52 protein-coding genes, 1 pseudogene and 1 other annotated feature (2 of these 54 running past the window's edge) are annotated in these 57,671 nt (G+C 33.3%); of the genes and pseudogenes, 48 read left to right on the top strand and 5 right to left on the bottom strand.

Translation table 11 applies throughout. The annotated features are described in order from the left end of the window. The 8 genes from C7390_RS11320 to C7390_RS11285 form a co-directional block, all read left to right on the top strand. Positions 1–328, top strand: the 3' portion of a protein-coding gene (locus C7390_RS11320; protein WP_055176960.1) for a flagellar protein FlaG. 110 nt of this gene lie to the left of the window's left edge; the window shows 328 of its 438 coding nt (coding positions 111–438); the start codon falls outside the window, past its left edge; it ends in the stop codon at positions 326–328. An 11-nt stretch (positions 329–339) separates the two neighbouring features. Continuing rightward, on the top strand, positions 340–2,484 hold the full coding sequence (gene fliD, locus C7390_RS11315) for a flagellar filament capping protein FliD (RefSeq protein ID WP_116444214.1): 2,145 nt from the start codon (positions 340–342) through the stop codon (positions 2,482–2,484). 87 nt (positions 2,485–2,571) lie between these two features. Continuing rightward, entirely contained in the window at positions 2,572–2,949 is a 378-nt protein-coding gene (fliS, locus tag C7390_RS11310) for a flagellar export chaperone FliS (protein ID WP_055306886.1), read from the top strand. A gap of 69 nt (positions 2,950–3,018) precedes the next feature. Next, on the top strand, positions 3,019–3,495 hold the full coding sequence (flgN, locus tag C7390_RS11305) for a flagellar export chaperone FlgN (RefSeq protein ID WP_116444213.1): 477 nt from the start codon (positions 3,019–3,021) through the stop codon (positions 3,493–3,495). 206 nt (positions 3,496–3,701) lie between these two features. Continuing rightward, positions 3,702–4,514 carry a flagellin N-terminal helical domain-containing protein gene (locus C7390_RS11300; protein WP_055176966.1) on the top strand — a complete coding sequence of 271 codons (813 nt, stop codon included), beginning with the start codon at positions 3,702–3,704 and terminating at the stop codon, positions 4,512–4,514. A 215-nt stretch (positions 4,515–4,729) separates the two neighbouring features. Continuing rightward, positions 4,730–5,542 (top strand): flagellin N-terminal helical domain-containing protein, encoded by an 813-nt coding sequence (locus C7390_RS11295; protein ID WP_055176970.1) that lies wholly within the window; start codon positions 4,730–4,732, stop codon positions 5,540–5,542. 71 nt (positions 5,543–5,613) lie between these two features. Next, positions 5,614–6,759, top strand: a complete 1,146-nt coding sequence (locus tag C7390_RS11290; RefSeq protein WP_055176972.1) for a glycosyltransferase family protein — start codon at positions 5,614–5,616, stop codon at positions 6,757–6,759. Positions 6,760–6,775: 16 nt separating this feature from the next. Next, on the top strand, positions 6,776–7,834 hold the full coding sequence (locus tag C7390_RS11285; protein WP_055176975.1) for a tetratricopeptide repeat-containing glycosyltransferase family 2 protein: 1,059 nt from the start codon (positions 6,776–6,778) through the stop codon (positions 7,832–7,834). On the opposite strand, the gene C7390_RS11280 is transcribed toward C7390_RS11285, so the two are convergent. After that, entirely contained in the window at positions 7,831–8,802 is a 972-nt protein-coding gene (locus C7390_RS11280; RefSeq protein WP_090140836.1) for a glycosyltransferase family 2 protein, read from the bottom strand. The two genes, C7390_RS11285 and C7390_RS11280, sit on opposite strands and share 4 nt — an antisense overlap. Before the next feature lie 250 nt (positions 8,803–9,052). On the opposite strand from C7390_RS11280, the gene C7390_RS11275 reads away from it, so the two are divergent. The 28 genes from C7390_RS11275 to C7390_RS11135 all read left to right on the top strand — a co-directional run bounded on the left by C7390_RS11275 (position 9,053) and on the right by C7390_RS11135 (position 38,645). Then, complete coding sequence (locus C7390_RS11275) at positions 9,053–10,066, top strand: glycosyltransferase family 2 protein (protein WP_055176981.1); 1,014 nt, start codon at positions 9,053–9,055, stop codon at positions 10,064–10,066. 12 nt (positions 10,067–10,078) lie between these two features. Next, entirely contained in the window at positions 10,079–10,984 is a 906-nt protein-coding gene (locus C7390_RS11270; RefSeq protein WP_055176984.1) for a LicD family protein, read from the top strand. Between the two features lie 68 nt (positions 10,985–11,052). Next, positions 11,053–12,402: a Gfo/Idh/MocA family oxidoreductase gene (locus tag C7390_RS11265; RefSeq protein ID WP_055176987.1), complete on the top strand. Its 1,350-nt coding sequence runs from the start codon at positions 11,053–11,055 to the stop codon at positions 12,400–12,402. Between the two features lie 14 nt (positions 12,403–12,416). Further along, positions 12,417–13,478, top strand: a complete 1,062-nt coding sequence (locus tag C7390_RS11260) for a pyridoxal phosphate-dependent aminotransferase (protein ID WP_055176992.1) — start codon at positions 12,417–12,419, stop codon at positions 13,476–13,478. Positions 13,479–13,499: 21 nt separating this feature from the next. After that, positions 13,500–14,390 carry a LicD family protein gene (locus C7390_RS11255; RefSeq protein ID WP_055176995.1) on the top strand — a complete coding sequence of 297 codons (891 nt, stop codon included), beginning with the start codon at positions 13,500–13,502 and terminating at the stop codon, positions 14,388–14,390. Between the two features lie 7 nt (positions 14,391–14,397). Next, positions 14,398–15,906 carry a CDP-glycerol glycerophosphotransferase family protein gene (locus C7390_RS11250; protein WP_055176998.1) on the top strand — a complete coding sequence of 503 codons (1,509 nt, stop codon included), beginning with the start codon at positions 14,398–14,400 and terminating at the stop codon, positions 15,904–15,906. A 1-nt stretch (position 15,907) separates the two neighbouring features. Further along, on the top strand, positions 15,908–16,813 hold the full coding sequence (locus C7390_RS11245; RefSeq protein ID WP_055177001.1) for a LicD family protein: 906 nt from the start codon (positions 15,908–15,910) through the stop codon (positions 16,811–16,813). Between the two features lie 32 nt (positions 16,814–16,845). Further along, entirely contained in the window at positions 16,846–17,724 is an 879-nt protein-coding gene (locus C7390_RS11240; RefSeq protein WP_318295683.1) for a LicD family protein, read from the top strand. 16 nt (positions 17,725–17,740) lie between these two features. After that, complete coding sequence (locus tag C7390_RS11235) at positions 17,741–18,457, top strand: IspD/TarI family cytidylyltransferase (RefSeq protein ID WP_055177004.1); 717 nt, start codon at positions 17,741–17,743, stop codon at positions 18,455–18,457. 3 nt (positions 18,458–18,460) lie between these two features. Beyond that, positions 18,461–19,501: an NAD-dependent epimerase/dehydratase family protein gene (locus C7390_RS11230; RefSeq protein WP_055177007.1), complete on the top strand. Its 1,041-nt coding sequence runs from the start codon at positions 18,461–18,463 to the stop codon at positions 19,499–19,501. Positions 19,502–19,530: 29 nt separating this feature from the next. Continuing rightward, entirely contained in the window at positions 19,531–20,781 is a 1,251-nt protein-coding gene (locus tag C7390_RS11225; protein ID WP_116444212.1) for a glycosyltransferase, read from the top strand. Positions 20,782–20,906: 125 nt separating this feature from the next. After that, entirely contained in the window at positions 20,907–22,034 is a 1,128-nt protein-coding gene (locus C7390_RS11220) for a DegT/DnrJ/EryC1/StrS family aminotransferase (RefSeq protein WP_055177018.1), read from the top strand. Between the two features lie 2 nt (positions 22,035–22,036). Then, the gene (locus C7390_RS11215) at positions 22,037–23,290 is read left to right on the top strand and encodes an ATP-grasp domain-containing protein (RefSeq protein ID WP_055177021.1); all 1,254 of its coding nucleotides are present in this window, start codon (positions 22,037–22,039) and stop codon (positions 23,288–23,290) included. A 4-nt stretch (positions 23,291–23,294) separates the two neighbouring features. Next, a complete protein-coding gene (locus tag C7390_RS11210; RefSeq protein WP_055177024.1) occupies positions 23,295–24,353 on the top strand; it encodes an NAD/NADP-dependent octopine/nopaline dehydrogenase family protein in 1,059 nt (352 codons plus the stop codon). A 12-nt stretch (positions 24,354–24,365) separates the two neighbouring features. Further along, entirely contained in the window at positions 24,366–26,267 is a 1,902-nt protein-coding gene (locus tag C7390_RS11205) for a hypothetical protein (RefSeq protein WP_055177027.1), read from the top strand. Beyond that, positions 26,264–26,728: a class I SAM-dependent methyltransferase gene (locus tag C7390_RS11200; RefSeq protein WP_090140824.1), complete on the top strand. Its 465-nt coding sequence runs from the start codon at positions 26,264–26,266 to the stop codon at positions 26,726–26,728. Before C7390_RS11205 ends, C7390_RS11200 begins: the two co-directional genes overlap by 4 nt. 353 nt (positions 26,729–27,081) lie before the next feature. After that, entirely contained in the window at positions 27,082–27,948 is an 867-nt protein-coding gene (locus tag C7390_RS11190) for a class I SAM-dependent methyltransferase (protein WP_318295682.1), read from the top strand. 235 nt (positions 27,949–28,183) lie between these two features. Next, the gene (locus C7390_RS11185) at positions 28,184–29,575 is read left to right on the top strand and encodes a radical SAM/SPASM domain-containing protein (RefSeq protein WP_116444210.1); all 1,392 of its coding nucleotides are present in this window, start codon (positions 28,184–28,186) and stop codon (positions 29,573–29,575) included. 143 nt (positions 29,576–29,718) lie between these two features. Then, positions 29,719–30,414, top strand: a complete 696-nt coding sequence (locus C7390_RS11180) for an L-ribulose-5-phosphate 4-epimerase (protein WP_055177042.1) — start codon at positions 29,719–29,721, stop codon at positions 30,412–30,414. 38 nt (positions 30,415–30,452) lie between these two features. Further along, positions 30,453–31,970: a hypothetical protein gene (locus C7390_RS11175; RefSeq protein ID WP_156333765.1), complete on the top strand. Its 1,518-nt coding sequence runs from the start codon at positions 30,453–30,455 to the stop codon at positions 31,968–31,970. Positions 31,971–31,988: 18 nt separating this feature from the next. Next, positions 31,989–32,939, top strand: a complete 951-nt coding sequence (locus C7390_RS11170; RefSeq protein ID WP_055177048.1) for a DUF6492 family protein — start codon at positions 31,989–31,991, stop codon at positions 32,937–32,939. Between the two features lie 437 nt (positions 32,940–33,376). Then, positions 33,377–33,787 carry a hypothetical protein gene (locus tag C7390_RS11165; RefSeq protein WP_156333766.1) on the top strand — a complete coding sequence of 137 codons (411 nt, stop codon included), beginning with the start codon at positions 33,377–33,379 and terminating at the stop codon, positions 33,785–33,787. A 188-nt stretch (positions 33,788–33,975) separates the two neighbouring features. Then, complete coding sequence (locus tag C7390_RS11160; RefSeq protein WP_055177054.1) at positions 33,976–34,581, top strand: AAA family ATPase; 606 nt, start codon at positions 33,976–33,978, stop codon at positions 34,579–34,581. Further along, complete coding sequence (locus C7390_RS11155; RefSeq protein WP_055177058.1) at positions 34,554–35,165, top strand: AAA family ATPase; 612 nt, start codon at positions 34,554–34,556, stop codon at positions 35,163–35,165. Before C7390_RS11160 ends, C7390_RS11155 begins: the two co-directional genes overlap by 28 nt. Beyond that, positions 35,152–35,622: a hypothetical protein gene (locus C7390_RS11150; protein ID WP_318295681.1), complete on the top strand. Its 471-nt coding sequence runs from the start codon at positions 35,152–35,154 to the stop codon at positions 35,620–35,622. Before C7390_RS11155 ends, C7390_RS11150 begins: the two co-directional genes overlap by 14 nt. A gap of 92 nt (positions 35,623–35,714) precedes the next feature. Next, complete coding sequence (locus C7390_RS11145) at positions 35,715–36,827, top strand: glycosyltransferase (protein ID WP_172677798.1); 1,113 nt, start codon at positions 35,715–35,717, stop codon at positions 36,825–36,827. A gap of 78 nt (positions 36,828–36,905) precedes the next feature. Beyond that, positions 36,906–37,718, top strand: a complete 813-nt coding sequence (locus C7390_RS11140; RefSeq protein WP_055177066.1) for a glycosyltransferase family 2 protein — start codon at positions 36,906–36,908, stop codon at positions 37,716–37,718. A gap of 63 nt (positions 37,719–37,781) precedes the next feature. Continuing rightward, entirely contained in the window at positions 37,782–38,645 is an 864-nt protein-coding gene (locus C7390_RS11135; protein ID WP_116444208.1) for a hypothetical protein, read from the top strand. 858 nt (positions 38,646–39,503) lie between these two features. Here the strand turns inward: C7390_RS11135 and C7390_RS11130 are convergent. After that, positions 39,504–40,466, bottom strand: coding sequence for a glycosyltransferase family 8 protein (locus C7390_RS11130; protein WP_318255896.1), 963 nt, complete (start codon positions 40,464–40,466; stop codon positions 39,504–39,506). A 52-nt stretch (positions 40,467–40,518) separates the two neighbouring features. Continuing rightward, a complete protein-coding gene (locus C7390_RS11125; RefSeq protein ID WP_055306860.1) occupies positions 40,519–41,697 on the bottom strand; it encodes a CgeB family protein in 1,179 nt (392 codons plus the stop codon). Positions 41,698–41,854: 157 nt separating this feature from the next. On the opposite strand from C7390_RS11125, the gene C7390_RS11120 reads away from it, so the two are divergent. After that, positions 41,855–43,699, top strand: coding sequence for a glycosyltransferase family protein (locus C7390_RS11120; protein WP_318295680.1), 1,845 nt, complete (start codon positions 41,855–41,857; stop codon positions 43,697–43,699). A 15-nt stretch (positions 43,700–43,714) separates the two neighbouring features. Here C7390_RS11120 and C7390_RS11115 read toward each other — a convergent pair whose 3' ends face one another. Next, a complete protein-coding gene (locus C7390_RS11115) occupies positions 43,715–44,881 on the bottom strand; it encodes a CgeB family protein (RefSeq protein WP_022205583.1) in 1,167 nt (388 codons plus the stop codon). Between the two features lie 320 nt (positions 44,882–45,201). On the opposite strand from C7390_RS11115, the gene C7390_RS11110 reads away from it, so the two are divergent. The 3 genes from C7390_RS11110 to C7390_RS11100 all read left to right on the top strand — a co-directional run bounded on the left by C7390_RS11110 (position 45,202) and on the right by C7390_RS11100 (position 48,267). Then, positions 45,202–46,341, top strand: a complete 1,140-nt coding sequence (locus C7390_RS11110) for a CgeB family protein (RefSeq protein ID WP_116444205.1) — start codon at positions 45,202–45,204, stop codon at positions 46,339–46,341. Between the two features lie 102 nt (positions 46,342–46,443). Next, positions 46,444–47,838: a class I adenylate-forming enzyme family protein gene (locus C7390_RS11105; protein WP_318295679.1), complete on the top strand. Its 1,395-nt coding sequence runs from the start codon at positions 46,444–46,446 to the stop codon at positions 47,836–47,838. A gap of 75 nt (positions 47,839–47,913) precedes the next feature. Continuing rightward, positions 47,914–48,267: a hypothetical protein gene (locus tag C7390_RS11100; RefSeq protein ID WP_172677801.1), complete on the top strand. Its 354-nt coding sequence runs from the start codon at positions 47,914–47,916 to the stop codon at positions 48,265–48,267. A 248-nt stretch (positions 48,268–48,515) separates the two neighbouring features. On the opposite strand, the gene C7390_RS11095 is transcribed toward C7390_RS11100, so the two are convergent. After that, the gene (locus C7390_RS11095; protein WP_318295678.1) at positions 48,516–49,796 is read right to left on the bottom strand and encodes a hypothetical protein; all 1,281 of its coding nucleotides are present in this window, start codon (positions 49,794–49,796) and stop codon (positions 48,516–48,518) included. Between the two features lie 416 nt (positions 49,797–50,212). Between C7390_RS11095 and rpmG the strand changes: the two genes are divergently transcribed. The 8 genes and pseudogenes from rpmG to rpoB all read left to right on the top strand — a co-directional run. Next, positions 50,213–50,362 carry a 50S ribosomal protein L33 gene (gene rpmG / locus C7390_RS11090; protein WP_012738549.1) on the top strand — a complete coding sequence of 50 codons (150 nt, stop codon included), beginning with the start codon at positions 50,213–50,215 and terminating at the stop codon, positions 50,360–50,362. 22 nt (positions 50,363–50,384) lie between these two features. Beyond that, the gene (gene secE, locus C7390_RS11085; RefSeq protein WP_022205588.1) at positions 50,385–50,588 is read left to right on the top strand and encodes a preprotein translocase subunit SecE; all 204 of its coding nucleotides are present in this window, start codon (positions 50,385–50,387) and stop codon (positions 50,586–50,588) included. Between the two features lie 15 nt (positions 50,589–50,603). After that, positions 50,604–51,137: a transcription termination/antitermination protein NusG gene (gene nusG / locus C7390_RS11080; protein ID WP_022501279.1), complete on the top strand. Its 534-nt coding sequence runs from the start codon at positions 50,604–50,606 to the stop codon at positions 51,135–51,137. A gap of 71 nt (positions 51,138–51,208) precedes the next feature. Further along, positions 51,209–51,634: a 50S ribosomal protein L11 gene (gene rplK, locus C7390_RS11075; RefSeq protein WP_022501278.1), complete on the top strand. Its 426-nt coding sequence runs from the start codon at positions 51,209–51,211 to the stop codon at positions 51,632–51,634. A gap of 182 nt (positions 51,635–51,816) precedes the next feature. Then, complete coding sequence (rplA, locus tag C7390_RS11070) at positions 51,817–52,512, top strand: 50S ribosomal protein L1 (RefSeq protein WP_022501277.1); 696 nt, start codon at positions 51,817–51,819, stop codon at positions 52,510–52,512. 231 nt (positions 52,513–52,743) lie between these two features. Further along, positions 52,744–52,892, top strand: a sequence feature (ribosomal protein L10 leader region). Between the two features lie 112 nt (positions 52,893–53,004). Then, on the top strand, positions 53,005–53,499 hold the full coding sequence (rplJ, locus tag C7390_RS11065; protein ID WP_022501276.1) for a 50S ribosomal protein L10: 495 nt from the start codon (positions 53,005–53,007) through the stop codon (positions 53,497–53,499). A 99-nt stretch (positions 53,500–53,598) separates the two neighbouring features. Continuing rightward, complete coding sequence (gene rplL, locus C7390_RS11060) at positions 53,599–53,964, top strand: 50S ribosomal protein L7/L12 (protein WP_022501275.1); 366 nt, start codon at positions 53,599–53,601, stop codon at positions 53,962–53,964. Between the two features lie 345 nt (positions 53,965–54,309). After that, positions 54,310–57,671: pseudogene (gene rpoB / locus C7390_RS11055) on the top strand (DNA-directed RNA polymerase subunit beta) (its annotated part continues 292 nt past the right edge of the window); the annotation flags it as partial.

Below are 57,671 nucleotides of genomic sequence, written 5' to 3'. Positions count from 1 at the left end.
GATGACAGCAGATAGTAAAGTCAGTACAGCATCGACAGTGCAGATAACCAATACACAGAAGAGTGGTACTGACAATGGCGAATCTAATCTTGCACAGCAGAATGAGAAGAAAGAAGCAAGTATCAAGGAACTCAAAGATATACAGAAAGTAATTAATAGAAATACAATAGCAGAATTTGGTTATAATGAGCCAACTAACCGTATTACTATTAAGATTAAAGATAAGGACACTGATGAAGTCATCAAGGAGATACCATCAGAGAAGGCTCTTGAAATGCTTGCAAAAGCCTGGGAGCTTGCTGGTATCCTTGTTGATGAGAAGAGATAGGAGGTAATATTATGCCAATAAGATTATCAGGTATGGTTTCAGGTATGGATACAGAGTCGCTTGTAACAGCACTTGTATCAGGATATCAGTTAAAGAAAGACAATCTTGTAAAGGCTCAGACTAAGCTTTCCTGGAAACAGGAAAAGTGGAAGACTATGAATACAAGCATATATAGCTTTTATAGTGGAAAGCTTTCAGCAGCGAGGTTTGGTAAAGCATACAGCCTTAAGAAGTCAACTGTATCTAATTCAAGTGTAGCTACAGTTACAGCAAGTTCAAGTGCGGTAGCTGGAGACCAGACATTAAAGGTTAAAGAACTTGCATCATCGGGTTATCTTACAGGTGGTGAAGTTACTAATAAATCAGACAGCACATCAAAGATAACAGGTTCAAGCAAGTTATCAGCTATAACAAATAAGACGTCTGGACAGGGAAGTGTTACACTTTCTGTTGATGGTAAGTCAACTAATATAGAACTTACAGATGATATGACAGTTAATCAGTTCTTAGTAAAGCTTAAGGATGCTGGTGTACAGGCAAGCTTTGATGAGGCGAACCAGAGATTCTTTATAAGTTCCAAGACTTCTGGTAAAGATGGCGATTTTTCATTAGTAGCTAATGATACAGCTGGTAGAGACTCTTTGTATGAATTGGGACTTTATACAGATGATAAGACATCTACAGCAGAGTATACAAAATGGGCTGGCTATTATAATGCTGCGGATGGTACATATACATCAGCACTTGATGATATTATTAATAGTGCTTATGAGAGTAATAAGATAAGCTTTGATACAGTAGCACAGGAAAAGCTTGCAGCATATAGTAAAGCTTCTGCTACAGTTGATAGTTTTAATACTAAATATATGTCAGATACAGGTGTCACAGCTGAAGATAATGCTAAGGCACAGCTTACATCAAAACAGGCACAGCTTGATGCACTTATTTTAAAAGGCAAAGGCGGAGATAATGATAGTGATTTTGATGAAAGTAAACTTACAGACGAAGAAAAAGAACAATATAAAACCCTTACAAGTTCTGTAGAAACACTTAAATCAGACATAGCTAACTACGATACAGCTAAGAAATCAATGGAAGACCTTAAAAATTATGTTAATATTGAGGTGAAAGATGGCAAGACAACTGTATCAGCTCTAAAAGAGACAGATTCAGCTGCTGGAGTTGCCAATATAGCTGCTGAGACTGCTGACAGGAATACTAAGATTAAGGCAGACCTTACAACACAGTATCAGAACAAAGCAAAGAATAGCTATGATATGATTAACGCAGCACATAAGTTTTCTAAGGGCGCATCAAGAAAAGTAGGACAGGATTCAGAAATTGAGCTTAATGGTGCTACATTTACAAGTAATAGCAATAACTATTCGATTAATGGCATTACAATACAGGTAACCGCTAAGACTAAGGATGATGAGCAGGTTACAATAACTACAGATACAGATGTAGATGCAATCTATAAGTCTATTAAAGATATGTTTACAGATTATAATAAGCTGATTAAGTCAATGGATGAAGCTTATAATGCAGACAGCTCTAAGGGATATGAACCACTTACAGATGATGAAAAGTCCGCAATGACAGATGATGAAGTTGAAAAGTGGGAGACTAAGATTAAGGACTCACTGCTTAGAAAGGATGATACTTTAAGCAGTATTATCAATACTATGAAGAATGATATGGCTTCATCATTTACAATTAACGGAAAGTCGTATGCTTTATCAAGCTTTGGTATAGCAACACAGGGATATTTCTCATCAGGTGAGAATGAAAAAGGTGTATATCATATTGATGGTGATTCAGATGACTCTGTTTCATCGGGTAATGATGATAAGTTAAGGGCGGCAATAGCAAGTGATCCGGAGACTGTAGTTTCGTTCTTCTCACAGCTTGCTACAAAGCTTTATACAGATTTAGGTAATAAGATGGCTACATCTTCAGTGAGCAGTGCTTATACAGTATATAATGACAAGCAGATGACTAAGCAATATTCAGAATATACAACTAAGATAAGTGATGCAGAGACTAAGATTACAACTTGGGAAGATTACTATTATAGTAAATTCTCAGCTATGGAATCAGCTTTATCAAAGCTTAACTCGCAGACATCATCAATGTCTGGTTTATTTGGAAATTGATAATTGGGTATTGATTTAATTCTATATTAAGGATAATATGGTAATAGGAATATAAGGTGTTTATGACATCAGGAGAGAGGACAAGTTATGATATATAATCAGAATATGGCACAGCAGTATAACCGCAATAAGATATTAACAGCGACACCGGCTGAGCTTACGTTATTATTATATGAAGGTGCAATTAAGTTTTGTAATATTGCTCAGGTTGCAATAGAAAAGAATGATACAGAAAAGGCACATACTAATATAGTAAAGGCAGAGATGATTATAGAAGAGCTTCAGTCAACACTTAATCGTAAATACCCGGTAGCAGAGGATTTTGATAATGTGTACAAGTATATCTACAGCCTTTTAGTTGATGCTAATATGAAGAAAGATACACAAGTTCTTGATCAGGCATTAGTTGAATTAAGAGGAATGAGAGATACTTGGAAAGAAGTTATGGCAAAAGCCGGTAATTAATAATATAAAGGTATAGTCAAATAGTGATTTAACTATACCTTTATGATATCAAGATGGTGGTAATAGTATATGATTACAGAGAATTATCTTCAGATAATGATAGACAGTCTTCTTAAGAAGATAGAGATACTTAAGAAAGTATCTGAGCTGAATGAGCAACAGAGTGCTTTACTTGATGATGAAGAATTTGATGGAGATAAGCTTCAGAGTAATATGGAGAGTAAAGCTGCATATATAGATGAGCTTAATTCACTAGATGAGGGCTTTCAAGCTGTATTTGACAGAGTAAAAGAAGATGTAGAAGAGTATAAGGCTGATTATAAGGAATTAGTAATTAGATTACAGGAGCTTATAAGAGAAGCTACATCCTTAAGTGCTACTATACAGGCACAGGAATCAAGAAACAAAGTCAGAGTTGATATTAAGTTCAGGCAGTTAAAGGATAATGCTAAGACAGCCAAGCGAAGTGTAAGTATGGCTAATAAGTATTATCAGAATATGAGCAGGGTAAGTTCTGAACCGCAGTTTATGGATCAGAAGAAATAATACATATATTTACCAATATTTTAATGCAGCTAGGTAATAAGTATATTTCAGTATTTTGACATTTGCATTAAAAAATATTAAAATAAGTTTATATTAGGGCTAAAGTTAATAAACAACAGTCCGATATAATATATAACAGGAGCAATCCTGAACAATTTAATTATGGGTGGCAGGGACGCCACCAAGAATTCAAGGAGGAAACTATTATGGTAGTACAACACAATCTTACAGCAATGAACGCTAACAGACAGTTAAGTGGAGTTCAGAGTGCACAGCAGAAGTCAACAGAGAAGTTATCATCTGGTTACAGAATTAACAGAGCTGGTGATGATGCTGCAGGTCTTTCAATTTCAGAAAAGATGAGAAGTCAGATCAGAGGTCTTAATAAGGCTGTTTCTAATGCTCAGGATGGTATCTCATTAGTACAGGTAGCTGAAGGTGCTCTTAACGAGACACATTCAATTCTTCAGAGAATGAACGAATTAGCAACACAGGCAGCTAACGATACTAATACATCAACAGATAGAAATGCTCTTCAGAAGGAAATGGATCAGCTTACATCAGAAATCGATAGAATTCGTTCTACAACTCAGTTCAACTCAATGAACTTACTTGATGGTTCTTTCACAGGAAAGGAATTACAGGTAGGTGCATTATCAGGACAGAAGATTTCTATCTCAATTGGTAATATGAATTCTTCTAAGCTTAAGATTAGCGGACTTAAGGTTAGCTCATTCTCATCAGCAGGAAAGGCAATGGCAGCTATTCAGAAGGCTATTAATTCAGTTTCTACTCAGAGATCTAAGCTTGGTGCTCTTCAGAACAGACTTGAGCATACAATCAACAACCTTAACACAACAAGTGAGAATACATCAGCAGCTGAATCACGTATCCGTGATGTAGATATGGCTACAGAGATGGTTGAATACAGCAAGAACAATATTCTTGCTCAGGCTGGACAGTCTATGCTTGCACAGGCTAATCAGGCTAATCAGGGTGTTCTTTCACTCTTAGGCTAATTAGGTAGTTGAAGTTATAATACTATCATAGAGGCTGTGACTTTAACAAGTATTTGTTATTGTCACAGCCTTTTTTAAAATTTTTAAATTAAGGGGTTAAGTCTATATCAAAATATCCGATATATATTGCAGTTAAGTTTTGGAAGACTTATATACATTTTATTAATTACAATATATATTTAAGGATAAGTAAGACATTCAGGGAGGAATTATTAATGGTAGTACAGCATAATCTTACAGCAATGAACGCTAACAGACAGTTAAGTGGAGTAACAAGTGCACAGGCTAAGTCAACAGAGAAGTTATCATCAGGTTATAGAATTAACAGAGCCGCAGATGATGCAGCAGGTCTTTCTATTTCAGAGAAGTTAAGAAGCCAGATTAGAGGTCTTGACAAGGCTGCTTCTAACTCACAGGATGGTATTTCATTAGTACAGGTAGCTGAAGGTGCTCTTAACGAGACACATTCAATCTTACAGAGAATGAATGAATTAGCAACACAGGCAGCTAACGATACTAATACATCAACAGATAGAGCTTCTATTCAGAAGGAGATGGATCAGCTTACATCAGAGATTGATAGAATCCGTTCAACAACTCAGTTCAACTCAATGAACTTACTTGATGGTACATTCAAAAATATGAAGCTGCAGGTAGGTGCATTATCAGGACAGAGTATTGTAATTTCTATTGATAATATGAATGCATCTTCACTTAAGATTAGCGGACTTAAGGTTAGCTCATTCTCATCAGCAGGAAAAGCAATGGCAGCTATTCAGAAGGCTATTAATTCAGTATCTGTTCAGAGATCTAAGCTTGGTGCTATTCAGAACAGACTTGAGCATACAATTAACAACCTTAACACAACAAGTGAGAATACATCAGCAGCTGAATCACGTATCCGTGACGTGGATATGGCTACAGAGATGGTTGAATACAGCAAGAATAACATTCTTGCACAGGCTGGACAGTCTATGCTTGCACAGGCTAATCAGGCTACACAGGGTGTTCTTTCACTTCTTCAGTAATATTAAAAGAATATATATTAATACAAGGACTGTCATTATATCTGGCAGTCCTTTTTTATAATGAGGTTTCGATGAAGGTATTATATTGTAGCTGGTATGAGAATTCCAAGAAGGATATGGTTAAAGCACTTGATATATTAGCAGATGAAGTGTTTGTTATAGAGCATAGCGTTAAGGAGTATATTGGGGATAACAAAGAAGTTGAGTATGAAGTTATAGACATATTATCTAATGGAATAGATGTTGTTATATCGTTTGATTTTCTTCCTATGTTATCAGATACATGCAGTAATTATGGAATAACGTATATTTCGTGGATATATGATTGGCCTAATTATACGTTATATTCCAAGGCAATATATAATAAATGCAATGAAATATATTTGTTTGAGAGAGATGGGATTAAATTATTATCAAAATATGGTATGGGTAATATACAGTATGCAAGTCTTGCAGTTGATACAGACAGGCTTGACAGGCAATTAGGAAAAGATATTGATAATACAAGCTATGAGTATGATATAAGCTTTGTGGGAAATATGAATCCTGACCTGAAAAGTGTATTGATGAGCAAAGATGTATCTTCATATTATGAAGGCTACATTAATGGACTTGCTAATGCACAGCAAAAAATATATGGATACAATATAATTAATGATATTGTGGATAGTGAGTTCGTAGATAAATATTTATATGCAGCGTGTGCTGATATGGATAATATTGCTGTGCCACACGAACATGTGCTGTCTTCCCAGATTAATAAATATGTGACAGGAGTTGAGAGGGTCAATTTATTAAGAAAGATAGCTGATAAATATATGGTGGATATATTTACAGGAAGCAGGGATTTAGATATTGCTAATGCTGATATTCATAGTGGTGTAGATTATTATAGTGAAATGCCAGTAATATTCAGAAAGTCCAGAATTAATTTAAATATAACCCTTCGTTCAATTACTACAGGTATTCCGCTCAGAGTATATGATATATTAGGTGCAGGAGGATTCTGCCTTACTAATTATCAGGAAGATATTGAACAGTTATTTAAAAATGGTGAAGAACTGGTTATGTTTACTGGTGAGAATGATATGCTTAATAAGATAGATTATTATATGTGCCACGAAAAAGAAAGGATGGAAATAGCTGTTAATGGTCATAGAGCTGTTAAAAAGTTTGATTACATTTATGTATTGAAGCATATATTAGGTGTTGATTAGTATTGGAGGGATAATATTGGATATATCAGTATGTATAATTACTAAGAATGAAGCAGACAAGCTGGAAAAGTGTCTGCTTTCATTAAAAAAATATAATTTACAAATAGTTGTAGTTGATACTGGTTCAACAGATAATACATCTGTAATTATTGATAAATATGCAGATATAAGTGGCAGCTATAAGTGGTGTGATGATTTTTCAAAGGCGAGAAATTATTCAATCAGCCTTGCAGGTAATGACTGGATTCTCGTACTTGACAGCGATGAATGGATTGAAAAGATGAATATAGATGAAGTAGCTGCTATTATAAGCAATCAATCAGTGAATTGTACGGGGAAAATAGAACTAATTAATAATATTAATTATGATAATGAATTGACCAGGGGTGTAGAGAGAATAACACGCCTGTTTAACAGAAAGCGGTGTCATTATGAGGGAAGAATCCACGAGCAGGTTGTAAGTATTGATAAAAATGTAGTTACAGCCGTAGATGTTCCGATAACAGTTGGTCATTCAGGATATATGGGAAGCGTTGATAATAAGAAGAAAAAGGCAGAGCGTAACATAAGGCTGTTAGAGCTTGAATTAAAAGAAAATGGTCCGGATGCATATATATATTACCAGTTGGGTAAGAGCTATTATATGCAGGGAGATTATAAAAATGCATCTGGGAATTTTGAAAAGGGCTTATCCTTTGATTTAGATCCAAAGCTTGAGTATGTTCAGGATATGATTGAAACATATGGATATTCACTGCTTAATGAGAAGAGAATTCCTGAAATGATGTTTCTTCAGAATATATATAGTGAGTTTGCGGTAAGTGCAGATTATGTATTTTTAATGGGACTTGCATATATGAACAATGGATTGTTTGATAAGGCGATAGAGGAATTTAATAAGGCTAAGTCATATAAATTATGTAAGATTGATGGTTGTAACAGTTATAAAGCTGATTATAATATTGGCGTTATATATGAGTGTCTTGGCGATACAGCAAAGGCGGTATTAAGTTATAAGAAATGTCAAAGTTATGAACCGGCATTAAAAGGATTAAAAAGGCTTGGCTGTAATTAGCCAAGCTGTGAAATAATCTTATCAATATCAGATAATAAATGTAAATCCTGTTTATCAATTTTATTATTAATGAATTTATTGGACTTTACAGGAAGCTTAATATATTTATTTATATAATTCTTAATATCGGTAATTCTGTTCTTTAGTATGTATGCAGGAACTGAATTGCTGGAATTAAGACAGCAGTTAAGGGCTAAGGAGCATAGATTATATATTCCGTATTCAACAGCATATTGAATATCTGTATAATCAGGCAGAACAGATAACTGGCTGTAAGCTGCTTCAATAGCACTGATGACGTTATTGTAATAGTTGTTGTAGTCAATATGCTTAGAGATTGAAGCTGCACTATTCTTATAGCAATAAAGGATTTCTTTAACATTGCCTATGCTGGAAGCTGTAGCGAATAAATACATAAGTGTTTCAAAATCTTCAAGTATGCAGTGTTCCCTGAATTGAAGTCCTATGCGGTCAAGAAAAGATTTCTTAATAAGCTTTGACCAGAAATATCCACCACTTGCGATTAATTCACTTCTTTTATAGCCATTGAGTTCACCGGTTAATTCATCAGAAGCGTGGACAATGGCTGAATCTTTTGCTTCGTTATAATATCCACAATCAACAATATCATAATTGCCTGAGATTGCTTTAGCATACATTTTCTCAAACATATCAGGAACTGCGATATCATCACTATCCATAAAACCAATATAATCGCCGGAAGCATACGATAAACCGATGTTTCTTGCACCGCCAGCACCGTGGTTCTCATCAAGATTAATTAAAAGAACTTTGTCAGAAAATTGTGCTTCGCAGTCAGCAAGTATTTTCAGTGAATTGTCAGTTGAGTAATCATTTACAAGAATTAACTCAATATCCGTAAGAGTCTGGGTGACAAGACTGCTTAAGCTGTCAATAAGAGTCATTTCAGAATTGTAAACTGGCATAATAACAGATACTTTTGGCATATTAAACTTTATCCTCCCTGATATATGTGATAAAATTATTATAACATATACTTAATGATAAATGGAGATGAGTGTGGAAATAAATTTCCGTATGGGGCTTTGTGTCTGCACATATATGTAAAAATAGTTAAGAATAAAATGTGCGTAGAAATTAAGAGTGGTATGAGCACAATTAGCGACAAGATGGATGGTGCCTTGCTGGGTGTAAGGAATATTAACCATAAATATATTGTAGTAGAAATGAGGAAATATGAAAAAAGTAAGCGTGATTATTCCGTGCTATAATGCCGTAAAGTGGCTGCCTAAGTGCTTTATGTCACTTGTAGGACAGAGCATTGGAATCGATAATCTGGAATTGATATTTGTTAATGATGCCTCCACGGACGATGGACAGACGTGGAATATGCTTAATGAAATAGAAAAGGCATATCCGGAATCTATAATAATAATAGACCTTCCTCATAATAGAAGACAGGGCGGTGCAAGAAATGAAGGGTTAAAGTATGCTTCCGGTGAATATATAGCATTTGTTGATGCAGATGACTGGGTGGAAGCGGAATTATTTGAAAAGACATATTCCAGGGCGAAAGAGAAAGATGCTGATATAGTACAGTTTAATTATAATTATTATTTTGAAAATGTTGGCATTATTCCTAATAAGAATGAAGTGACTGATGAGTATTTTGAAATAAAGTCATCAGACGATAGAAAAAAGATGCTTGTTATGGAAAAATTCACATATGGATGCTGGAATAAGCTGTATAAAAGGTCAATGGTTATTGATGCCAATACAGCATTTGCAGAAAATGTTATATACGAAGAACCATTATTTGTGTATCCATTACTCTTTTATGCTAATAAATTGGTGAAAATGGCCGATAAATTATATATATATAGACAGAACAATAACGGAACTATGCGTAATGATATGAAGGAGAAAGAAACTTTATTTCAGCATAGCCAGGTTCAGTTAATGGTCTGGGAGTTTATGAAGAATACTTCATATTTTAAAGAATATTATGAGGAGATTAAGCTGTATTTTCTTCATACATATTTATATGAAATTCTTGATTTTGCAAAGCAGAGAGAAATAACAATAGATTATGAGCGATATGTTCCACTTGCTAAGAAAGCATTAAGCGAGGTTAAAGATATAACGAAGTCGCCATATAGTGCAATACTTGTTAAACAGATGGCATTATATAAGCTGATTGAGAGTGGACTTACTAGACAGCAGTATATTGGATATATTGATAAGATTTAAGAGGTAGCAAGGATGCTGGAGTTGGATGATAATTATTTCAAGGAAGAAGAAAGATGTGGGTTTAAGATTTCATCTATGATGAAGCGTGCGTGGGTTGTAGAGATGGAACTTGCCTGTGAATTATTGGATATATGTAATCAGTATGGACTTAGAATATATGCATCCTGGGGAACTCTTTTAGGAGCTGTAAGACATAAAGGGTTTATTCCCTGGGATGATGATATAGACTTTGATATGCCAAGAGAAGACTATATGAAGTTGCTGGATATATTTAAGAATAAGGATATTTATACTGATTTCTATGTAAGCAGTCTATATACAGAGGGAACGCATTGTCAGCCAAGCGCTGCGATTATGAATTATAATAAAGTGCCTCTGCCTCTGGAAATTCAAAATAAATTCTACAATTTTCCATATGTTGCAGGAATAGATATTAATCCGATGGATTATGTTCCGAGAGATAAAGAGTTTGCTGAAACACAGTTGCTTGTTTATGGAATTATATATGACGTTGCACAAAGATATGAAGAGCTGAGTAAAAATGGCGAATTAGAGTCAAGGTTAGTTAAGATAGAAGATATATGTAAAACTAAATTTATAAGAGATAATACATTAAAACAGCAGTTATGGAGAATGTCGGACAATATTGCAATGTTATCAAATAGGGAAGAGTCAGATTATTTATGTGAAATGGGTCGAAGAATTCGTGGACAGATGAATTATATTATGCCTCTTGAATGGTTTGATGAAACAGAATGGGTTCCATTTGAGTATATCAAAGTCCCAGTACCTAAAGGGTATGATGGTATATTGAGACTTAATTATGGTGAAGAATATATGAAACCAAGGAGAACGGGAGCGGCACATAGTTACCCATTTTATAAGAAACAGCAGGAATATTTGGAACAGCATACATAAATATAAGCTGTAAATTGTTGTGAGAATACATTTAGTTAATCTGAATGCATAATCATGGAGGATTATTAATGAAGAAAGTTATTACATATGGAACATATGATTTGTTCCATGAAGGACATTATAAATTGCTTGAAAGAGCTAAGGCATTAGGAGATTATCTTATAGTTGGTGTTACAACAGAACATTTTGATGAGTGGCGTGGAAAAATAAATGTAGTTGACCCTATTATGAAAAGAATAGAAAATGTCAAAAAGACTGGCTTTGCGGATATGATTATAGTTGAAGATCACGAAGGTCAGAAGATAGAGGACATTCAGAAATATGGTGTAGATATATTTACGGTTGGTTCAGACTGGGTAGGAACATTTGATTATTTAAAAGCATTCTGTGATGTTGTTTATTTGGATAGGACACCTAATATATCGTCAACAATGCTTAGAGGAAGCAATTATAAAATTACTAAAATGGGTATAGTAGGAACAGGGCGTATTGCAGAAAGATTTGTTGCCGAGGCAAGATATGCAAGTGGGCTTATTGTTACAAGTGCCTATAATCCGGATATAGAGAGCGTGAATAAATTCAAGAAAAAGTGTTCTGAATATGAAATTGCAATTGAAACAGAACAGTATGATAGATTTCTGGAAAATGTAGATGCTGTATATATAGCATCTACACACGAGACTCATTATGACTATGTAAAGAAAGCATTACTTGCACATAAACATGTTCTATGTGAAAAACCATTAGCGTTTACCAAGAAAGACAGTGAAGAGCTATATGATATTGCTTCTGATAACAATGTTGTACTTATGGAAGCTATAAAGGCGGCATATTGTCCAGGATTTCAGCAGCTGCTTAATGTTGTTCAAAGTGGAAAAATAGGAGAAATATGTGATGTGGAGGCCTGTTTTTCAAGAATTGCATCTGTTAATTCAAGAGAAAGGACAGATGCAAAGTATGGCGGAGCATTTCTTGAATATGGTGGTAATGCACTTATGCCAATAATAAAAATATTGGGCAAAGATTATAAATCAGTGTCTTTTGACAGTATTAATAATGAATTGGGTACAGATGATTATACAAAAATTCAGATAAGATATGAAAATGCTATGGCAACTGCAAAGGTTGGTATGGCGGTTAAATCAGAAGGACAGCTTATAGTTGCAGGAACAAAAGGCTATGTTATAGCACAGTCACCTTGGTGGCTTACAGAGAAATTCGATGTAAGGTATGAGGATGAAACAATAATAGACCATTATGAACCTAAATTTGTAGGCGATGGACTTAGATATGAAATAAGTGAGTTCGTTGCTAAGATAAGAGGAAATGGAGAAAAGTCATACAAGCTTACAGCTGGTGAATCTATTGCAATAACAGCAATAGTTGAAGAATTTGTTAAGAAAAAGAATATTATTTAAAGGTGGAAAAGTAAATGTATTATGTGAACCCCAATTTAGTTAATTTACATAGAATAGTTTATCAGAATAATAGAAAACAGTATTTAAGATTAGACTTAAATGAAAATCCAGGAGGACTTCCTCAGGAATTTATTGATGAAGTATTAAAAGATATTACACCAAAGTTTGTATCACAGTATCCAGAGACATTAGAGTTTGAAACATGCTTAGCTCAATTTTTAAATGTAAATAATGACAATATATGTCTTGTTAATGGCTCATCAGAAGGAATAAGACATATTATTGAAGCATTTTCAGCACCGGGAGGAAAAATAGTCGGTGTTGTTCCATCATATGCTATGTATCAGGTGTATGCACAGATGTATGGCAGAGAATTCATACAGGTTAAATATGATGATGATTTAACAATATCAGCAGACACGATAATAGATGCACTTAACGAGGATGTAGATTTATTAGTGCTGTTAAATCCTAACAATCCAGTGGGAAATGCATATAGTAATGAAGAATTTGAAAAGATACTTGAAGCAGCTAAGAAATATGAAATTACTATTTTAGTTGATGAAGCGTATATGTATTTTTATGATAACTCATTTATCCAATATGCGGTTAATAATCCACATATATTATTGACAAGAACATTTTCAAAGTTGTTCTCACTTGGAAGTTTAAGACTTGGATATGTTGTGGGCCAGCCACAGGAAGTAAAGATGATTGCTAATCTTTGCACGCCTCATAATACTAATGCATTTGCAATGAAATTTGCACAGGCAATAATAGAAAAAGATGGAATGTTAGATGATCTGATTGAGAAGCAGTTAACAGGAAAGAAATATATAATTGACCAGTTAGTGGCTAATGGATATAAGGTTAATGCTAAGGAGGGCAATTTTATATTTATAAAACCAAGAAATGTAGATGCTGATGAAATAGTGAATAAGATGAAAAATGAAAAGAAGATATTAATAAAATCTTATTCTGGTATTGGCTCACTTGGAAAATGCTTAAGAGTTACAACAGGTGAAAGACAGTATATGGAACAGTTCTTAGAAGCATTATTGGATATTGATAGATAATTTATTAGAAAAGAGAAGATTATGACTGAATTATTACTTGATGAGGCATTTTATAAAGCGGAGGTTCGAGCAGATTATTATGTGTCGGAAGAAATGAAACATATATGGGCAGTTGGACTCGATTTATGGCAGCAATTTGATTCAGTTTGCAGGAAACATAATTTAAAATATTATGCAGCATATGGAACATTACTCGGGGCTGTAAGACATAAAGGGTTTATACCTTGGGATGATGATATTGATTTATGTATGATGCGTGATGATTATGAGAAATTAAAATTAGTTGCAAAAGATGTGTTTAAAGAGCCTTATTATTTTCAGGACTGGTATAATTCCTGTGGCAGAACCTGGTGTTTTTCAAAGCTTAGGAACAGTAGTACTACAGCAATAGAATTTCCAGATAAGGGAAAAGAATTTAATCAGGGAATGTTTATAGATATTAATGCGTTAGATGAATTTGATGATGGTGTTAATACTGATAAAGTATTTAAGAAGGTTCAAAGAGAACTATTTGACTGCATAAACAATCCTATAAAAATGTTAAAAGGGGTGCTTGCTGGAGAAAAATTTACAATGGACACAGATACAGTCGTCCAATTATCAAATGATTATATAAGTGCAGAGCATATATTTGAGCAATTAACATTAGATAATTGGGGGCAGTCAGATATGGTTGGATATTATGTAGATGAAGTAAGAGACAATGACAGATATTTTTCCAAAGCAGCATTTAATGAAACAATTTATATGGATTTTGAAGGCTTTAAGATGCCAGTACCAGCAGGGTATGATGAGGTGCTAAAAAAATGGTATGGAGATTATATGACACCAAGACAGGGTGGTGGATGTCATAAAGGAGCATTGATAGATCCATTTAAACCATATACAGATTATTTAAAGAAGGAACAATAGGTATAATATGTTTAACCGGACTCAAAAAGATATTTTACAGCTGCTGAATACGCTGCTGAATTTTCAGAAAAGCATAATAAACATCAATACGAAAGAAGAATTGAATGAATGTCTTATCAAATGTCAGGAAGCAGCTATTAGTGTTGGAAATGAAATTGAAAAGAATGATTCAGATTTAAAGTATATTGTCAGTGAATTAGAGCAGTATTGTGAGATTATATATAGTATTTCACAGACAGACAGTTATGCTGAAATAGAAAAATATTTCAAGCTGATAAATGATATAGTTAATAGTGTTATTAAGCAGATTAAAGAAGTTAAGGTTAAATATAGAGTAGTGTTTCTTCCATATAAAGCAGATATGTGGGACAGCCTTGAAAGTATATGGGTTGAATTTGCAAAGGATAACAGATTCGACTGTAAGGTTGTTGCAATACCATATTTTGATGCAAATAGACAGACTGGGCAATGGGAGCCACGTTATGATGCACTTAGATTTCCAAAGAATGTACCGATAGTACCTTTTGAGGAATATAATCTTGGAGAAATGCAGCCGGATTTAGCGTTTATACATAATCCATTTGATAAATATAATCTTGTTACATCGGTTCATCCTGATTATTATACAGTGGAATTAAAGAAATATATAAAGCATTTAGTGTATGTTCCTTATTATGTTAATTCAGGTTTTATATCAGACCAATATAAGCAGCTGCCAGCATTATTAAGGTGTGACAGCATAGTTGTCCAATCAAAATCAGCTAAAAAATCGTGTGAGAAAGAAAGATTTTTTGATAAGGTAATAGCTTTAGGCTCACCCAAATTTGATAAATTAATTAATAGTAAAGATAAAGTCAGCGTGCCAGAAGAATGGATTCAAAAATCAGCAGATAAGAAAAAGATTATGTTGAATACAACTATAAGTGATTTGTTAGGATTTGAGGGCAATGATAAGTCTTTGATTAATAAATTAAGAAATTTATTTGATATAGTTTCACAAAGAAAGGATGTTGTTATTATATGGCGTCCACATCCATTGCTGGAAGCAACAATTAAATCACTAAGAGTAGAGCTGATAGAAGATTATAATGCATTAATAAATGAATTTATCAGTTGCGATTATGGAATATATGACAAAACAGGAGATGTATCCAATACAATAATATATTCAGATGCATATATAGGTTCTGATTACAGCTCCGTTATCAATATGTTTGAGGTATTAGGGAAACCTATTTATTTGTTAAATAGTAATATTATATATGATAATTCAAAAGGCAGTTTACCAGCAGATAAGGCATTTAGTAAGCCATCTGTATATGCGTATTTTGCAGCCAGAGAGTCAGAAGAATATGCAATTAATAATTTTTTGGATGATCTTGTAAATGATAATTTAGAAAATGTAACAGAGAAAGAAATTGTTGAGAGCAGGAACTTGGCAGAAAATTTAGATGGCACTTGTGGAGAGAAGATTTATAGATATTTTTCTGAAAAGCTCATTAAGGAGGAAATTTAGAATGGCAGTATTTCCAGATAGTTATTTTGAAACAGAAATTCGAGAAGGATTTGAAGTCCAGTCAATGATGAAGCGTGCGTGGGCAGGTCAAATAGAAGTTATGGAAGAGATACGCAAGGTTTGTGAAAGACATAATATAAAGTGGTTTGCAGATTATGGGACATTATTGGGGGCGGTAAGACATAAAGGATTTATACCCTGGGACGATGATATCGATATCGGAATGAAAAGAGATGACTTACAGAATTTTATTAAGTATGGAAAAGATGAACTGCCAGAGGAATATAAGATTTTATGTATGGATTTAGAACCAGAGTATGATTCATTAATCGTAAGGGTTGTTAATTCGACTACGATATCTGATGATGAAGCCAGAATGAAAAAATATCATGGTTGTCCATATGTATTGGGCATTGATATATTTCCACTTGATTATCTGTCAAGAGATAAGGAAGAAAGAGAACTTCATATAGAAGTTGTAAATATTATATTAGGAGCTATTGAAAATGTTGCATCTCCAGATATTTCTAAAGAAGATGTAGATGATTATATAAGACAGGTAGAGCAGTTAACAGGTACTGCAATAGATAGGACAGTTCCTCTTAAAATAGCATTACTTAGATTAGCGGAGAAATTATGCAGTATATATGGTCCGGAAGATGCAGATGAAGTTGCTGGAATATGGAGATTAATCTGGCAGAATAATTTTCATTTTCCTAAGGAATGGTTTGATGATTTGATTGAAATTCCGTTTGAAACAGTAACAGTGCCAGTACCTAGGGAATATGATAAAATTTTAAGAATTAAATTCGGAGATAATTATATGACTCCAATTAAGGAGATTACTCATAATTATCCATTTTATAAAGAACAGGATAAAATAATACAAGAAATGCGTGGTAATTAAAGTTTCCACAGATTAGAAAGAGGTAATTTATAATGAATACAATTGTAAAGTTATCAGATGAACAGCATAGAAATCTACAGTTAAATGAGCTTGAGTTAATTGTTGAAGTAGATAGAATATGTAGAAAATATAATATAAATTATTCTCTTGATGGAGGAACACTGTTAGGAGCGGTAAGACATAAAGGATTCGTTCCGTGGGATGAAGATGCAGATGTTATCTTTACAAGACATGAATACGCTAAATTTTACAGAGCTTGTAAAAAAGAATTAAAAAGGAATGAATTCTTTTTACAGGAATATAGGACAGACCCATATTATAGATGGGGCTATGCCAAATTAAGACATAAAGATACTGAATATGTAAGAAGTGGGCAGGAGCATTTAAAATATAAAACAGGAATATGCATAGATGTATTTGTTGTGGATAATGTACCTGATAATAAAATAGCTAGGAGTTTATTTTATATATACAATGTTCTGCTTAGAAAAATATTATATTCAGAAATAGGTAAGGATAAGGGGAATAATATATTACTTAGAAGTATATATAATCTTTTGTACAGAGTTCCTAGAAATGTAGTATTTAAGATGAGAAATGCAGTTGCATATAAATGTAACAAGAAAGATACAGAACTTGTAAGTCATTTACTTTATCCATATCCTAAAAAGGATTGTAAATATGGAATGCCAGCAGAATGTTTTTCAGAATATATAGAGCTGGAATTTGAAGGTATGAAGTTTAAAGCAATAAAAGATTATGATAGATATCTTACATTATTATATGGTGATTATATGACGCCACCACCTGAAGAAGACCGTAATAGTCTAAATGTTGCTGCATCAAAAATATTAACTAAAGAAATTACGTTACAGGAAATACAGGATAGATATAAAAAAGAAAATATATAACAAAAGGGGTGATAATATGGCAAATATTGCATTAATAATAGCAGGTGGTTCGGGTGTACGTATGCATCAGGACATACCTAAGCAGTTTCTTACAGTTAACGAAAAACCAGTAATAGTCTATACATTAGAAGCATTTCAAAATCACGCGGATATAGACAGTATAGCTGTAGTTTGTCTTGAAGGCTGGGAACAGGTATTAAGAGCGTATGCTAATCAGTTTAATATATCCAAGTTGGAATATATTGTAAAAGGTGGAGATAATGGACAAGGTTCTATAAGAAATGGCGTATATGAACTTGCGCAGCATTTTAATAAAGATGATATAGTGCTTATTCACGATGCAATCAGACCGATGGTATCACAGGAGATTATATCAGACTGCATAGTTAAGACAAAGCAGTATGGTTGTGCTATAGCTACAATACCTTGTGCAGAAGCTATGTTAAGTACTGAAGATGGTAAAATTTCAACAGGAAGTTATCCGAGGGATAATCTAAAGAGAACACAGACACCACAAGGATTTTATCTTGGTGATATATGTGATTTACACAAGAGGGCGCTTGAAGCAGGAATAACTAATTCAATAGCTTCGTGTACGCTTAAGATAGAAATGGGTGAGCAGGTTTATTTTTCAGCAGGTTCTGAAAAGAATATAAAGTTAACGACAGTTGATGATATAGATATATTTAAAGCATTGTTACTGGCAAAAAGATCTGACTGGTTAAAGGGATAAGATATGAATATATATAATAATGCTGTTTATATGGAAGATTTAAAAAATACCATAGATATGACAGTAGGAATAGAACAGTTAAAAAACAAAAAGATATTAGTGACAGGTGCAACAGGGACTATTGGCTCATATATAGTGGATACAATACTGGCATATAGTCATATATATAATGCTAATATATGCGTGTATGCTGCGTGCAGAAATAATGATAGATATAGTGAAAGATTTAGCCAGTGTCCATGTGAAGTACATTATGTAGAATATGATATGTTAAAAGACATAAAATTTGATATGGATATTGACTATATAATACACGCAGCAGGTAATGCATATCCTACAGCTTTTGCTAATAATCCGGTGGAAACAATAGTTGGTAATGTAAACAGTACATATAACATATTAGAGTATGCAAGAAAGCACAGCACAAGAAGGGTATTATACGTTTCTTCGGGTGAAGTATACGGGAATATAAGTGCTGATATAAATGGAGTTAAAGAAGAACAGCTTGGAAATGTAGATGTTCTTATGTCAAGATCCTGTTATCCATTGAGTAAAAGAACGACAGAAAATCTCGGCGTTTCTTATAATAAAGAATATGGAACTGATGTGGTGATAGTAAGACCCTGTCATACGTACGGTCCAACTATTACAAAGAATGATAACAGGGCTAATGCCCAGTTTATAAGAAATGCTATAGAAGGAAAAAACATAGTATTAAAAAGTTCTGGTGAGCAGATGCGTTCATATTGCTATGTTGCAGATTGTGCTGCTGGTATATTGACAGCATTAATTAATGGTAAAAGCGCAGAGGCATATAATTGTTCTAATCCTGATAGTGTGCTGACTATAGCAGATTTTGCTAAAACAATAGCTCAAATAGCCGGTACAAAGGTTATAATGGAAAATCCAACTAATCGGGATATTGCTAATAGAAGTCCAATAAGAAATCAGATATTGAATGCAGAAAAGCTATATAACCTGGGGTGGAAGCCGTTATATGGAATAGAAGAAGGAATTAGAAGTGTGCTTAATATATTAAAATAATAAACACTTAATAATATTAGGAGAAGACTATGGAAAATAATGTAAAATTAACAATTTTATGTGTAGTATATAATCATAAAGATTATATTAGAAGAACAATAGAAAGCTTTTTAAATCAAAAAACTGAATACAAATATGAAATACTTATTCACGATGATGCTTCAACAGATGGGACTATAGATATTTTAAAAGAGTACGAAAAGAACTATCCTGATATTATTAAGGTATTTTATGAACAGAAAAATAAATATAGAGAGAAAAAGCTTAAAGATGAGCTTTACAATATTGTAGAAAATTATGCAAAAGGTGATTATCTAGCCTGGTGTGAGGGTGATGATTATTGGATTGATAACTATAAGGTTCAATTGCAGCTTGATTATTTAGAAAATCACAGGGATTGCGTTATGACTGCACATAACGGAATATGTTATGATTGCAGAACAGGAGAAATGCAAGCTATAGATGGTTTTGATGAGGATAAGGATGTATCAATGCAGGAAATACTTATTCATAAGAAAAATTGTTTTCCAACAGCTTCTATGATTATGAAAAAAAATATGTTTATAATGGACAAGCCTTTTAATGAATGTAGTATAGGAGATTGGACATTAATGATATATTGTGCGACAAAAGGGAAAATACATTATTTTAACAGGATTATGTCTGTATATAGATATATGACAGCAGGATCGTGGTCAAAAAAAATTAATGAATTAGAAAATTATATAACATTTTCTTTAGATATGGCACGTTTTTTCACTGAGTTAAATATATATACCAAGAATGAATATAAAGAACAGGTAGATGGTATTATAAATGGATTCTATAAAGGGGCAGCTTTCTTTCTGCTAAATAATGAAGTTAAGGATGAAGCTTTATCAGAGTTAAAAAATATTGTAAATGATAGATTGTTATTTGATGTTGCGGTATATTGGAATGAATTAATACAGTATAAATATGAATATAAAAAAGAAATTGAAAGAATGTCACAATATGTAGAACAGCATAATAGAATATATGTGATGGGAACAGGAGATGTGTCTGGGATTATAACAGAATTTCTGCATAAAAGAGGATTGAAATTTGATGGATATGTCATTTCAAATAATCAAAGCACCAATGGAGTATTTTATGGTAAAAAGGTACTGCATTTACAAGATGTAAAAGGTAATAAGGATGATATAGGAGTGATAATTGCGATAAAGAAGAGATATCAGGAGGAAATAGAGAACTCCTTAAAAGATAATGGCTTTTCTGATTTTATATGGTCGATATTATAGAATAGGATAAGACCAGAAAGCACTTGTCAGATTTAGGTGCGAATAAGATGACGATGTTAATTAATGAAGCATTAGAGACTATGTAAATATTAGAAATGAATATTTAATAAATGGAGATGAAAATCATGGAAGATAAAATATTAGTAACCAGACCATCAATGCCACCATTTGAAGAATATGTAAATGAAATAAAATCATTATGGGATTCGCATTGGATTACAAATATGGGAACATATCATCAGCAGTTAGAAGAAAAATTAAAGAATTATCTTGAGGTACCGAGTTTATCATTAATGGTAAATGGACATATGGGTTTGGAACTTGCAATTCAAGCTTTTGATTTTCCCGAGGGTTCAGAAATTATAACAACTCCTTTTACATTTATATCTACAACACATGCAATCGTTAGGAACAGGTTAAAACCGGTATTTTGTGATATAAAACAAAGTGATGGAACAATAGATGAAACTAAAATAGAAGATTTAATTACAGAAAATACAGTGGCAATTCTTCCGGTACATGTATATGGAAATGTATGTAATGTAGATGAAATTCAAAGAATAGCAGACAAATATAATTTAAAAGTTATTTATGATGCAGCACACGCCTTTGGAATTAAGTACAATGGAAAAGGCATAGGCAATTATGGTGATGCCAGTATATTTAGCTTTCATGCAACTAAGGTTTTTAATACCATTGAAGGTGGTGCTGTTACATTTTCGGATGTAAAATTATATGATAAATTATATAATTTGAAAAATTTTGGTATACGTGGCGAGGAACTAGTAGTTTCAATAGGTGCTAATGCGAAAATGAATGAATTTTCAGCTATTATGGGGCTTTGTAATTTGAAACATATAGATGAAACGATAAAAGCCAGAGAGAAAAGATGTAGCTATTATAATGAAAAAATAAGTGAATTAAAAGATATTCACTTGTTTAATAAAATAGATAATGTAGTAACTAATTATGCTTACTATCCAATCATTGTAGATAATAAAACAGATGGTATATCAAGGGATGGGTTATACAAATATTTGCGCAGTAAAGAGATTTATTCAAGAAAATATTTTTATCCAATAACAGCTGATCAAGCTTGTTTTAAGAATAAATATAGAAATAATCAATTAGACAATGCTAGAGAACTATCTGATAAAATATTGGTTCTTCCATTTTATGAAGATATACAGAAGAGTGAAATGGATAGAGTAATTGATGGTATATATGAATATGTTAATATTGGGAGAGATTAATTTTGAATAATAATAAAAAGAAAGCTCTTGTTTTAGCCGGGGGATATGATCAAATTGCCTTAATTAATGAATTAAAACAAAAAAAATACTATATTATTCTTGCAGATTATTTGGATAATCCTCCAGCCAAAAAGGAAGCGGATTGTTTTATGCAAGTAAGTACTTTAGATGAACAAGCAATATATGATATTGCCAAGACAGAACAGGTTGATACTATTATTACTGCATGCACTGACCAGGCGTTACTAACGGTAGCCAATGTATCTGAAAAGTTGCATATGCCATTTTATTTGTCTAAAGCTTGTGCAGAAAGTGTAACTAATAAGTTTTATATGAAACAAAGGTTTGAAGAAAATAACATTCCAACAGCAATGTATAAATTATATGAAAACAAAATAGATAAAGAGGAATTTCAAAAGTTTAATGATTTTCCATATGTAGTGAAACCTTGTGATTGCAACAGCTCAAAGGGCGTTAAAAAAGTTGAGAATATAGAACAGTTAAAAGGTGCAGTCGATACAGCTTTTTCCCTAAGCAGAAGCAGCAAAATTGTAGTGGAAAAGTATTTAAGTGGGTATGAAATTTCAATAGATATATGGGTAAAAGAATATGAACCATTAATTTTAGATGTTACCAAAACTAATAAAATGAATGCAGGGACAGGGGCATTTACAATATATCAAAGCTTTTATTCAATAGATGACATTTCGTATGATTTACAACATCAGATATATGAAATATCAAAAAAAATAAGTAAAACATTTGATATAAAAGATGGACCAATGCTGGTTCAGGCTATTGTTCAGGATAATGATATATTCGTATTAGAATTCAGTGCCAGAATGGGAGGAGGTTCAAAATATAAACTTATAGAATATATTACAGATGTAGATATAATGAAATTGTATACAGATTTTGTGGTTGATAACATTAATTCGGATATTAAGTTATCAAATAAGAAAAAGTTATATGAAATGGATTATATATATGCTTATAATGGAGTGATTGAAAGAATTGATGGCTTTGAAAAAGCAAAGCAGGAAGATATTATAAAAGAGTTTTTTCAATATAAAGAAAAAAATTCTGAAATAAGACAGCGACTTATAAGCAGCGATAGAGTTATGGGAGTGTTATTAGAAGCAGAGTCTGTTGAAGAAATATTAGAGAAAAGAAAAAAATTACTGGAAATGACCCAAATCATAGCTACTAATGGGAAAGACATAATGTATAGGGAATGTTTTGATATAAGAGGATAAGTAAATGGAAGAACAACGGACATATTTTGTATGTGGTGGTGGTCATCAGGGACTTGCCATGGCAGCATACCTTTCGCTGAATGGTGAAAAAGTTACATTGTGGAATCGAACAAGAGAACATATAAAAGATGTTATAAATGATGGAACAATACATTGTTTAGGTGAAATAGAAGGAATTGCAAAAATTGAAAAGGCTTCAGATATAATAGAAGAGGTAATTTCAGATTATATATTAGTGACAGTTCCAAGTAATGCATATGCAGATATAGCCAAAAAGATTGCACCGTATATTAATAAAAAAACAATTATAGTGCTTAATCCAGGAAGAACATTTGGGGCAATACATTTTGCAGAAGAATTAAAAAAATGTGGAGTAAAAGAACTGCCACAGATAGCAGAAACGCAGACAATTGTTTATACTTGTAGAAGAAGTGAATTGAATGAGGTAACTATATTTGCAATGAAAAAAGATGTTAAGATAGCAGGATTGTCTAATTGTAATATGCATATGGTAATGGACAAAATGCCGGCTTCATTAAAGAAATATTTTCTTGTAGATGATAGTATAATGAGAATCTCATTGTCGAATGTAGGAATGATATTACATTGCGCACCTGTACTTATGAATATTGGTTGGATTGAAAATGATAAAGTTGCATTTAAATATTATTATGATGGAATATCAAAAACTGTTGCAAAATATCTTGAAAAAATGGATGGTGAAAGATTAGCAGTTGCGAATAAAATAGGGTATTCTATAGAAACAGTAGCTGATTGGCTTAGAAGAACATATGAGATAACAGGTGATAACTTATATGAGTGCATAAAAAATAATTGTGCATATAAGGAAATTGATGCACCTCCATCTTTGAATAGCAGATATATACTAGAAGATGTTCCTAATGGGTTAGTTCCAATAGAACATATTGCAAGGGAATTAAAAGTGGAAACTCCACATATTACCAATATTATTGAATTAGCTAATGCGGTATATGAAACAGATTTTAGAAAAAGTGGAAGAACATTTCCATTGTGCATTATAAAATCATATAGTGAAAAATAAGAGGTTTGAATTATGAAAGCTCAAAAGAATGAAAAATTTGGATTAATAAAAACACTGATTGATGCACATACGATGGGAGTATATGCAGCAGCAGCGCTATTAAAAGACTGTGGGTATACGGTGATTATGTCAACGGCAAGAGAAGAAAGAGCCTTGGAATCTTTGGAAAGTGAAGAAAGTAAAAAAATAATTGTAGAATGGATTAAAGAAAATGAAATAAAACATATTGGTATTTCATATCGCTTAGATCCTAATGATGCTGTAAATATAGTAGGTCGTTTTGTTACACTATTAAAAGATCAAAGATGCTATGAATGTTTAGAGGCTGTAGTCAAGAGCATATATTTTGCTGGATTAAAGCCTGCTTGTGAAATGATAGAAAAAGAGTATAACGGAAGAATTAGTACATTTAAAGGTGGAGAGTCAGCAGAAGAAACACTGGCGGTAATGGGAGTACCTGAAGAAGAAATGCCAGAAAATATTGTGTCAGGCTGTAAATATGATCGTGAAATATTGAAATTTGGAAAAAGTATTATAACAGATGGTGCTTATAAAAATGAAAAACCTTTAGATAAAAAGAAATATAGTGATTATGGAAAAACAACAGATTCATTAATCAAGCGATTAGATAATGGATTTAATTGTGGATTTGCACCATTAATAAGGGCACATTCAGGTCCATATTCACCAGATATGACAAGAGAAGATTGTTTGAAACAGTATTTAGAATGGTGCAGGATACTTGCCAATTCAGGATATTTGGATATATTATCGATAGGTTCGTCACAGTTATCACAATCTAATTTTGGTGAAAATTGGAGTGGTAAAATTAATGGAGGAGGAGTACCTGTCAATTCAGAAAAAGAATATATAGATATTTGGAATGCAGCAAAACCTATGCTTGTAAGGACATATTCAGCAACAAAAAATGTTAGAAATATGGCTGAAATGTACGAAAGAACAATACATATTGCCTGGCATGCTCTTTCATTATGGTGGTTTGATGAGTTAGATGGAAGAGGTGTTAATAACTTGTATCAAAATCTAAATGAACATATTGATACAATGAAATATGTTGCGTTTAATAATACACCGGTTGAGACAAATGTGTCACATCATTTTGCATTTCGAGGTTGTGATGACGTAACATATATACTGGCAGAAGTTTTGGCAGCGAAAATGGCAAAAAAATGTGGTGTTAAATATTTTATATTACAAAATATGTTAAATACGCCACGTAGCACCTGGGGAATACAGGATCTTGCAAAATCAAGAGTAGTGCTGAAGCTGATTAAAGAATTAGAAGATAGTAATTTTAGAGTAATATTTCAGACGAGAGCTGGATTGGATTATTTTAAACCTGATATTGAAGAGGCGAAGATTCAATTAGCAGCAGTTACTGCTATGATGGATGATATTGATCCGTATAATATATGTAATCCAGAAATAATTCATGTGGTAAGTTACAGTGAGGCTTTATATTTGGCAACACCGGATATAATAAATGATAGTATAAAAATTACTCGTAAAGCATTGCATGAATATAGGAATAAGAAAAAAGAATTAGATATTATTACAGAGGCAGAAGATAAAATTGCAGTAAGAATGATGCAGCTTGAAAATGATACAAGAAAATTATTAAAAGTAATGGAAAATAGTATTCCTAACTTATATTCTGCAAAAGGACTTTATATTGCATTTGTGGCTGGGTGGCTTCCTGTACCACAATTATGGTTAGATTCTGATGAGTTTAAAATGGCTAAACAATGGCAGATTCAAATGAGTAATGGTGGTTTAGCAATAGAAAAAGATGGTTTAATAATGTCGGTTGATTCCAGAATAAATAAGTGTATAGAAAATATTAAAAAGGCAGAATATATATTTAAAAGTAAGTATGGAGATAAAAGACTATGATAGAGAAGAATGAGGATTATTGGTCTGCTCGTGCATTAAGGGAATATCAATACAAAGGTGAAAAATTATATACGATTACAGCAGCACCTTATTATGTGAAAAGAAGAGAAATAATTATAAGAACACTAAGAAGACTAATAAAAAAATATAAAGTGAAAAAAATAGCAGATTTAGGTTGCGGAGATGGTGAATATTTACGAATATTATATAATGATAATTATAAATTCACAGGGGTTGATATTTCAAGTGAAATGTTAAAAGTAGCGAAAGAGCGATGTAAAGAGTATTCTAATGTGAATTTTGAATGTTCAGGAGATGGAATTAAAGGTGATGAGAGTTATGATATGATATATATTGTAGCCGTTTTGGCGCATATAACTGATGATACAGTAAATGAATTAATACAAAACGCATATAACAAATTAAAAGTGGGGGGGTATTGTGTATATGTGAACAAATAGCACCATATGAATTGCAAGGCAGTGGTTGGAAAAGAAGAACATTTGAAAGATATGTTGCAGAGTTAGAAAATAAAGGTTTTATATATAAAAATAACGAGTCTTTTCGAATAGATTTTAATGTTCACAGAATGTTGTTTGAAAGAAGAATAGCAAAATTATTTTATAAAAATAAGAGTAGGATAGAATGCAATAAAAGCAAGTTGTATTTATTCTTTAGTAAAATATGCGTATTGCTGTCAGTTAAGAAGATATATAAACGACAATTAAATGGCTGGGGCTATGCTTTTATTGTGGCACGTAAATAAAAGATGTGTAATGTATAATTTAAATTAAATGAAAGAGAGTGAATGATTATGAAAAAATTAATTGGTTGTCCGACAGGAGAATGGGCAAAAAAATTGTATACGTTGGATAGGTTTGAGAAACTATCATATTTTTTGGATGATGAAGAAGGAGAATTTGGTTATGACGGATTAAAAAAACAGGTATATGATTATAGTCATTTAAGAGAAGAAAATATAGACAATATAATTGTTATTATTAATGATACAAGAAGATATACAGAAATAAAAATTAAGTTAGAAGAATATGGATTGAAGGAAAATGAGCATTTTTTTAATGGTTGGAAGTTAGATAGTAATTTTTATTATAAAGTGTATGATGATAAAAATTGGATTGAATTTGAAGAAAAAGACAATAATGCATTGGCAAGACAGCGTGCAGGGTGGCAAAGGAGAGCTAGTAGTTTAGCACAATTAATACCTTGTGATGTAAAATCTGTTATGGATATAGGGTGCGGTGAGTGCTTGTTGAAGGAATTTTTATCACATAATATTAAATATTATGGTGTGGATTATCAAAAAAGAACAGATGATACAATTGTGTGTGATATAAACAAAAGCAGATTGCCACAAATAGATGTTGATCTGTATTATATTGCAGGTGTAATTGATTATGTTGAGGATGTGCCACAATTTATTAAAGAGCTTAATAAAGCTAAATATGTAATTTTAAGCAAGACGAGAAACGAGAGATTTATAAGATTAGATGATAAAGTTACAGATGCGGGATATATGAATTTTGGTATTAAACCATATTATATATCGAATTTAATAACTGATATGTTTGAGGAGGGGTTTGTATGTAAAAAAATGATATGGAACTATAAAGAGAGAGATGAATATTATTTCTTATTTATAAATTCATCTTATCAAGCGTAGATTGTTAAAAATGTTTAACTAAATATTGTTTGAGATGTGCTTTAATTGTATATTTTATGCTTTTATGAGATGCTCTATAAATATATACATTTATAAAGCAAAAATAATACAGCACTTAATAAAATAATTTTACATATAAAATGGAGATGATAAAACCTGCAATAAAATAACTAATATAATAATCAAATATAAAAAACAATAAATTTAAGATTAAAAGAATAGGAAGGTAAGAAGAATGAAATACTGTAATAGACCTTTTGAACATTGTTATGTTTTGCCAGATGGAAGAGTAAGAATATGTGGATGGACAGATGGAACTATTGGAAATTTAATTGAACAGGATCTTGATGAAATATGGAAGGGTGAAAAGGCAGAAATACAAAGAGATGCTATTAGAAATGGTTCATTTGCATTTTGCAGAAAAACTTCATGTCCTTTTTTAGAAAATGATACTTTGCCAGATTTAGATGAAGAAGAATTTGATAGAAAAACAGTTACATCTGATGCACCTGTTGATTTTAGTGTAGCGTGTGATTATGTATGTAATCATAGCTGTCCTTCGTGCAGAGAAAAAGTATTTGTGGGAGATAGTAAATATACTGAAAATGTTAATATTATGATTGATAAATTATTACCATATTTAGATAAAGCAGATTATGTTTTGACTGATGGTAATGGAGATGCGTTTGCAAGTCCATCAATTATGAGAATGATGCAGGAAATTAGGTTTGCAAGAAAAGAAAGCAGATTTGGAATTGAGACCAATGGTGTATTATTTGATGAGGAACATTGGGAAAAGATTAAGCATTTGGGAGAACATAATCTTACTGTAACAGTTACCCCAAATAGTTTTGTCCCTAGTACATATAAGTATTTAAATGGTGGACATGATACATATGACAAGATGATACACAATTTGTATTTTATTAAGCAACTTAGGGAGCAGGAATTGGTCAATGAATATAATATTTCTATTGTCGTACAGGATCGTAATTTTATGGAAGTTCCAGAGTTTGCAAAACGTTGCATAGAAGATTTTGGAGCAGATCAGGTGGTTATAAAACCATTGTATCACTGGTTTGGGCTTTCAGAAGATTTGTATTGGCAGAAAGATATTTTGAACCCAATGCATCCATATCATAAAGAGTATATGGAAGTGTTAAAGCATCCTATATTTAAGAATGAAAAGGTGTTCTTCTGGGGAGCACATAATCTTCATCCAGCCGTACCACATCCAGCATATAAGTATAAAGAGCAATTGGATATGGTAATTAAATGTATGGAGGATGAAAAGTTACCTGAAAAGATTGGAAAATATTTGAAAGATAATGATATAAACAGTATTTATATTTATGGAGATGAGCAGCTTAGTACATTCATATATAACATTTTGAAAGATATAGTAAATGTTAAGGGATTTATAGCCAGAGATATATGTCGTAAAGAAATATGTGGAATTCCAGTAATAAATATTTGCGACTATAAACCAGCTTTAGAAGATAATATTATAGTTATTAACTATAAATATATAGATATTATTAGAAAAGATTTGGAAATATTAGGCTTTAAGGGTAAGTTATTTGAAATGGATAAGTTTATTAATTCGGTCGTAATGTTAGATATTTAAATTGTTTGAAGGCACCAATGAAAATGGCGCCTGTGTTATATGTAACAACTTGCTGCAAATTTCATAAAATTATTTGTAAACTTTCAAAGGATTTTATACCTTTATTTTTAGTATGAAATTGTAATACAGGAAAGGGAATATAGATGCTGGAAGAACTCAAAGAAAAAGTATGTGCTGCTAATTTAGACCTTTGTGAAAAAGGAGTTGTAATCTATACCTGGGGAAATGTTAGTGGTATATCAGATGATAGAAAATATATGGTAATAAAACCATCAGGTGTAGATTATAAAGGAATGTCGTCTGATGATATGGTTGTTGTAGATATTGAAAGTGGATGCAAAGTAGAAGGAAAATGGAAACCATCCTCAGATACTCCAACACACTTAGAGTTATATCGTATATATAAGAATATTAATGGAATAGCACACACTCATTCAGTGAATGCAGTAGCATTTGCACAGGCCGGCATAGGTATTCCTGCATTAGGAACGACACACGCAGATTACTTTTATGGAGATATACCTTGTACACGTGAGTTAACCAGACAGGAGGTTATGAATGATTATGAAATAAATACAGGAAAGGTAATCATTGAAACTATAGAGAAAAATAAATCAGATACAATGACTATCCCTGGAGTATTAGTAAAGAATCACGGACCTTTTGCCTGGGGTAATAGTCCAGAAAATGCAGTATATAATGCTGTTGTTATGGAGAAAGTAGCAGAAATGGCATTAAAAACGTTATTAATAAATCAGGATGCATATATGAATAAATATATTCTTGATAAGCATTATCTAAGAAAGCACGGAAAAGATGCATATTACGGACAGGATTAATAAAGTACAGAATTAATTTAGAAAGTATGGTAAATCTTATGCTTAATGAAGAAAAGAACAGGTTGGTTAATTTAATCAGTATTATAAGAAAAATGAGTAATAGGTTATTGGAAGTTGGTAATAAAGAGTTACAGACTGAAATCCTTATTAAGTGTCAGGAAAGTGCATTGGTAATAGGTGATAGCCTTGAGAAATGTGTTTATGAATATGATATTGAAGCAGTGAAAAATAATAATATTGTATTAGAATTAGAAAAATTCTGTGAATCTATATATCTATGTACACAAAAAATGATAGTACAGCAGGATGTAATCAATTTAGTAAGTGATTTGGATAAAATAGAACAGCTGATTAGAGATATTCCTGTAACATACAGAATAGTATTTTTACCATATAAAGCGGCAATGTGGGACAGTTTAGAAAGTATATGGCAAGCTTTTTATAACGATAAAAGATGTGAAACAACGGTAGTTCCAATACCTTATTTTGAGGCAAATAGAAAGACTAATGAATGGGAAGCTAAATACGATGGTGGTAAATATCCGGATTATGTACCAGTAACGTATTTCCAAGATTATTTACTAGGAGATAAAAAACCAGATGTTGTATTTATGCATTATCCATTTGACAATAATAATTATGTTACTACAATGCATCCGGCTTACTTTTCAGAAGAATTAAAAAAGAATTGTAAAAAATTAGCATATGTTCCATATTACGTAAATGCAGGATTTATTTCAGATGGTTATATAGATTTGCCATTATTACATAGAGCGGACTATTTGTTTTTTCAATCGGAAAGAACTAAGGAGAGCTGTAAGGGATATGATTATTATGATCGAATATATGCTTTGGGTTCACCTAAATTTGATAAGATAATTGAACTTGTAAATAATAGACCAGCAGCTCCTGAGAGCTGGAATATTGATTTAACAGGTAAAAAAGCACTTATGCTTAATACTACACTATCGGATTTCCTTGAAAATGGAGAGCTTCTTATGAATAAACTACGTTATTTATTTGATGTTGTTGGTGATTATAATAATTTAGTTATAGTGTGGAGACCTCATCCATTATTAGAAGGAACAGTGAAGGCAATGCGTCCTCAATATATAGAAAAGTATACAGAATTAGTAAATTATTATGTGCAGAATAATATTGGTATTTTTGATGAATCAGCAGATATTTCGACAGCAATTGCTTTATGCGATGGTTATATAGGTTCAAGATATAGTTCGATTATAAATTTATTTGAAGTAAGTGGAAGACCTATATATTTATTTGATAGCAAGCATATATATAATAAGCAATTATCAAAAAATGCCATAAAAAAGAGTCCTGAAGATGTATTTCTAAAAAAGAGTGAGTTGGGATATTTTGCGTGTGAAGAGTCATATGAATATAGCATTTATGATTTTATGGAGGACATAATTAATGATAAATTAGTGTCTATAAAGAAGAAGCAGCTTGAAGCAGTTAAAGATATAGCTAGTAATCTGGATGGAACGGCAGGCGAAAACATTCATAAATTTATAATTGATGACTTAGATAAATAATAATTCAAGGAGGAAGATATGTCAGATATAAAATTGTATGATGCAATTGTAGTAGTAACGCCAAAGGATTTTAAAAGAGTTGAAAGTAATAACAAAAGAATAGTTGAATATCTTCCAGTAAGAAAAGTTTTATTTGTTGGAAGCAAAGAATTAGGTGAATTGGTGGAGCAATCATCACTTGGTGATAAAGCAGGATTTGTTGATGAAAATGATATTATATCTTTTGATGATGTATATAATTGTCTTAAAGATATAATGGCAGATATTCTATTGGGAAGAGAGCTTCCAAGAGGACTTGTTGGATGGTATTATCAACAATTTTTGAAATTGCAGTATGCTAGGATGTGTAAAGATGAATATTATATGTCGTGGGATGGGGATACGGTACCTTGTAAGAATTTTTCAATGTTTAGTGATGATGGAAGACCATATTTTGATTTAAAACACGAATTCCATCAGGAGTATTTTATAACTATGAATAAGCTTCTTCCTAATCTCGATAAAACTATTGACAAATCGTTTATATCAGAACATATGATATTCAATTGTAAGTATCTGGTTAAAATGCTGGAAGATATAGAAAGTAATGAAAATATTGAAGGTGTGACATTTTGGGAGAAGATATTACATTCAATAAGATTAGAACATATACAGGAAAATAGTTTTAGTGAATTTGAAACATTTGGTACATATATGACTATTAATTATCCAGATGTGTATAATTACCGTGATTGGCATTCATTTCGTTACGGGGGATATTTTTTCCACCCAGAGGCAATGACACAAAGAGATTATAACTGGCTCGCAAAGGATTTTTTTGCTATATCATTTGAAAAATCGCATTCAGTAAGGGAGGACCACGAAAATCTTTTTAATAATCCTGTTTATCAAAGTAAACTTACGGCTAGACAGATGGTAGAGATTGCACAGGAGGAGGCTGAAGAAGGTTATGAGGAGATATGGGATTAGCAGAATGTTATGACAAATAATTAAGTAGGACTTTTATGATGACATAGTAAATCATAAAAGTCTTTTTTTATATAAAATAATTAAAAGTAATTTTTTTTTATATTTAGATAGAACTCAGGATACTATTTGTATAGTTAATTGATAATGCATAGATATAATTGCTAATAATATAATATTATGTTGAATATTGAGTTGTTTTATCAAAAAAAATATGAAAAAATAAATAGAAAAATATCAGAAAAAATAAAAAAATAAAGACAATTGTAGAAAAATAAAAGCAAAAACGAAAAAAATATTGAAAATAGTACTTGACATTTTAAAAAATTCAGATATACTATATGCTGCATTAAGCAATAAAATTAATAACTGCAAAATGAAGGAGGTAATATAAAGCAGTTGTATCATTATCATCAAGAAAGGGTAAGTGTTGTATTATTATGAAAATGAAATTAAAGAAAAATAAGATGAAAAAATTAAAAAAACATACAATGGTAAAAATTATTATGCCTGTTAATGTAATTATATTAATGTTATTAATGTTTTTATTTACAAATTGTAATAAAACTATAGCATTCAATGATGATACTAATGCAAAAAATAACACAGTATATGAAAAAACACAGTTAATTAGCGATGAGAATTTAAATTTGTTATTTTCAAATGTTGGAGTAACAGTAGATGGAATACAAGTGAAATCAGATAATTTTATTAATTCTATGGTTAGAATTAATGATATACCATATTACTCTTTTGAGATTTTAAAAGCTATTATAGGAGAAGATTCTGATATTACTGTTGATGAAGATAATGTAATATATATTTTAAAGAATAAAATTAGTTGTGAATGATGAATGTTAATAAGATACATATATTATTTAAAGATAAATTAATAGTAGGACGAGTACGTTATTACTCGTCCGATTACAATTGTACTTGTATGATTAAATGAAAAAGTATATACTTAATAATAAATATTAAGAGTTTTACTATAAGTGATAGAATATAAAACAGTACTTTATATTGTGGAGAGGTAAAAATGTATTTAGAAAAATTAGAAATATCAAATTATAAAATGTTTGATAATATTAAATTAGAGTTCGAGCCAGGATTTAACATTATATTAGGCGATAATGGAGTAGGTAAAACGACAATTTTAGAAGCAGCTTCAGTGGCTATTTCGGGGTTTTTAACGGGAATGGAAGATGTACCGACAAGAAACATCTATAAGCAGGATGTTAGATATGAAATTGTTAAAGATAGTATGGGTATTCCTAATAAAATATATAATGATGAATCAACACAAATTCGTAGTGTTTTAAAATATAATGATAAATCTTATGAATGGGTGAGGGCGAAGAAGAATTCAAGTAGTTCAACTAAAACAACTATGAATCCTAAAGACATACAGGATGTATCGCAAAAGCTTATTAATTCAATGCAGGCAGTGCTTCCATTGATAAGTTATCAGAGTGCGGCAAGACATTGGCTAACAGCAAGGGCAGATGCAGATGTAAAAAAAATAAAGCAGCTACATGATAGGAGATGTGGATATTTAGGATGTCTTGACAGAAAACTTAATCTTAATTCTGTATATGATTGGTGTATGCAGATGGGGTGGAAAGCGAAGTCATATATGATGTAAATTCTCGTAAATTATTATATGTTGAAAAAGGCATCTGTAAAGAAATTGAAGATTTGAGTGCGGGATATCAATCAATATTGAGTCTTATAATTGATTTGGCATATCGTATATCTGTGCTTAATCCGGATATTGGGGACAATATATCAAAAGTGGAAGGAATTGTACTTATAGATGAAATCGATTCAAATTTACATCCAAAATGGCAATGGAAAATAGTTGAGGCGATTACACAAATTTTTCCAAATGTTCAATTTATTGCAGCTACGCATTCTCCAATTATTATATCATCTTGTAAGAATGCTCATATTATAAACATTAGTGATGGAGAAATTGAGTATATATCAGATAGTTATGCTTATTCGGTAAATGAAATATTAAGAGATATGTTAGGATATCATATGCAGCCAGCAATAATAGAAAATCTTATAGAAAAATTTGAAAATGAGTTGGATGAAGAAAATTTTGATGAGGCAAAATCAGCGTTAAATAGTTTAGAGAAACTGTTAGGACAGGAACATGCAAAAGTTATTGCTTTAAAATCGGAATATAAATTAGAAGTGGGAAATGATAATGATATACATTAGAAAGAGAAGAACCCCTATATCAATAAAAAAAGCATCTGATAATATAAAAAAGGATCCAGCTAGTGGCTATAGAGCAATTAGTCTTCCAGGTGACACGTCTAAGCTTAGAGAGTTATTTGAAAGAATGCCTAAAAATGAAATAAGAGAAAATTTATTTAAAGAACAGCATGGGATATGTGCTTATTGTATGAGAAGTATTAATTTTGATGCTTCAGGCAGGATAATAAGAGATACATCTACAAAAATAGTGGCAACATGTAGAAGTATGTATGATAGTGTGAGTACAGAGTTTGCAAGATTGGAGAAGAAGAAGTGTCTGACGTCAACTTTTTTGCAATCAAAGATAGATATTCTTGAAAAGGAACTGAAAAATGATAATGTTGCACAGCCATTTATAGGTGTGAAATTATATAGATATAAAAAGAAATGCGATTCACTAAAACGCCAACACAAATAAGCGTATATTTTTAAAGAGAGAAAGGATTACCTATGCGTTTCGTATTATTTTACTCCACTGTAGAATCTTTCAACTATTTTACGGATAGAATTGTGGAAGAATTAAAAAAAAGAAATCACGAGTGCTTTATATTAGATTTAACTAACAGCACGCAGGATGAGAGTCATTCCTTTAAGGCGTTTACGGAGTTCCTTTCGGTAAGAGCAGATGCGGCTATAGGATTTGATGGAATAGGCTTAAAAGACGATATGTTTATAGAGCTGTGGGATTCTATGGATACGGTAGCACTTAATATTTTGATGGATCACCCATTGAGATTTCATCCGACTATGCAGAAGCATCCAAGAAATTATGTGCAGTTCTGCTGTGATGATAATCACGTTGATTATGTTAAGAAATATTTTGGTGGTACTGTAGGCAGAGTAGAATTTATGCCACACGCGGGTACTTATAATGGAAAGTTAAATCTTGAAGGTTATGATAAACGTCCATATGATGTGTTATTTTCCGGGACATATTACAGACCACAGGGTTATCTGGAACAGATTGACAATACATTTAAAGATAATGAACTGCTTAGGATATTTTATCACAATCTTGCTGAGTATATGATTGACAATAATAGTATAACAACGGAGCAGGCGGTGCTTGATGTTATTGATATGATGGAGCTTTCATTAGCACAGGAGCAGGTTAAGCAGTTGTTTAGATTTTCTGAACCTATAGACTGGATGGCGAGAATGTATTACAGGGAGAAGATTATTTCAATAATAGCCGAAGCAGGAATTGATATATGGTTGTTAGGAAGAGGCTGGGAAAATCACCCTTCTGCTAATTTAAGTAATGTGCATATTATTAATGACCGTGTCCCATTTGCGAGGACACTTCCAGTTATGGCAGAGGCAAAGATTAATCTTAATGTTATGCCGTGGTTTAAGGCGGGTACTCACGATAGAATATTTAATATCCTGCTGTCAGGTTCTTTACCATTGACGGATTCAAGTGAATGGCTTAAGAAGCATTTCAAAGATAAACAAGATATTGTTTACTATAAGCTTGATGCGTGTGAAGAAATACCTCAGTTAATAAAGTATTATCTGGATAATTCTGATGAAGCGAAAGCAATAATTCAGAATGGTTTTGATATTGTGGCAGACAATTATGTGTGGAGTAATATTGTGGAACAGTTGATAAGAAATGTGTGAACTATATAAAGTATGTATTAAAAATTCCAATATATTAAATTGATATAAATATCAGAGCTAAAATTAAGGATTAGAAATATGGAGAAAAGAAAAGTTAGTGTAATATTACCCACATATAATCGAGCATATATTATAAAGAATTCTATAAGGAGTATATTAGATCAAACATATAAAGACTATGAATTAATTATTGTAGATGATGGTTCTATAGATGAAACTGAGAATGTCATAAATGAAATTAATGATGATAGGATTATTTATCATAAATTTGTTACAAATTCAGGGGTATGTGCGGCAAGAAATTATGGAATAAAAGTATCAAAAGGAGAATATATAGCTTTTCAGGATTCTGATGATATGTGGGTTGCTGATAAGCTGGAAAGGCAGATGAAATTGTTTGAACTTAATGAGCAATTAGATTTTGTTTACAGTAAGTTGAGATATAAGATTGATGATACACATAGTATGATTCTGCCGGATGAGAGAATATCGTATGATAATAAAATAGGAAATATATATAACCAACTATTATGGGATAATTTAATACCATTTTCAAGTTTAGTGGTTAAAAAAAATTGTCTTAATGCTGTAGGAAAGATGGATAATAGCTTTTCGGCATTAGAGGATTATGATTTTGTATTACGTATAGCAAAAAATTATAAGGCTGGCTTTGTCGATGGAGTATTAGTTGATGCAGCTATTTCTAGTGATGGAATTTCGTCGAATTCATATAACTATTTAGTATCAAGCTGTAAATTACTTGGAAAATATAAAAATGATTATATAAAAACCGGGATGTTCAATCATCGTGTAGAAATAATACTTCAGGATGCCCAGAAAGTTGGTATATATGAACAGATTTTAAAAATGTTGGAATTAGTATTAGTATAAAGATATTATAATAATAAGCTTTTAGATATTTTGCTTTAAGTAGAGATTAAAGTATACATAATATTGAAGAGTATATACTTAGTAAATTATTGCAAAATAAATTTAGGTGCTTTAGGAGGAAGCACATATGAGGAAAAGAAAATTTATAAAAATATTAATTCGAGTGTTATAGGAGATGGTAATGTAGTAAGTTTTAATAATGTAGATGAATTTATAAAAGATTATCAAAAGACGATACAAGATAATGAAAAATTGAATGATCAGAATACAGAGTATTATAAAAACTATGTTGAAATTAAAGAGCAAAATGAATTATTAAAAAATCAATTAAATGATAGAAGTTATGTTGTTTATAGGAATCTTGGATTATATGTTGATAGTAGTAATATTTCAATCGCATCGGATAAATCACAAGCAGTTATTGATGGTAAGGAATATTATGCAAAAAGTGTAATTGAAGGAATAGTTGGAAACAATAAAACTATTACGACAGACGATAATTATATGTATATTGGGAAAAAAGTATCAGACAGAACAAGCTTGTTTTCAGATAAAATATGGGTTGTAGATAAGAAGAATTGTGATGTAAATGTTTCAAAGAAGGACTCCAGAGGAAATAATAGATCAAATGCTTTGCAATTGACCTATAATAATTCATATATAATATATAATACTGATAAAAAATATAATTATATAAGTTTTATAATATCAATTGCAGATGGAAGTAGTAATACTAATAATGTGACGGTTTCTTTAAAGGATGAAAATGAAAATGTAATATATTCAACTGAAATATCAAAATTAGATGAACCAATTAAAGTAACAGATGTAGCTATTAACAGTTGTTCAACTTTAAAGGTAGAGGCAACGACTGCAAATTATAATTTATGTTATTGCTTGATTAGTGAAGCATATGTGTATAATTAATTACAAAATATTTGATACAAAGTTGAAAATTGTATTGTGAATAGTGAACTTATGATTCGTACTTAGTGGGAATATATTTGATTATACTAATATTTATCTTTGAATTTGTAAGAAGTAATTTCAATAAAGAAAATTGGTGTACCTCCAATTGATAAGACTACATATGGTCGAGCTAGTGCACGAGGAATTGGATGCTTGTATCTGGTAAATGATGCTAAATTACGATATATGAGGTGAGAGCTGGTACGTATGATTATGTAATGGTTGGAAAATTTGAATTAAAAGAAGATAGTGTTGTTGTTGATTTAAAGAAAATTAATTAAATTTGAATAATATGCAGTTGAAAAACCTCTTATACGGACGAGCGATACCGCTCGTCCGCTCATATGATATCAGCTATCCGCTATTAGGGATGCCAACTTTTTAAGATTGTGATGTGTTTCCAGCTCTTTAGCATTCAATAATTATAACCTCCCCAAAAAATTTGTACTGGTTGTACGAATTGTACAATTCGTTAAAATCGTACAACTTGTGCAACTGGATTATTATGGTTATATCAAATTTTCCGGGGCGTTTGTAGGTACATGGGTTGGAGCGTTTACCTTGAGAGTTCTGATGATGTTTTAACATTACTTGTACATCTTGGATATCTGACTTATGACTTTGATAATAAGAAGGTGGCAATACCTAATCAGGAGGTGCAGATTGGATTGCAGCAATGGTCTTCGTCCCAAGGAATAATGTTAATAAATCGGCAATAGTAGTAGAACTGAAATGGATTGTAATACTCTATGACAATTAAGACAGCGGGAAGATATGTTCCCGCTGTTATTATTGCTAAATTAATAATAAATATATTTATTTTACCATAGTTATAAGTTTTTCATTAATGGAGAGCAGAGATGATACTTTGTCTTTGAGCTCTCCATTTTCTTTAATAAGATTGTCAAAAATTGCTTCTAAAGTGTTATCTGACATAAGATTTTGTTGAAGCTGTTCAAGAAGAGAATGATAGAAAGGTGTCTTTTTAGCGTAATCCCACCATAATTGTTCAATATCATAATGACAGTTAGTATTATTCCAAGGCTTGTCACCTGCAAAATGAATAATTTTAACAGAATTTTTAACATCGTTATATGAATATTTTTGATTGTGGGCAATCCTTGCAAAAAGATTAAATTCTTTGTAATCAACATATCCAGCTTTATATCCATGTACATAGTTGAGTATATCCTGATCAGGAGCCTCCATTTCATAGTTCCATTCTTTTACAGCAGCCATATAAGTATTGAAATTATGTGTTTTTCGGATTTGAGCAACGTTAAAAAGCATAACGCCTGCGTTAAAATAGCGAAAACCTTGGGCAAGCATATCACGGAACATTTCAATTTGTTTTGAACCAAATGTATCTAATGTACGTTTTCCATTACTATCATCGGCGGCAATGACGTCATCACCAGCAAAATCAACGTGGTAAAGTTCTTCTATAGAGCCATTTATTATTAAATCGACATCAAGATACATTAGTCGGTCTACGCTTTCAGGGAGTATATCCATTAACATAAGTCTATAATAAGTTTCAATGCTCCATTGTGTATTTCTTGGAAGTCTGTCATCAAAATCAGATTTGTTTATTTCAACTGAAATTATTGTAATATTATATTTTGATAGAGAATTTTTAATAAGGTCAATATCTTGTGGTGTAAGTTCACTATGTAGAAGATAGGCATCAATATGTTCATTGTTATTTTCACATAATGAACATAGCATAACGACTGTGTATTCGAGGTATTTTCTGTTTAGTGCAGTTGCAATATTCATAATTAAATCTCCCATTAGAATTTTTATATAATATGTTTTATAATGCAGCGTATTATTTAAGCCCAAACGCAATCTCCAGCATCTGAGTAAGCCTGATATCATATGTATGGTACTTTTTAACCTTTTCAAAACCATTGTGAGCAATTTCCTGCCGGTCTTTATCGTGTGAAAGGTAGTATTCACATTTTCCCATTAAGTCATCAAGACTTGTATATGCTTCCAGATCTTCACCTATATTAAAATGTTCTGGCAGTTCTGCCTGATAGTTAGTTATAAGAAAACCTTCACAGCCAAGTACGTCAAATATGCGAAGAGACAGACCACTTCGTATTGATTTGGCTGTTAAGTTAAGGTTGATTTTACTTTGGTGGAATATAATAGGCATTTCTGTGTTTGTCTTAGCAAAACCACGATTATGAATTAGTGGCATTGAGTATGTATCACTGCCTGTATACAAGTCTACGTTGAAATGTTCAGATAAAGCTTTCAGGTAACGAAGCCGCTCCTGTTCAGCCACCTTTACACTTATAATGTGCTGTGCAATTACAGCTTTTGTATCAACCTTCATACTGTCAGGAAAGTTGATAAGCTCAGGTCTGACTTTGCAAAATGCTTCTATTAGTTCAGGGGTTACACATTCCTCGATGAAGTTATATCCATATACAAGTAGCTGCGCTTCAATAAGTCCGTCTACATAGCCACGCATTTTTTCAGGAAGAGTAATTTGGTTATATAGACATTTCTCTGAATATAAAGAGCCGATAAATGATATATCTGATGAAAATCTGGCTCTGTCAGCAGCACTTGCCATAGTTGCAGTAGCGTAATTGTCACGGACGTTGGTAGCAAGTGGAATATGAAATATTCCGTCAGGGTTGATGTGGTGGAAATCGTTGTACAACTGTCTGTCGAATAAGAATACCTTATTGCAGGGATTAGCTAATGAAGTTGAGAATAATTCAAGTACAGGGCTGTCCACGATAAGGCACAGATACGGAATACCCCATATATTACATACATCAGATACTGAAGGAAAAAAGTTAATTGAGAATATAAAAGAATAAGTGTCCTGCTTTAAAAGCTCGTTAAGCCCCTTAATGCAGTCTGATGGAAGAAGCTGTTTGTTGTATACTTCTCTTGTATCTTCTGTTATATTGAAACCTAGGTGTTTAAAGGAAGCGATAATGTCGGGTTCGCATATACTTCCATATCTATAAAAAAGTATGTTCATAATTCTCCTTTGCATATATACTATATAAGTAATTGAGAATTATATTTTATCATAAACAAAGACGTGTTGCCAGTAAGAAAGCGTAAAGCAGCTGGCGAAGTTATATACATAAATATAAGAATTCTTATAGGAAAGATAAGAAAGTGAGATGGATAATATGGAAAACAGCAGTTATCACAATGATATAATTAAAGGGTTTGATTTTAATAGAGAGGATTTTAAAAGTCCGGCTAAAAGAAATCTTATGATTGGGGCAGAAGAGGCAGATTATGTGATACTGGCTGATGAAAATGTAACAAGTGAGGAAGAGATAAGACAGATAATTACGGAAAATGATTTCCTGCTGGATTATGGTATGGCTATATTTGGAGAAAATGTGCAAGACGGAGAAATAGATTTTAATAACATAATTGATTATTTTAAAATGAATGTATATGGTGTGGTCATTAAGAAAAGCATACTCGTGTATACAGGCTGTTATAATGAAGAATTAACGGCTGGCATAGATTATGAGCTTGCGGTAAGAGTGGCATATTATGCAGAAAAGTATAATTACAATGGAATATATGGCGTGCTGTGTTCAAGCGAAGAGAACTTATTTTCACAGGAAGCAGGCTCATCAGACATACAGGAAGCAGATAATGCAGCGGGTTCATCAGACGTACAGGAAGCGTATAATGTGACAGGCATATCAGATGAACAGACAGCTGCCCAATTCCTTACATATGCTTATGTTTTAAAGCTTTATATGAAAGAATTGACACACAAAGGACTGCTTGAAAATGCAATATATGCAATGAAGGCATATGCTGACAGTAAAGGGTGTGCAGATTTATACAACGGACAGTTATTGGAAATACTTAATAATGATGAGCTGTTTGCAAAGATTAAGATTAATACAGCACCATTTTATGTAATTATGGGCGATAATACGTGCCATGGAGTATTAAGAAGATTTGCAGGTGATATAACCAGGTCTCTTATCAAAAAAGGACAGGCTGTAATAACATCTGATGGAAGTTATGGAATGACTGTAAATCTATCTGATATTGAGGATAATTCATTAAAGGGTTTTATAGGTTTTCAGTCTATTGTGTTATTTAAAGACTATTTTAGAAAGATGAAATGTCCTAAGTACATTTTCTGGTTTGATAATCCAATGTATTTTGGAAATCTGTTTGAAGGAATAGATGATAAATATTATCTTTTGTGTCAGGATAGATATTATGCTGAATTTATAGAGGAGCATTTTGGCGCGGTCAATGCTTTGCAGCTTCCGCCGGCAGGAGAAGATGCTGGATGGGCGGCGAACAAAGACAGACCATTTGATATAGTGTTTATCGGGGCGTGCAATTATGTAGATGAGAGTGTTATTAAAGATGAGTTTCAGAGGGAATATTATGAATATATGAAAGCACATCCTAATATAACATTTGAACAGGGTCTTAAAGAACTTCTTGTATACAAAGATTTTAATATTGATGAGCAAAAGTTTCTTTCACTGCTTGATTCTTTGCAGGATGTATGCCGCAATATAGTTAATTACTATAGGACGAAGGTGCTTGAGACACTTTTGGCAGCAGGTATTAAGATTGATGTATTTGGAGATACCTGGGACAGATATTCGGGACTTGGCAAAGATAATCTCATAAAGCATGATGCTGTAAATGTAGATGAGTCCCTTGAAATATGGGGCAGATCTAAGATAGGACTTAATGTGATGACCTGGCATAAGGCAGGAATGACGGAAAGAATAGCTAATATATGCCTGTCTGGTGCGGTATGCTTAAGTGAGAGAACAGAATATCTGGATAGAGAATTTAACAATTATGAGGATATTGTTACGTTTAATCTTGAACATCTTGAAAAGCTGCCAGATGTAGTAAGAGAATTACTTGCAAATGACAGCTTAAGAGAGAGTATAGCACAGAACGCATATATAAAAGCCTCTAAAGAACATATTTGGGATAATAGGGCAGAGAGTATCTTAAGAGGCTTATAAATTACAATTATGATATTAAATCAACCCAGCAATTTTGAATATATCATTTAACCTGACCTTATAATTGTGGAATTCTTTAACTTTATTGTAACCATTTAGCGCGATAGCCTTACGTTCATCTTCGTGCTTTATGTAGTAATCACATTTTCTGATAAGGTCATCAATTGATTCATAATATACAAAGTCCTTATCAGGTGTGAAGTATTCAAGGAAATCTGCCTGATAATTAGTGAGCAGAAATCCACCGGCACCCATAATATCCATACAGCGGAGCGGAATACCTGATTTAATGCTTCTCAGAGTGATATTCAGGTTGATTTTGCTGCATTTGAATACATAAGGCATATTGTCGTAGAAATCAATAGGTCCTTTGTTAATCACATCAGGAAGCTCTGGAGTTGGGTTGTGTGTATAAAGTTTGGTTGTAAAATGGTCAGATACAGCCTTTAATATCTCAAAGCGTTCATTCTGTGTGACCTTTCTTGCAAGAAAATAATTCGCATATACATAAGAAGGAGTTTCAATGCCATCTTTATTAGGTGTGTAAGGTGTTATTTCCTGTATGGCTTTAATTATGTCAGGAGAAAGTACATCTTCAAGGAAATTAGCACCATATATATGCTGTTGCGCATTTATTACAGCATCGAGGTAGCCCTTAACATATGGAGATATATTCTCTAGTCTTTCATAGAAATTGCCTTTTTCGTTGTACATAGAGCCGACAAATGATACATCACTGTCAAATACCTGATGAACCCTGGTGTTCATTGGCATACGGTCAAGACGTGCAGTGTTGACAGCAAGAGGCATATAATATACTGTATTTATTCCCCCATTCTTAAGCTGTAGATATTGTTCACTGTCGAATAAGAATATGTAATTGCAGGGGTTGGTTATAGTGTATGAATACAGTGTAAGAAGCGGGCTGTCGTATATCCATGATATGTATGGAATGTTGTGGCGGTTGCAGTTAGTAGATACGGCGGCACTGTAATTAAAGCTGAATACGGCATCGTAGTGCTGTCCTGTAATCTGTTCTTCAAAAAGCTTATCAAACTCTTCGCTTGCTCTTTCCAGAAAAAGTGGAGTTGATACAACTGTTAATTCATGCCCCATCTCAGTAAGGGCTTCTTTAATATCTTCAACACCAAAGTGGTGGTTCTCAAATTCAAGAATTCTCATAGTGTTCCTCGTATTATTTTTTTTATCTCTGATATTATATCATAAATTTTGTGCAGTTTTTCAGCGAATATAAAGTTTCGTAAGGAACTTTTAAGATGAGCACATTAGTGCTCATTATACCATAAATTTTGCGCAGCTATTCAGCGCATATAAAGTTCCGTAAGGAACTTTTAAGATGAGCACTTTAGTGCTCATTATAACAGCATATATCAGTAGGAATGGTTTTGAATATTTCGGACATAAGTCTGTTATTGATTGCTAATAAGTGGTGTAATATATTATAATTCAGGTAATTATTATATCGGCAGAGGAGATGTGCTGTGAAAGTACTATTTTTTCAATGGGATGCATTTATGCAGAAGGGCATAGAGGCGGCATTAAAGGAACTTAATATAGAATATGATACATTTTATTACACGATGAAAGACTGGGATAATGACAGTGAACTTGAGAGTAGTCTTGACAGATATATAGCGGTGTCCAAGAATGTATACGACTGTGTGTTTTCAGTTAATTTCTCGCCGGTTATCTCGGACTTATGTAATAGATTAAAGCTTCCTTATATTTCGTGGGTGTATGACTGCCCTATCAATATAAGAAGGACAGAGGTATTAAAGAATAAGTGTAATACAATTTATTTCTTTGACAGAATACAGGCACAGCATTATATGGAAAATGGAGTATCAGGGGCGAAGCATTTGCCGCTGGCGGCTGATGTAGATACATTTCGGCCGGCTTTAGCTAAAGATGATAATTATGCGTGTGATGTTGCATTTGTTGGAAAATTGTATAAATCGGACTATTCTTATATAAGTAATTATCAGGATGTATACACGAAAGGTTATCTTGAAGGTATTGTTGAAACACAGCAAAAGCTGTATGGAGGATATATTATAGATGACTGCATTAATGATAATATAATGAAGCATATTAATGAGAATTTTGCCAATGTATCCAATGGCAGTTATTCGGTTATTAAGCCGGAGGTTACATATGCACTGGCAACAGAGGTCACAAGCAGGGAGAGGTTTATGGCACTTGCACTTTTGCAGAACAGGTGTAATGTTAATCTATATTCTACAGATGTGGATGAAAGATTAAATAATGTCAATAATATGGGATATATTGATTATTATTCCCAGATGCCTAAAGCATTTTATAATGCAAAGATTAACCTTAATATATCGCTTAAGATAATACAGTCAGGAATTCCACTGCGTGTGCTTGACGTACTTGCCTGCAAGGGATTTCTTATAACTAACTACCAGGCAGAGATAATGGAATATTTTACGCCGGGCAAGGATCTTGTGGTATATGAGGATATTAAAGACCTTATAGCGAAAGTACAGTATTATCTTGATAATGAAGATGAAAGATTATGGATTGCGGATAATGGCTATAAAAAGGTTAAAGATAACTTTAAGGTGAAAGACAGAATTGATAGTATATTAAGAAATTAGATATACATTTTTGCATATGTGCATTGTTTGTGCTTGCGGCTTATGTCACCTAAAGAGTATAATATCAATGTGACACCAATATTATGCGATTGGAGAAATTATATGGATAAGATTAATTCATTTTATAAGATGTTAAAATACAATGCTGAGAAGTATCCGGATAAAGAGGCGATTATATATGACACGATGACGGTTACTTATCAGAAGCTTTTTGAGGACTCATATAAGAAAGCACTTCATCTTATGAGGTTTGAGGGCAGCAGGATTGCAATATATGGACCAGCTTCATACAGATGGATAGTTAATATGTTTGGAACAATCCTTGCTGGTAAGGACGTTATGCTTGTTGATTTTTTCCTTCCCCAGAATACAAGAAATGATATATTAAAGAAGGTGGGTGTTGATTACATTTTATCATCTACTAACCAGTATATACTTGCAGACAATGAGGCGATTATAATAACTGATGCGGAGAAGGATGAGGTGGATGGCCTTATATATAATGAGGAAAATGTAAAAGAGGGCAATATTCTTATGCTTACAGCCGTTCCACAGGAGTGTGACAAGGCGGTTGTGCTTACGGTTTCCAATATACTTAATACAGTAAGTGCAGTTAATGAATGTTGTATGTGTGCACCAGAGGATAAGGTGCTTGCACAGATTGCACTTCATCATATATTTGGATATATATACAGTCTTATATGGCCAATTCATAATGGTGCGTGTGTATGTATTGGAAGAGGCTTAAGACATATAGATGCAGATACTTATTATTACAATCCTACAATCCTGCCTGGAACACCATCTATGATTGAATATCTGAAGAGAATAAAAGCACTTAATGAAAATCTTAAGACTATAATTATAGGAGGTGCAAGCTGTCCGTTCAGATTATTTGAGGCGTTAAAGGATAGGGATTTGAAGGTATACAATGTATTTGGAATGACAGAGGTGTCAGGGTGTATTGGAATTAATGATACTATGGATGGCACTTACAAGATATTTGCTAGTTCTAAGGTTGCAATTGAAGCTGATGGTGAGATTGTGGTAAGTGGTGACTGCGTTATGAAAGGTTACGATAAAGATGAGGCATATACTAAGCGTGTCATCAGGGACGGAGTATATCATACAGGTGATATAGGAAGAATTAATGATAAAGGCCGTCTTGTACTTTTAAAACGTAACCCTGAGATTATTCTTCTTCCAACAGGAGAGAAGATAAGCAGGACAGTTACAATAAGGCAGATTAGTGCACTGGACGGAGTTGCAGAAAGCTATGTTACTTTATATGATGACAAGCTTACAGCAATTATCGTGCCAATAGATAAAGATGTAAGAGAAGAAAGATTTGTAAGGCTTATTAATAAATATAACGAAAAGAAGGGTTACCGTTGGGAAATCCAGAAGACAATCATAAGCAAAGCACCACTTCCAAGAATGGATAATGGAGATATTGACCAGAATTCAATAGAAACACTTATTGCTAATGAAAAGTAAGGTGTTAAGTAAATGCGGTGAGTGCCGATATATTTATTAGACTAATTAAGGATGAGAGGTAATGTCATGGAGGATATGAAGAAAGAACAGTTAGAAGTATTAAATGAAGCAAAAGGATATTGCACAAATGTACTTCACTGTATAGATACAGTTGTTCCAGAACTTAAAGGCGACAAGAAGGATGATACAGATGAGTATCTTAGAATGACTGTTGACGGAGTTAATGTAGCTCTTGAGATGTATAATGCAACAAGAGATTTAACAGCAGGTGTGCAGCCGGCAGTAGATGAGGCTGATGGTAATAATGCTGTTAAAGAGTTATCAGCTGCATTAAAGTTAAGTGATGATTCAGCTAAGGCTGATGCTCTTGTAAAGGTAAGAGCATTCATTGCACAGTTTAAGGACTGTGCTGAGGCTGTCTGCAAGTAATAGAATATAATGATGGATTATGTATTGATAGATTAATCCAGTTCAATACGCCCTGATATATAATATATGTAATTTAATAAAAGATAAAACCCCTGTTATAGAAGAAAACAGCAGATAATGAATTGTTGTTTTCTTCTATAACAGGGGTTATTTATATGCTCTTCCAGATATGGTTTCTATCAACACATTTTGTCCTATAACAATTTTTGTCAAACACGGTTGCTGTAAACACATCTTGTCTTATAAGTCTAAATATATCCGTTAAACATCATTCCGGTATAAGCCGAAAGGTTATAAGGATCAGGGAATGACCTTAATGGATTCTTGTATGCAATAATCTTATTGTTGACATAGTCCATAGGGTTGAGTGCAATATCCTCAGCTTTTTCTTTAATTGAATTCTTAAATGAGTTAAGACTTTCATAAATGTGGCTTAAGGCGTCTTTATTATCAGCATTAATAATAACTTCCTTGTCAGCACTTATAGTTCCGTCTTTATTAAGCGAAAGTCCGCTGTCTGCAAGCTGCTTCTTGTATGAGCGTGCAATTGATGCGATTTCATTCTGGAGCTTTTCTGTTCCCTGAAAATGATTATTATTCTCATCATTAGTAACAGAGATAAGGTTGTTGTAACCAGCTACAAGTTCGTTAAGACTTTCCACAATAGAGTCTGCATCTGCCTTGAGGCTTATTGTTACAGGTTCTTCGGTTACCTTTGATAATTTGACATCATAGGCTTTGTTGATTGTTATTGAATTGCTCATAGATGAGCGTTCATCACCATCAACATCAAATATGGCGTTGGATGGATATTGTGTAACCCTGTCAAGTCCAAGAGTATCAATGAGCAGCTGGTTGTTAGCATCATCTGACTTTATGGAGAATATAACAGGAGTTGTTCCATTAATGCCGGTTGATTCTGATTCAATATTAATAGCTGTATTGCCTAGACTATCTTCCTTGATATTAGCTGTAAGTCCGATGTTGGAGCGGTTGATAAGTCTTGCAATCTTGTTCTGTATATTATTAGTTGTCTCGGAGTTGTCCACTTTAAACTGGAACTCATATATAACATCATTGATTGATAAATCAAAAGAATATTCGCCAGGTTTTATATGCTTTGAACGTGGCTGTAGGTAGTTACCTGTATTAAGCTGTGAACAGGCTAACTGTTTAACATTTATATCAAAGCTTTCATCATCTGATGCTGCACCAAAGTCGGTAATGTAACTGGCATTGACGGCAGAAGCATTGCTTGATACAGCAGACTTCTTAAATGTCATTGTACCATCAGCACCGTCAGATAAATCCTCAGTAATATTCTCTAACGCTCTTGCATGTTCTTTTAAATCAATGGCGTATTTCTGGGCAGCAGTTGATAAGTCTAATTTGTACACAGGAGTCTGGCTGTTAATCTTAACAACCTTGCTATATGTGTTCTTAAGCTGAGTTCTTGTATGTGAGTCATACTTGGAATTAGATTTGTTCCCGTACTGGGATAAATAATAGCTGTATACACTACTAATCATAACAGTCACCTCCCTGTCTGTATGTATAATTGGTATAATGTGTATCGTCACAAAATATTTAATATATTACTATAATTACATATAAAACACATAAATATATAACTTTAACTGTCATCAGTTGCAGATACAGTAACTCCATTTGCTATATCCATAAACTTTATTATATTTTATAAGGAATGGCTTGATTTTGCAATATACATATAGTAGAATGTTTAAGGTTTTTTGAAAATATTTATATAAATAATGTATAAATTATAAAAATCTGGTTGACGAAATATCAAAAAATATGTTATATTAGGCTGGCTATGGAAGCGGTCTTTTTTTTATGCCCGAAACTTACCCAACAGTTCAGGTATTAAAGAAAAACCAATTGGTGTTAATAACACCTGCAAAATAAATAATTGGAGGTGGAAGTTGTGCGAGTAAAGATAACATTGGCATGTACTGAGTGTAAACAGCGCAATTACAACATGACTAAGGAAAAGAAAGCTCATCCGGACAGAATGGAAACAAAGAAATATTGCAAGTTCTGTAAGTCACACACATTACACAAGGAAACAAAGTAATTGGTATCAGTGAGGTATTAAGATGAGTGAAGCTGTTAAGACAAAAAAACAGAAAAAGAGCTGGTTCAAGGGCTTAAAGGCAGAGTTCTCTAAGATTATTTGGCCAGACCAGAAGTCACTTACAAAGGAAACCATCGCTGTATTGGTTGTATCCGTATTATTAGGTGTAATTATTTCAGTTGTGGACTTGATTGTTCGCTTTGGAATTGAATTCATTGTAAAGTAAGGAAAAGGTGATCAGATGGACGAAGCAAAATGGTATGTTGCCCATACTTATTCAGGATATGAGAATAAGGTTAAGGCTAATATCGAGAAAACTGTTGAAAACAGAAATCTTCAGGACCAGATTTTTGAAGTTCTTGTTCCGCTTGAAACAGTAGTGGAAGTTAAGGACGGCAAGAAGAAGACGGTTCAGAGGAAGACGTTTCCTGGATATGTCTTTGTAAAGATGGTGATGAATGACGACAGCTGGTATGTTGTCAGAAACACTAGGGGCGTAACAGGGTTTGTTGGTCCTGGATCTAAACCAGTACCATTATCTCCAGCTGAGATAAGATCATTCGGAATCAGCTCTGATGATGAAGAAGCTAAGCCAGTAGTTGAGTTTGCTGGTAAGGTAGGCGATCAAATCAAGATTCTTTCAGGTGCCTGGGAGGATACAGTAGGAGAAATTGTCAGCATTAATGAAGGCAAGCAGTGTGTTACAATTAATGTTGAGATGTTCGGTCGTGAAACACCGGTCGAGATTGATTTCACAGACGTGAAATTACTGTAAGATTTAGGTCTTACAAGAAGTGGGAGGCTTTAAAGCCGCCATAAACCACATTATATTTAGGAGGTGCCACAATGGCAAAGAAAGTAACAGGTTATATTAAATTACAGATTCCTGCCGGCAAGGCTACACCAGCTCCACCAGTTGGTCCAGCACTTGGTCAGCATGGTGTTAACATTGTAGAATTTACAAAGCAGTTTAATGCAAAGACAGCAGATCAGGGCGACTTAATTATCCCTGTAGTAATCACAGTTTATGCTGATAGAAGTTTCAGCTTCATCACAAAGACTCCACCTGCTGCAGTTCTTCTTAAGAAGGCTTGCAATATTAAGTCAGGTTCAGGCGTGCCTAACAAGAATAAGGTTGCTACAATTAAGAGAGCAGAAGTTCAGAAGATTGCTGAACTTAAGATGCCAGACTTAAATGCAGCTACAATCGAAGCAGCTACTTCAATGATCGAAGGTACTGCTAAGAGTATGGGTATTGTTGTAGAAGACTAATTCTATAACGAGGCTTTGAATAAAGATTGCTAAAGGTCTTTAAAGACATTTAGACAAGATTTTATTTTATAATTTGTTGATTTTCATAGAAGAACATGTGGCTGAGAATTAATCTCGGGATTGTTCAATATGTGGGAGGAAAGATGAAATCCTTCCGATAATACCACTAGGAGGTTTATATAATGAAAAGAGGAAAGAAATACGTTGAGGCAGCCAAGAATATTGACCGCCAGACATTATATGAAGCAACTGAAGCTGTTTCTTTAGTTAAGAAGAGTGCAGTTGCAAAGTTCGACGAGACAATTGAAGCTCATATCAGAACAGGTTGTGATGGACGTCACGCTGAGCAGCAGATCAGAGGAGCTGTTGTTCTTCCACACGGAACAGGTAAGACTGTAAAGGTATTAGTATTTGCTAAGGGTGCTAAGGCTGAAGAAGCTGAAGCAGCAGGAGCAGATTTCGTTGGTGGCGAGGAATTAATTCCTAAGATCCAGAATGATAACTGGTTTGATTTTGATGTAGTAGTTGCTACACCTGATATGATGGGCGTTGTTGGTCGTTTAGGACGTGTACTCGGACCTAAGGGCTTAATGCCAAACCCTAAGGCTGGTACAGTTACAATGGATGTAACAAAAGCTGTTAATGATATCAAGGCTGGTAAGATCGAATACAGACTTGATAAGACAAATATCATTCATGTGCCAATTGGTAAGGCTTCATTCACAGAGGAGCAGTTATCAGACAACTTCCAGGCTATTATGGATGCAATCGTTAAGGCTAAACCAACTTCACTTAAGGGACAGTATTTAAAGAGTGTTGTTCTTACAGCTACTATGGGTCCTGGTGTAAAGGTTAGCACAGCTAAGTACGTTGGTTAATTATAATTAATTAATCATATGTAAGCTGATGAATGGATTAGCTTATTGCAGGATTTGGGTTATACAACGCAATATTACGAAGAATTAATATATTCTTTGTGAATAACGGTTGACAACCAATATATTATGATAGTATACTATCAATGTTTGTGTTACTATCTGGTTGATTTGGATATAGATTTATAATCTGTATCAGATTGATGCGATGGTTTCATAATATAATTAAAGTGAAAGTGATTTCACATTTTGCCTAAGACAGCAGGTCCCGAAAGGGTTAAAGGTAATACGCCTACCGAGGACAGACTTAATGCGTAAAGCATTGATTATCAGTTTATTCAGTCCTTCTGTCTTATAGATAGAAGGACTTTTTTGTTAGAGCAATGAAGCATAATACTTAAAGTGTTATGGTTGTTGTTGAATGAGCCTGATACATGTACGTCTGGGCAGAATATTATCTGGCGACAGATATAATCTAACAGGAGGTAAATATTCATGGCAAAAGTAGAACTTAAGCAGCCTATCGTAGACGAAATCAAAGCAAGCTTAGAAGGCGCTCAGGGCGTTGTGGTAGTTGACTACCGTGGCTTAACTGTTGAGCAGGATACACAGCTTCGTAAGCAGTTAAGAGAAGCTGGTGTCGTTTACAAGGTTTATAAGAATACTTTAGTAAAGAGAGCAATTGCAGGTACAGAGTTCGAGCCAATGGCAGAAGTTCTTGAAGGACCTAACGCTATTGCAATCTGCAAGGAAGATGCTACAGCTCCAGCAAGAGTTTTAGCTAACTTTGCTAAGACAGCAGATGCGCTTGAACTTAAGTGTGGTGTTGTTGAAGGTACTTACTATGATGCTACTGGAATCGCAGCTATTGCTAACATTCCTTCAAGAGATGAACTTCTTGCTAAGTTCCTTGGAAGCATCCAGTCACCTATTACAAACTTTGCTCGTGTTATTAAGCAGATTGCTGAGAAGAACGAAGAGGTTGCATAATTACGCGGCATAATCAGTATGATTATTGACGGACAGGTGTGACTATGTCAGCCTGCCACGAAACTTAATTAAAAGACTATTAAAAAGGAGATTATAATAATGACTACTCAGGAAATTATCGAAGTTATTAAAGGTTTATCAGTATTAGAATTAAATGATTTAGTTAAAGCATGTGAAGAAGAATTTGGTGTTTCTGCAGCAGCAGGTGTTGTTGTAGCAGCAGGTGCAGCAGCAGGTGCAGCAGCTGAAGAAAAGACAGAATTTGACGTAGAACTTACAGAAGCTGGTGCTAACAAGGTTAAGGTTATCAAGGTTGTTCGTGAAATCACAGGTCTTGGATTAAAGGAAGCTAAGGAAGTTGTTGATGGCGCTCCTAAGGTTGTTAAGGAAGGTGCTTCTAAGGAAGAAGCTGAAGAAATCCAGAAGAAGCTTGAAGCTGAAGGTGCTAAGGTTACTCTTAAGTAATTCAGATTGTCAGTTTGATACTTGCTTGACATATATATGCCGTATGGCATAGCATATATGAACAGAATTTTTAATATATTGCGGTATGCTGAATAATCACTTGATTTTTTGAAGCATATTTGGTATATTATATAAAATATGAAAAAGTTCCAGTTGTTGTATTGACAGCTGGAACTTTTTTTGTTACTATGAATAATGCACTATTATGGTATGGTGTGCATAGTATTTGCACGCATATCGATAATGTAATAAATTAATGTAAAGTAAAGAAAACTAAGGGGTGAAACGTCAATGGAGAAAAACAGAATACGTCCAGTAAAGTCAGGCAAATCGATGCGTATGAGTTACTCAAGACAGAAAGAAGTTCTTGAGATGCCTAACCTTATTGAAGTACAAAAAGATTCTTACCAGTGGTTTTTAAATGAAGGCTTAAAGGAAGTCTTTAGCGACATCTCTCCAATTGCAGATTATAACGGAAGGCTCAGTCTTGAATTCGTTGATTTTGCATTATGTGAGGAAGAGAGAAAGTACTCTATAGAAGAGTGCAAGGAAAGGGATGCTACATATGCAGCTCCACTTAAGGTACGTGTAAGACTTCATAATAAAGAGAGCGAAGATATAAGCGAACATGAAATCTTTATGGGTGACCTTCCTTTAATGACTAAGACCGGTACATTTGTGATTAATGGTGCAGAACGAGTTATTGTCAGCCAGCTGGTACGTTCACCTGGTATTTATTATGATATACAGAAGGATAAGTATGGAAAGATATTCCTCTACAGTTCAACAGTAATTCCTAACAGAGGTGCGTGGTTAGAGTATGAAACAGATGCTAACGATGTATTCTATGTTAAGGTTGATCGTAATAAGAAAGTACCTATTACAGTTCTTATAAGAGCACTTGGTTTTGGTACTAACGCAGAGATTCTTGACATATTTGGTGAAGAGCCTAAGCTTCTTGCAACAATGGAGAAGGATACATCTACTAACTATCAGGAAGGTGTACTTGAACTTTATAAGAAGTTAAGACCAGGAGAACCATTATCAGTAGAGAGTGCAGAAGCACTTATTTCTGGTATGTTCTTTGATCCTAGAAGATATGACCTTGCAAGAGTAGGCCGTTATAAATTTAATAAGAAGCTTTCATTCAGAAACAGAATTGCAGGACACATTCTTGCAGAAGACGTTGTAGATGGCAATGGTGAAATTCTTGCTAATGCTGGTGATAAGCTTACAAGAGAAACAGCTGAGAAGATTCAGAATGCAGCTGTTTCAGCGGTATTTATTGCTGCTGAATTAAAGGGTGCAGAAGGTGCGGTTACTAAGAGAACAGTTAAGGTTCTTTCTAATCTTGCTGTAGATATCACTAAGTGGGTAGATATCACAACAGAAGAAGCTAAGGAATTAGGAATTAACGAAGCTGTTTATTATCCGGTCCTTGCACAGATTTTAGCTGATAATGAGTCACTTGATGATATCAAGGATGCTATTGCTAAGAATACAGCAGACCTTATGCCAAAGCATATTACAGTAGAAGATATTCTTGCATCTATTAATTATAATATGCACCTTGAGTATGGCATTGGATACAAGGATGATATTGATCACCTTGGTAACAGAAGAATAAGAGCTGTTGGTGAATTATTACAGAACCAGTTCAGAATTGGTATTTCAAGAATGGAAAGAGTTGTTCGTGAAAGAATGTCAACTCAGGACTTAAGCGGTATTTCACCACAGTCATTAATCAATATCAAGCCTGTAACAGCAGCTATCAAGGAATTCTTTGGTAGTTCACAGCTTTCTCAGTTTATGGATCAGAATAACCCATTATCTGAGATTACACATAAGAGACGTCTTTCAGCACTTGGTCCTGGTGGTCTTTCGAGAGATCGTGCAGGTTTCGAGGTTCGAGATGTACATTATACACACTATGGTAGAATGTGTCCTATCGAAACACCTGAAGGTCCTAATATCGGTCTTATTAACTCACTTGCTTCATATGCAAGAATTAATGAGTACGGATTTGTTGAAGCACCTTATCGTATAATCGATAAGACAGACCCTAAGAATCCTAGAGTTACAGATGAAGTACATTACTTCACAGCAGATGAGGAAGATGATTTCCATGTAGCACAGGCTAATGCAGAGATAGATGAGAATGGATACTTCGTTAAGAATACAGTATCAGGACGTTACAGAGAAGAAACATCAGAATTCGATAAGAGTATGATTGATCTTATGGACGTATCTCCTAAGATGGTGTTCTCAGTGGCTACATCTATGATACCTTTCCTTCAGAATGATGACTGTACACGTGCCCTTATGGGTTCTAACATGCAGCGTCAGGCGGTGCCTCTTCTTATGACAGAAGCACCAGTAATCGGTACAGGTATAGAGAATAAGACAGCATGTGACTCAGGTGTATGTGTAGTTGCAGAAGAAGATGGTGTTGTACTTTCATCAGAATCTAACAGAATTCTTGTAAAAGAGACAAGTGGAAAGGTTCACGAGTACAAGCTTACAAAGTTCTCAAGAAGTAACCAGAGTAACTGCTATAACCAGAGACCTATCGTATTTAAGGGTGATGAGGTTAAGGCAGGAGATGTTATCGCAGATGGTCCTTCAACATCTAATGGTGAGATTGCCCTTGGTAAGAACCCTCTTATCGGTTTTATGACTTGGGAAGGTTACAACTACGAGGATGCTGTACTTCTTAGTGAGAGATTAGTAAGAGATGATGTTTATACATCAATTCATATAGAAGAATATGATACAGAAGCAAGAGATACTAAGTTAGGACCAGAAGAAATCACAAGAGATTTACCTTCTACAGGTTCAGATGCAGTTAAGGATCTTGATGAAGATGGTATCATCCGTATCGGTGCTGAGGTAAGAGCCGGTGATATCCTTGTTGGTAAGGTTACTCCAAAGGGTGAGACAGAGCTTACAGCAGAAGAAAGACTTCTTAGAGCTATCTTTGGTGAGAAGGCAAGAGAAGTAAGAGATACATCACTTAAAGTTCCACACGGTGCTTATGGTATCGTTGTAGGCGTTAAGGTATTTACAAGAGAAAATGGAGATGAATTAGCTCCAGGTGTTAACAAGAATGTCCGTATCTATATCGCACAGAAGAGAAAGATTTCTGTAGGTGATAAGATGGCTGGTCGTCACGGTAACAAGGGTGTCGTTTCAAGAGTTCTTCCAGTAGAAGATATGCCATTTCTTCCTAATGGCCGTCCACTTGATATTGTACTTAATCCTCTTGGTGTGCCTTCGCGTATGAATATTGGACAGGTGCTTGAAATTCACTTAAGCCTTGCTGCCAAAGTATTAGGTTTTAACGTAGCGACACCTATCTTTGATGGAGCTAACGAGAATGATATTATGGATACACTTGATATGGCCAATGCTTATGCTAATCATCCATTTGATGATGAAGAGCTTGCACGCGAAAAGGCAGATGCAGAAGCTAATGGTGAAGAATATCCTGCTGATATGACAACATTTACTGCTGAATACAAGGATCTTTTAAGAGATGACGTATTCCAGTTCCTTTCAGATAACAGAGCTCACAGAGCTGAATGGAAGGGCGTTCCAATCGGAAGAGATGGTAAAGTAAGACTTCGCGATGGTAGAACAGGTGAATACTTCGATAGTCCGGTTACTATCGGTTTCATGCACTACTTAAAGCTCCATCACCTTGTTGA

This window comes from Bacteroides galacturonicus (assembly GCF_003096855.1).
In the GTDB taxonomy this organism is placed as follows: Bacteria; Bacillota; Clostridia; order Lachnospirales; family Lachnospiraceae; genus Lachnospira; species Lachnospira rogosae.
The sequence above is the reverse complement of the archived record's forward strand: the minus strand, read 5'-3'. Positions and strand labels throughout refer to the sequence as shown.

What these genes read in the sequence shown, in the direction of transcription:
- fliD (WP_116444214.1), top strand. Translation starts at nt 340, where the DNA reads ATGCCAATAAGATTATCAGGTATGGTTTCAGGTATGGATACAGAGTCG.
- fliS (WP_055306886.1), top strand. Translation starts at nt 2,572, where the DNA reads ATGATATATAATCAGAATATGGCACAGCAGTATAACCGCAATAAGATA.
- flgN (WP_116444213.1), top strand. Translation starts at nt 3,019, where the DNA reads ATGATTACAGAGAATTATCTTCAGATAATGATAGACAGTCTTCTTAAG.
- C7390_RS11300 (WP_055176966.1), top strand. Translation starts at nt 3,702, where the DNA reads ATGGTAGTACAACACAATCTTACAGCAATGAACGCTAACAGACAGTTA.
- C7390_RS11295 (WP_055176970.1), top strand. Translation starts at nt 4,730, where the DNA reads ATGGTAGTACAGCATAATCTTACAGCAATGAACGCTAACAGACAGTTA.
- C7390_RS11290 (WP_055176972.1), top strand. Translation starts at nt 5,614, where the DNA reads ATGAAGGTATTATATTGTAGCTGGTATGAGAATTCCAAGAAGGATATG.
- C7390_RS11280 (WP_090140836.1), bottom strand. Translation starts at nt 8,802, where the DNA reads ATGCCAAAAGTATCTGTTATTATGCCAGTTTACAATTCTGAAATGACT.
- C7390_RS11275 (WP_055176981.1), top strand. Translation starts at nt 9,053, where the DNA reads ATGAAAAAAGTAAGCGTGATTATTCCGTGCTATAATGCCGTAAAGTGG.
- C7390_RS11270 (WP_055176984.1), top strand. Translation starts at nt 10,079, where the DNA reads ATGCTGGAGTTGGATGATAATTATTTCAAGGAAGAAGAAAGATGTGGG.
- C7390_RS11265 (WP_055176987.1), top strand. Translation starts at nt 11,053, where the DNA reads ATGAAGAAAGTTATTACATATGGAACATATGATTTGTTCCATGAAGGA.
- C7390_RS11260 (WP_055176992.1), top strand. Translation starts at nt 12,417, where the DNA reads ATGTATTATGTGAACCCCAATTTAGTTAATTTACATAGAATAGTTTAT.
- C7390_RS11255 (WP_055176995.1), top strand. Translation starts at nt 13,500, where the DNA reads ATGACTGAATTATTACTTGATGAGGCATTTTATAAAGCGGAGGTTCGA.
- C7390_RS11250 (WP_055176998.1), top strand. Translation starts at nt 14,398, where the DNA reads ATGTTTAACCGGACTCAAAAAGATATTTTACAGCTGCTGAATACGCTG.
- C7390_RS11245 (WP_055177001.1), top strand. Translation starts at nt 15,908, where the DNA reads ATGGCAGTATTTCCAGATAGTTATTTTGAAACAGAAATTCGAGAAGGA.
- C7390_RS11240 (WP_318295683.1), top strand. Translation starts at nt 16,846, where the DNA reads ATGAATACAATTGTAAAGTTATCAGATGAACAGCATAGAAATCTACAG.
- C7390_RS11235 (WP_055177004.1), top strand. Translation starts at nt 17,741, where the DNA reads ATGGCAAATATTGCATTAATAATAGCAGGTGGTTCGGGTGTACGTATG.
- C7390_RS11230 (WP_055177007.1), top strand. Translation starts at nt 18,461, where the DNA reads ATGAATATATATAATAATGCTGTTTATATGGAAGATTTAAAAAATACC.
- C7390_RS11225 (WP_116444212.1), top strand. Translation starts at nt 19,531, where the DNA reads ATGGAAAATAATGTAAAATTAACAATTTTATGTGTAGTATATAATCAT.
- C7390_RS11220 (WP_055177018.1), top strand. Translation starts at nt 20,907, where the DNA reads ATGGAAGATAAAATATTAGTAACCAGACCATCAATGCCACCATTTGAA.
- C7390_RS11210 (WP_055177024.1), top strand. Translation starts at nt 23,295, where the DNA reads ATGGAAGAACAACGGACATATTTTGTATGTGGTGGTGGTCATCAGGGA.
- C7390_RS11205 (WP_055177027.1), top strand. Translation starts at nt 24,366, where the DNA reads ATGAAAGCTCAAAAGAATGAAAAATTTGGATTAATAAAAACACTGATT.
- C7390_RS11200 (WP_090140824.1), top strand. Translation starts at nt 26,264, where the DNA reads ATGATAGAGAAGAATGAGGATTATTGGTCTGCTCGTGCATTAAGGGAA.
- C7390_RS11190 (WP_318295682.1), top strand. Translation starts at nt 27,082, where the DNA reads ATGAAAAAATTAATTGGTTGTCCGACAGGAGAATGGGCAAAAAAATTG.
- C7390_RS11185 (WP_116444210.1), top strand. Translation starts at nt 28,184, where the DNA reads ATGAAATACTGTAATAGACCTTTTGAACATTGTTATGTTTTGCCAGAT.
- C7390_RS11180 (WP_055177042.1), top strand. Translation starts at nt 29,719, where the DNA reads ATGCTGGAAGAACTCAAAGAAAAAGTATGTGCTGCTAATTTAGACCTT.
- C7390_RS11175 (WP_156333765.1), top strand. Translation starts at nt 30,453, where the DNA reads ATGCTTAATGAAGAAAAGAACAGGTTGGTTAATTTAATCAGTATTATA.
- C7390_RS11170 (WP_055177048.1), top strand. Translation starts at nt 31,989, where the DNA reads ATGTCAGATATAAAATTGTATGATGCAATTGTAGTAGTAACGCCAAAG.
- C7390_RS11165 (WP_156333766.1), top strand. Translation starts at nt 33,377, where the DNA reads ATGAAAATGAAATTAAAGAAAAATAAGATGAAAAAATTAAAAAAACAT.
- C7390_RS11160 (WP_055177054.1), top strand. Translation starts at nt 33,976, where the DNA reads ATGTATTTAGAAAAATTAGAAATATCAAATTATAAAATGTTTGATAAT.
- C7390_RS11150 (WP_318295681.1), top strand. Translation starts at nt 35,152, where the DNA reads ATGATATACATTAGAAAGAGAAGAACCCCTATATCAATAAAAAAAGCA.
- C7390_RS11140 (WP_055177066.1), top strand. Translation starts at nt 36,906, where the DNA reads ATGGAGAAAAGAAAAGTTAGTGTAATATTACCCACATATAATCGAGCA.
- C7390_RS11130 (WP_318255896.1), bottom strand. Translation starts at nt 40,466, where the DNA reads ATGAATATTGCAACTGCACTAAACAGAAAATACCTCGAATACACAGTC.
- C7390_RS11125 (WP_055306860.1), bottom strand. Translation starts at nt 41,697, where the DNA reads ATGAACATACTTTTTTATAGATATGGAAGTATATGCGAACCCGACATT.
- C7390_RS11120 (WP_318295680.1), top strand. Translation starts at nt 41,855, where the DNA reads ATGGAAAACAGCAGTTATCACAATGATATAATTAAAGGGTTTGATTTT.
- C7390_RS11115 (WP_022205583.1), bottom strand. Translation starts at nt 44,881, where the DNA reads ATGAGAATTCTTGAATTTGAGAACCACCACTTTGGTGTTGAAGATATT.
- C7390_RS11105 (WP_318295679.1), top strand. Translation starts at nt 46,444, where the DNA reads ATGGATAAGATTAATTCATTTTATAAGATGTTAAAATACAATGCTGAG.
- C7390_RS11100 (WP_172677801.1), top strand. Translation starts at nt 47,914, where the DNA reads ATGAAGAAAGAACAGTTAGAAGTATTAAATGAAGCAAAAGGATATTGC.
- C7390_RS11095 (WP_318295678.1), bottom strand. Translation starts at nt 49,796, where the DNA reads ATGATTAGTAGTGTATACAGCTATTATTTATCCCAGTACGGGAACAAA.
- secE (WP_022205588.1), top strand. Translation starts at nt 50,385, where the DNA reads ATGAGTGAAGCTGTTAAGACAAAAAAACAGAAAAAGAGCTGGTTCAAG.
- nusG (WP_022501279.1), top strand. Translation starts at nt 50,604, where the DNA reads ATGGACGAAGCAAAATGGTATGTTGCCCATACTTATTCAGGATATGAG.
- rplK (WP_022501278.1), top strand. Translation starts at nt 51,209, where the DNA reads ATGGCAAAGAAAGTAACAGGTTATATTAAATTACAGATTCCTGCCGGC.
- rplA (WP_022501277.1), top strand. Translation starts at nt 51,817, where the DNA reads ATGAAAAGAGGAAAGAAATACGTTGAGGCAGCCAAGAATATTGACCGC.
- rplJ (WP_022501276.1), top strand. Translation starts at nt 53,005, where the DNA reads ATGGCAAAAGTAGAACTTAAGCAGCCTATCGTAGACGAAATCAAAGCA.
- rplL (WP_022501275.1), top strand. Translation starts at nt 53,599, where the DNA reads ATGACTACTCAGGAAATTATCGAAGTTATTAAAGGTTTATCAGTATTA.